39 protein-coding genes, 1 tRNA gene and 1 riboswitch (1 of these 41 cut by a window edge) are annotated in these 46,761 nt (G+C 72.7%); of the genes, 14 read left to right on the plus strand and 26 right to left on the minus strand.

Going from position 1 to position 46,761, the window contains the following annotated elements; genetic code table 11:
* A protein-coding gene (locus tag ACIOGZ_RS36245) for a PAS domain-containing protein (RefSeq protein WP_400989063.1) crosses the window boundary here: on the plus strand, positions 1-1,441 show its 3' portion. 2,036 nt of this gene lie to the left of the window's left edge; only the last 1,441 of its 3,477 coding nucleotides appear in the window; its start codon lies beyond the left edge, outside the window; it ends in the stop codon at positions 1,439-1,441.
* Between the two features lie 106 nt (positions 1,442-1,547).
* Here ACIOGZ_RS36245 and ACIOGZ_RS36250 read toward each other — a convergent pair whose 3' ends face one another.
* Positions 1,548-3,209, minus strand: coding sequence for a long-chain fatty acid--CoA ligase (locus ACIOGZ_RS36250; RefSeq protein WP_400989064.1), 1,662 nt, complete (start codon positions 3,207-3,209; stop codon positions 1,548-1,550).
* A gap of 147 nt (positions 3,210-3,356) precedes the next feature.
* Positions 3,357-4,214, minus strand: coding sequence for a glycoside hydrolase domain-containing protein (locus tag ACIOGZ_RS36255; RefSeq protein ID WP_400989066.1), 858 nt, complete (start codon positions 4,212-4,214; stop codon positions 3,357-3,359).
* Positions 4,215-4,366: 152 nt separating this feature from the next.
* Between ACIOGZ_RS36255 and ACIOGZ_RS36260 the strand changes: the two genes are divergently transcribed.
* The gene (locus ACIOGZ_RS36260) at positions 4,367-5,431 is read left to right on the plus strand and encodes an EamA family transporter (protein WP_363579775.1); all 1,065 of its coding nucleotides are present in this window, start codon (positions 4,367-4,369) and stop codon (positions 5,429-5,431) included.
* A 46-nt stretch (positions 5,432-5,477) separates the two neighbouring features.
* On the opposite strand, the gene ACIOGZ_RS36265 is transcribed toward ACIOGZ_RS36260, so the two are convergent.
* The 6 genes from ACIOGZ_RS36265 to ACIOGZ_RS36290 form a co-directional block, all read right to left on the minus strand.
* Positions 5,478-6,263, minus strand: coding sequence for a pyridoxal 5'-phosphate synthase (locus tag ACIOGZ_RS36265; RefSeq protein ID WP_350876456.1), 786 nt, complete (start codon positions 6,261-6,263; stop codon positions 5,478-5,480).
* A gap of 447 nt (positions 6,264-6,710) precedes the next feature.
* Positions 6,711-7,040 (minus strand): hypothetical protein, encoded by a 330-nt coding sequence (locus ACIOGZ_RS36270; protein WP_363579777.1) that lies wholly within the window; start codon positions 7,038-7,040, stop codon positions 6,711-6,713.
* A gap of 426 nt (positions 7,041-7,466) precedes the next feature.
* A complete protein-coding gene (locus ACIOGZ_RS36275; RefSeq protein WP_363579778.1) occupies positions 7,467-8,831 on the minus strand; it encodes an FAD-linked oxidase C-terminal domain-containing protein in 1,365 nt (454 codons plus the stop codon).
* 111 nt (positions 8,832-8,942) lie between these two features.
* Positions 8,943-9,770: a MerR family transcriptional regulator gene (locus tag ACIOGZ_RS36280; protein WP_363627853.1), complete on the minus strand. Its 828-nt coding sequence runs from the start codon at positions 9,768-9,770 to the stop codon at positions 8,943-8,945.
* A gap of 118 nt (positions 9,771-9,888) precedes the next feature.
* A tRNA-Ser gene (locus ACIOGZ_RS36285) sits at positions 9,889-9,976 on the minus strand.
* A gap of 63 nt (positions 9,977-10,039) precedes the next feature.
* Positions 10,040-11,872 carry a trypsin-like peptidase domain-containing protein gene (locus ACIOGZ_RS36290; protein ID WP_363579780.1) on the minus strand — a complete coding sequence of 611 codons (1,833 nt, stop codon included), beginning with the start codon at positions 11,870-11,872 and terminating at the stop codon, positions 10,040-10,042.
* A 302-nt stretch (positions 11,873-12,174) separates the two neighbouring features.
* A riboswitch (TPP riboswitch) is annotated at positions 12,175-12,322 on the plus strand.
* On the opposite strand from ACIOGZ_RS36290, the gene ACIOGZ_RS36295 reads away from it, so the two are divergent.
* The 4 genes from ACIOGZ_RS36295 to ACIOGZ_RS36310 all read left to right on the plus strand — a co-directional run bounded on the left by ACIOGZ_RS36295 (position 12,315) and on the right by ACIOGZ_RS36310 (position 16,614).
* Positions 12,315-13,772 carry a cytosine permease gene (locus ACIOGZ_RS36295; protein ID WP_363579781.1) on the plus strand — a complete coding sequence of 486 codons (1,458 nt, stop codon included), beginning with the start codon at positions 12,315-12,317 and terminating at the stop codon, positions 13,770-13,772. It overlaps the preceding riboswitch by 8 nt.
* Before the next feature lie 79 nt (positions 13,773-13,851).
* Positions 13,852-14,676 (plus strand): glycerophosphodiester phosphodiesterase family protein, encoded by an 825-nt coding sequence (locus ACIOGZ_RS36300; protein WP_363579782.1) that lies wholly within the window; start codon positions 13,852-13,854, stop codon positions 14,674-14,676.
* Positions 14,677-14,981: 305 nt separating this feature from the next.
* A complete protein-coding gene (locus ACIOGZ_RS36305; RefSeq protein ID WP_363579783.1) occupies positions 14,982-15,524 on the plus strand; it encodes an ATP-binding protein in 543 nt (180 codons plus the stop codon).
* A 106-nt stretch (positions 15,525-15,630) separates the two neighbouring features.
* Positions 15,631-16,614 carry a DUF5926 family protein gene (locus ACIOGZ_RS36310; protein ID WP_363579784.1) on the plus strand — a complete coding sequence of 328 codons (984 nt, stop codon included), beginning with the start codon at positions 15,631-15,633 and terminating at the stop codon, positions 16,612-16,614.
* Positions 16,615-16,820: 206 nt separating this feature from the next.
* On the opposite strand, the gene ACIOGZ_RS36315 is transcribed toward ACIOGZ_RS36310, so the two are convergent.
* Positions 16,821-17,498: a bifunctional DNA primase/polymerase gene (locus tag ACIOGZ_RS36315; RefSeq protein ID WP_363579785.1), complete on the minus strand. Its 678-nt coding sequence runs from the start codon at positions 17,496-17,498 to the stop codon at positions 16,821-16,823.
* A 613-nt stretch (positions 17,499-18,111) separates the two neighbouring features.
* Here ACIOGZ_RS36315 and ACIOGZ_RS36320 point away from each other — a divergent pair.
* Together ACIOGZ_RS36320 and ACIOGZ_RS36325 are read left to right on the plus strand one after the other, a co-directional pair.
* Entirely contained in the window at positions 18,112-19,548 is a 1,437-nt protein-coding gene (locus ACIOGZ_RS36320; RefSeq protein WP_363619478.1) for a PP2C family protein-serine/threonine phosphatase, read from the plus strand.
* A 149-nt stretch (positions 19,549-19,697) separates the two neighbouring features.
* Positions 19,698-21,197, plus strand: coding sequence for an aminopeptidase P family protein (locus ACIOGZ_RS36325; RefSeq protein WP_363579787.1), 1,500 nt, complete (start codon positions 19,698-19,700; stop codon positions 21,195-21,197).
* Between the two features lie 52 nt (positions 21,198-21,249).
* On the opposite strand, the gene ACIOGZ_RS36330 is transcribed toward ACIOGZ_RS36325, so the two are convergent.
* The gene (locus ACIOGZ_RS36330; protein WP_400989070.1) at positions 21,250-22,698 is read right to left on the minus strand and encodes a hypothetical protein; all 1,449 of its coding nucleotides are present in this window, start codon (positions 22,696-22,698) and stop codon (positions 21,250-21,252) included.
* A complete protein-coding gene (locus ACIOGZ_RS36335) occupies positions 22,695-23,369 on the minus strand; it encodes a SigE family RNA polymerase sigma factor (RefSeq protein ID WP_363627859.1) in 675 nt (224 codons plus the stop codon). The genes ACIOGZ_RS36330 and ACIOGZ_RS36335 overlap by 4 nt, the downstream gene beginning before the upstream one ends.
* 234 nt (positions 23,370-23,603) lie before the next feature.
* On the opposite strand from ACIOGZ_RS36335, the gene ACIOGZ_RS36340 reads away from it, so the two are divergent.
* Positions 23,604-24,662, plus strand: a complete 1,059-nt coding sequence (locus tag ACIOGZ_RS36340) for a helix-turn-helix domain-containing protein (RefSeq protein WP_363627860.1) — start codon at positions 23,604-23,606, stop codon at positions 24,660-24,662.
* A gap of 62 nt (positions 24,663-24,724) precedes the next feature.
* Here the strand turns inward: ACIOGZ_RS36340 and ACIOGZ_RS36345 are convergent, their stop codons facing one another.
* The 8 genes from ACIOGZ_RS36345 to ACIOGZ_RS36380 all read right to left on the minus strand — a co-directional run bounded on the left by ACIOGZ_RS36345 (position 24,725) and on the right by ACIOGZ_RS36380 (position 31,877).
* Positions 24,725-25,498: a MerR family transcriptional regulator gene (locus ACIOGZ_RS36345; RefSeq protein WP_363579791.1), complete on the minus strand. Its 774-nt coding sequence runs from the start codon at positions 25,496-25,498 to the stop codon at positions 24,725-24,727.
* A gap of 149 nt (positions 25,499-25,647) precedes the next feature.
* Positions 25,648-26,874, minus strand: a complete 1,227-nt coding sequence (locus ACIOGZ_RS36350) for a hypothetical protein (protein ID WP_400989072.1) — start codon at positions 26,872-26,874, stop codon at positions 25,648-25,650.
* A 170-nt stretch (positions 26,875-27,044) separates the two neighbouring features.
* The gene (locus tag ACIOGZ_RS36355) at positions 27,045-28,244 is read right to left on the minus strand and encodes an LPXTG cell wall anchor domain-containing protein (RefSeq protein WP_363627862.1); all 1,200 of its coding nucleotides are present in this window, start codon (positions 28,242-28,244) and stop codon (positions 27,045-27,047) included.
* Between the two features lie 477 nt (positions 28,245-28,721).
* Positions 28,722-29,300 carry an NAD(P)H-dependent oxidoreductase gene (locus ACIOGZ_RS36360; protein WP_363579793.1) on the minus strand — a complete coding sequence of 193 codons (579 nt, stop codon included), beginning with the start codon at positions 29,298-29,300 and terminating at the stop codon, positions 28,722-28,724.
* A gap of 98 nt (positions 29,301-29,398) precedes the next feature.
* Complete coding sequence (locus tag ACIOGZ_RS36365) at positions 29,399-30,283, minus strand: NAD(P)-dependent oxidoreductase (protein WP_363627863.1); 885 nt, start codon at positions 30,281-30,283, stop codon at positions 29,399-29,401.
* A 91-nt stretch (positions 30,284-30,374) separates the two neighbouring features.
* On the minus strand, positions 30,375-30,788 hold the full coding sequence (locus ACIOGZ_RS36370) for a hypothetical protein (protein WP_363579795.1): 414 nt from the start codon (positions 30,786-30,788) through the stop codon (positions 30,375-30,377).
* Positions 30,789-30,831: 43 nt separating this feature from the next.
* Positions 30,832-31,248, minus strand: a complete 417-nt coding sequence (locus ACIOGZ_RS36375; RefSeq protein WP_400989089.1) for a PPOX class F420-dependent oxidoreductase — start codon at positions 31,246-31,248, stop codon at positions 30,832-30,834.
* A gap of 71 nt (positions 31,249-31,319) precedes the next feature.
* Entirely contained in the window at positions 31,320-31,877 is a 558-nt protein-coding gene (locus tag ACIOGZ_RS36380; RefSeq protein ID WP_363579796.1) for a heme-binding protein, read from the minus strand.
* 134 nt (positions 31,878-32,011) lie between these two features.
* Between ACIOGZ_RS36380 and ACIOGZ_RS36385 the strand changes: the two genes are divergently transcribed.
* Together ACIOGZ_RS36385 and ACIOGZ_RS36390 are read left to right on the plus strand one after the other, a co-directional pair.
* Positions 32,012-33,481, plus strand: a complete 1,470-nt coding sequence (locus tag ACIOGZ_RS36385; protein WP_400989090.1) for a sensor histidine kinase — start codon at positions 32,012-32,014, stop codon at positions 33,479-33,481.
* The gene (locus ACIOGZ_RS36390; RefSeq protein ID WP_363579798.1) at positions 33,478-34,122 is read left to right on the plus strand and encodes a response regulator transcription factor; all 645 of its coding nucleotides are present in this window, start codon (positions 33,478-33,480) and stop codon (positions 34,120-34,122) included. Before ACIOGZ_RS36385 ends, ACIOGZ_RS36390 begins: the two co-directional genes overlap by 4 nt.
* A 594-nt stretch (positions 34,123-34,716) precedes the next feature.
* Here ACIOGZ_RS36390 and ACIOGZ_RS36395 read toward each other — a convergent pair.
* Positions 34,717-35,235: a hypothetical protein gene (locus ACIOGZ_RS36395; protein ID WP_363579799.1), complete on the minus strand. Its 519-nt coding sequence runs from the start codon at positions 35,233-35,235 to the stop codon at positions 34,717-34,719.
* Positions 35,236-35,340: 105 nt separating this feature from the next.
* Positions 35,341-35,820: a tail fiber domain-containing protein gene (locus ACIOGZ_RS36400; protein ID WP_400804113.1), complete on the minus strand. Its 480-nt coding sequence runs from the start codon at positions 35,818-35,820 to the stop codon at positions 35,341-35,343.
* Positions 35,821-36,305: 485 nt separating this feature from the next.
* Between ACIOGZ_RS36400 and ACIOGZ_RS36405 the strand changes: the two genes are divergently transcribed.
* Positions 36,306-37,391 carry a sensor histidine kinase gene (locus tag ACIOGZ_RS36405; protein ID WP_400989092.1) on the plus strand — a complete coding sequence of 362 codons (1,086 nt, stop codon included), beginning with the start codon at positions 36,306-36,308 and terminating at the stop codon, positions 37,389-37,391.
* A 58-nt stretch (positions 37,392-37,449) separates the two neighbouring features.
* Here ACIOGZ_RS36405 and ACIOGZ_RS36410 read toward each other — a convergent pair whose 3' ends face one another.
* From ACIOGZ_RS36410 to ACIOGZ_RS36430, 5 genes are all read right to left on the minus strand, one after another.
* Positions 37,450-39,987: an ABC transporter permease gene (locus ACIOGZ_RS36410; RefSeq protein ID WP_400989075.1), complete on the minus strand. Its 2,538-nt coding sequence runs from the start codon at positions 39,985-39,987 to the stop codon at positions 37,450-37,452.
* 5 nt (positions 39,988-39,992) lie between these two features.
* Complete coding sequence (locus ACIOGZ_RS36415; protein WP_400327174.1) at positions 39,993-40,694, minus strand: ABC transporter ATP-binding protein; 702 nt, start codon at positions 40,692-40,694, stop codon at positions 39,993-39,995.
* 501 nt (positions 40,695-41,195) lie between these two features.
* On the minus strand, positions 41,196-41,822 hold the full coding sequence (locus tag ACIOGZ_RS36420) for a DNA-binding response regulator (protein WP_400989077.1): 627 nt from the start codon (positions 41,820-41,822) through the stop codon (positions 41,196-41,198).
* Positions 41,823-42,732: 910 nt separating this feature from the next.
* Positions 42,733-43,467 carry an Eco29kI family restriction endonuclease gene (locus tag ACIOGZ_RS36425; RefSeq protein WP_400989078.1) on the minus strand — a complete coding sequence of 245 codons (735 nt, stop codon included), beginning with the start codon at positions 43,465-43,467 and terminating at the stop codon, positions 42,733-42,735.
* Between the two features lie 51 nt (positions 43,468-43,518).
* A complete protein-coding gene (locus ACIOGZ_RS36430; protein WP_400989079.1) occupies positions 43,519-44,370 on the minus strand; it encodes a GIY-YIG nuclease family protein in 852 nt (283 codons plus the stop codon).
* Between the two features lie 116 nt (positions 44,371-44,486).
* Between ACIOGZ_RS36430 and ACIOGZ_RS36435 the strand changes: the two genes are divergently transcribed.
* Positions 44,487-45,791 carry a DNA cytosine methyltransferase gene (locus tag ACIOGZ_RS36435; RefSeq protein WP_400989082.1) on the plus strand — a complete coding sequence of 435 codons (1,305 nt, stop codon included), beginning with the start codon at positions 44,487-44,489 and terminating at the stop codon, positions 45,789-45,791.
* On the plus strand, positions 45,788-46,570 hold the full coding sequence (locus ACIOGZ_RS36440; protein ID WP_400989084.1) for a very short patch repair endonuclease: 783 nt from the start codon (positions 45,788-45,790) through the stop codon (positions 46,568-46,570). The genes ACIOGZ_RS36435 and ACIOGZ_RS36440 overlap by 4 nt, the downstream gene beginning before the upstream one ends.
* Positions 46,571-46,761: the final 191 nt, after the last annotated feature.

Raw genomic sequence — 46,761 nt, forward strand, 5'->3', positions numbered from 1 at the left:
CGGCCGCTCCGGCCCCGCCTACGCCGTCCCCGTCGAGGGCGAGCGCCCGCAGCAGCACCGGACCGGCGGGCGCGAACCGCTCGCGCTCGGCCCCGGCACCGGTGCCGCCCCCGCCGACGGCACCCCGGCGGGCGGCACGCCCGCCGCGGAAGGCGCCCCGGCCGCCGACGGCGCCGAGGCCAAGCCCCGCCGGCGCCGCGCCCTGCCCTCCACCGAGGACTCCTCCGGTGGCTTCGCCCTCCCCGGCGCCACCGACACCCCGGTGTACCCCGGCCTGGAGCACGCCCTGCCGACCGGCCCGGCACCCGCGCAGCCCGAGCCCGCCGCCCCACCGACCGGCCGCCGTCGCCGGCTGGCCGTGCCGCCCGGCCCCGGCCAGGAGGCCCCGGCCGCGCCGTCCGACCAGGCCCCGCAGGAGGACCGGCCCGCGCCCGGCGGCCCCGCCGCGCTGCCGGCCGCCCGCCCGGCGCTGCCCGCCGCCGAGGACCCGTCCGGCCCGCGCCCGGTCGGCACCGGCCTCGCCGAACTCGCGCCGCCGCGCCCGCTCGGCGGTTCGCCGACCCCCGCCGCCGGGCCGCAGCCGCCCGTCCCGGCCGAGGCCAGGACCGCCCCGCGCCCGATGGCCGAACTGCCCGCCGCCGCCGGCGACCGGACCGAGGAGCAGCCGCCGGCCATGGCCGGCCCGAACGGCTCGACCGGCGAGGGCGGCAGCGCCCGTCGGCTGCTGGTCTGGCCCGAGCCCGATCCGGCCACCCGGCAGGCCCTCCAGGAACGCGGCTACCGCCCGGTGATCGTCCGCTCCCGCGAGGAGGTGGACGCCCAGGTCGCCGGCTTCCCCGCAGCGCTCTTCGTCGACCCGCTGACCAGCCCGATCACCCGCACCGCGCTGCAGTCGCTGCGCACCGCCGCGCTCAACAGCCGCGTCCCGGTGCTGGTCACCGCCGGTCTCGGCCAGGCCACCCGGGACGCCGCGTACGGCGCCGACCCGGCCGTGCTGCTGCGCGCCCTCGCGCCGCGCGACGGCGAGCACCACGCCCCGCGCGTCCTGCTGGTCGAGGGCGACCCGGACATCGCCGCCGCCATGATCAGCAGCCTGGAGCGGCGCGGCATGCACGTCGAGCACGCGGTGGACGAGAACGACGCCGTCGCCCGGGCCAGCAGCGTGCAGCCCAACCTGGTGGTGATGGACCTGCTCCAGATCCGCCGCCGCCGGGTCGGCCTGCTGGACTGGCTGCGCGCCAACGACCGGCTGCACCGCACCCCGCTGGTGGTCTACACCTCGGTGGACCTCGACCCGCGCGAACTGCCCCGGCTGCGCACCGGCGAGACCGTGCTGTTCCTCGCCGAGCGCTCGACCAGCGCCGACGTCCAGTCCCGGATCGTCGACCTGCTCGGGCGGATCGGCGCGATGGGCGAGGCGGGCGTCGCCGCGGCGGGCTGACCGCGCCCTGACGCCGAGGGCCCGGCGAGATCCGCACGGCACGCGCCGAGGGCCGGCCACCCCGCTGGAACGGGGGGTGGCCGGCCCTCGGCGGTCGGGCGGACGGCTACTCCTTGCCGAGCACCGTCACGTCCAGCTCGTCCGCCGCGTAGCTGGCGCGGATCACCTTCTTGTCGAACTTGCCGACCGAGGTCTTCGGCACCGACTCGACGATCGACCAGCGCTCCGGCAGCTGCCAGGAGGCGATCCGTCCGGCCAGGAAGGCCCGCAGCTCGCTCAGCCCGGCCGTGGCACCCGGGCGCAGCACGACCGTGGCCAGCGGGCGCTCGCCCCACTTCTCGTCCGGGACGGCGACCACGGCGGCCTCGGCCACCTCGGGGTGGGCCATCAAATGGTTCTCCAGTTCGACCGAGGAGATCCACTCGCCGCCGGACTTGATCACGTCCTTGGCCCGGTCGGTGAGGGTCAGGTAGCCGTCGGCGGTGATGGTGCCGACGTCGCCGGTGCGCAGCCAGCCGTCCTCGGAGAACTTGTCGTCCGGCCGGAGCGGGTCCTGCCCGGCACCGCCGTAGTAGGCCCCGGCGATCCACGGGCCGCGCACCTCCAGCTCGCCCGCCGCGACGCCGTCGTGCGGCATCCGCTCACCGGACGGGCCGACCAGCCGGGCCTCGACGGAGGCCGGGAAGATGCCCTGGGTGACCCGGTAGGGCCACTCCTCCTCCGGGGTGAGGCCGCCGGGCGGCTGGGCGAAGGAGCCGAGCGGCGAGGTCTCGGTCATGCCCCAGGCGTGCAGCACGCGGATGCCGTGGCGCTCCTCGAAGCCCTTCATCAGCGAGGGCGGGCAGGCGCTGCCGCCGATGACCACCATGCGCAGGCTGGAGGTGTCGTAGTCGCCCGCGTCGAGCTCGTCCAGCAGGCCGCTCCAGATGGTCGGGACGGCGGCGCCGACGGTGGGCCGGACGGCGGCGATCATCTCGGCCATCGGCTTGGGCTGGAGGAAACGATCCGGCATGAGCAGGTTGGCGCCGGACATGAAGGCGGCGTGCGGGATGCCCCAGGCGTTCACGTGGAACATCGGGACCACCGGCAGCGCGGTGTCACGCGGGGTGAAGGCGAAGTTGTCGCCGGTGTTGACCTGGAGGCAGTGCAGGTACACCGAGCGGTGGCTGTAGAGCACGCCCTTCGGGTCCCCGGTGGTGCCGGAGGTGTAGCAGAGCACGGCGGCCTCACGCTCGTCGAGGTCGCCGCGCCACGGGTAGGCGGTGGGCCGGCCCGCGATCAGCTCCTCGTAGTCGTGCACGGTGCCCGGGAAGCCGGCCAGCAGCGAGCGGTCGCCGGGGCCGTTCACCACGATGTGCCGGAGCGTCGGGGCGAGGTCCGGCAGGACGGCGGCGAGCAGCGGGAGCACGCTGCCGTCCACGATCACCGCGTGGTCGGCGGCGTGGTTGACGATGAACGAGAGCTGGTGGGCGGGCAGCCGCAGGTTGAGCGTGTGCAGCACGGACCCCATCGCGGGGACGGCGAGGTAGGCCTCCAGGTGGACCGAGTTATTCCACATCAGGGTCGCGACCCGGTCGTCCCCGGTCACCCCCAGTTCGTCGCGGAGCGCGTGGGCGAGCTGCGCGGCCCGCGCCCCCACCTCGGCGTACGTCCGCACGACCGGCCCGGTGCCGTCCCAGGTGGTGACGGTGGACCGGCCGTGGATGGTGGACCCGTGCTCAAGAATCCGGGCGACGGTGAGCGGGACGTCCTGCATCGTGCTGAACACGGGTCCTCCTTGACCTGGCGGCACTGGCGGCTGCGCCTGCGGCACCTACCGGGCGGTAATGCGCGCGGACGTGCCCGATTGTGCCGCCCCGCCCCGCCCGCTGTCAGTATCCCGGCCCCGTTGCCCGCATCACGGATCGGCGACGCGTCAGCCCGCGGTCGGGCCGTCGACGTGGTTGCGGTCGATCGTGAGGGCGGCGCCGCCGTAGGTCTCCTCGACGTTGCCGCGGTACTGGTGGACGCGCTGGTGGTAGCCCCAGAGGTCGGAGCCTAGGGCGCCGGAGTCGGCGGTGTCGGCCCGGTCGTCCCAGCGGGCGTACCAGAGGGCGTCGGGCAGCGGGAAGCTGCCGGCCCGGGCGGCGGCGGCCAGGTCGGCGATGCCGGAGTCGAGGCTGGAGTAGAAGCCGGAGCGGTAGCCGGCGGCGTGCAGGGCCTGGGTCCAGCCGACGGCGAAGTCGACCACCGCCTGGCCGCAGGCGGGGTCGCGCATCGGGTAGGCCTCGATGTCGAGGTAGACCGGGCCGCCCTTGCCGAATCCGAGCGAGCCCATCGCGTGGACGGCTTCGGTGGCCTCGTCCCGGCCCTGCTCGACCGCGTGGGCGGGGTCGATCCGGCGCGGCTTGTTGCCGAGTTCGCTGCACGGCGCCTGGAGCCCGACGTGGGCCGGGAGGAAGCGCCAGCCCAGTGCGCGGGCCTGGCGCACCCACTCGGCGGTGAGCCGGGGCTGGCCGCAGCCGCGCTGGGCGCCGCTGACGTAGATGCCGAGCGCGCCGTACGGGGAGACCCCGTGCCAGGCCCGCAGGGTGTCGAGGGGCGGCGCGGTGCAGGCGTCGAAGGCGGGGCCGGTGAAGTCGTCGTGGATCCTGGGCGGGCCGAACCGGTCGGGCAGGGTGAGGGCCCGGATGCGGGGGAGGGCGGCGGCCCCGGCGCTCACGCCCGTCCCGTCGGTGGCCAGCAGGAGCACGAGGGAGGCGGCGAGCAGGGCCACGGGGCGGAGATAGCGCACCCGCCCTTGCTACTGACGGACCATCGGACGAATGCGGCAACCACGCCGGGCGCACCGGGAGAGCCCACCCTTTCGGCCGCACCCGTCCACATCCGTCCCGATAGTTGTAACGAGCTTGCCCGTTCATCACTCCTTACGGCAAACTCGCCCATATGCCCACCTCCCATCCCAGCGAAACCACCGCCCCGATGCCGGCTGCCGCCGTCGCCGAGGCGCTTGCCATGCCGCCCGCCCCCCAGGGCGAGCCCGCCGGCGAGCGGGGCAGCTGGCGACGAGGCGGGGCACCCGGCTCCACGGCACCGCCCGACGCGCCCCCCGGTCGGCCCACCGGCCGACTCCCGAAGGTCCTGCGGCGCCCGGAGAGGATCCCGGCGCCGCTTCTCTGTCTGACCGCGATGTTCCTGGTGCAGACCGGGATCGCCCTGTCCAAGCCGCTGTTCGGCCCGCTCGGGGTCAGCGGCACCACCTTCCTGCGGCTGGGCTTCGCGGCGGTCATCCTGCTCGCCGTCACCCGGCCCCGGCTGCGCGACAAGCGCCCGCGCGACCTCGCCGCGGCGGCCCTGCTGGGCGTGGCCTCGGCCGGGATGACCTTCCTGTTCGCCGGGGCGATCGACCGGCTGCCGATGGGCACCGCCGCGACCATCGAGTTCCTCGGCCCGCTCGCGGTCGCCCTGGTCTTCGCCCGGCGTGCCAGCCACCTGCTCTGGGCGCTGCTCGCCGCCGGCGGCGTCGTCCTGCTGACCCTGCTCGGCGAGGGCGGCGACGGGGGCGGGCTCGACCCGGTCGGACTGCTCTACGCCTTCGGGGCGGCCGCCTGCTACGCCGCGTACATCCTGTTCACCGACAAGGTCGGCGCCGCCTTCCAGGGCTTCCAGGGCCTGGCGGTGTCGATGACGGTCGGCGCGCTCGCCCTGGCGCCGTTCGGACTCGGCCAGGCCTGGGACGGGCTGACCGCGCCCGGCGCCTCGCCGCTGGGGCTGCTGGCCGCGGTGGCCGGGGTGTCGCTGCTGCTGCCGGTGATCCCGTACGCGCTGGAGATGACCGCGCTGCGGCGGATGCCGCAGCGGGTGTTCAGCGTGCTGGTCAGTCTGGAGCCGGCGGTCAGCGCGCTGGTCGGCCTGGTGGTGCTCGGCCAGCTGCTGGGCGTGCCGCAGCTGGCCGGGATCGGCTGTGTGGTGGCGGCCAGCGTGGGAGCCACGCTGACCGGGCGGCGGTAGGGCAGCACGGTCGGTCCAAGGGCCGGGCCCTTGGACCGTCAGGTCGTCACGGCCACAGCAGGGTGCGCGACCACTCCGGGGTCCGGACCGGTCCGGTGCGGGTGTAGCGCAGCCGGACGTGCCGGCGCTGCGCGTCGCCCTGCCAGTACTCCACCTCGTGCGCCCACAGGGTGTAGACCGCGTGCCCGGCCGCGACGGCGTCCGGGGTGGCCTCCAGGCGGCGGCGGGCGACGGCGACGGCCTCGTCGTACTCGGCGAGCGAGGCCATCGGCTCGCTCTGCCGCCCGACCAGCGCGCCGACCCGGGCGTCCGGGGAGCGGGTGGCGAACTCGGCGGCGGCGACCAGGTCGGCGGCCCGCTCGACGGTGCCGCGGACCCGTACCTGGCGGCCCAGCTGGGGCCAGTAGACGGTCAGCGCGGCGGCCGGGTGGTCGGCCAGCTGGCGGCCCTTGGGGCTGTCGGCGGCGGCGGAGAAGACCCAGCCGGTGCCGGCCGCGTCGACGTCGCGCAGCACCAGCACCCGGGCGTCCGGCAGGCCGTCCGCGTCGACCGTGGAGAGGGTGACCACCTGCGGGTCCGGCACGCCGGCGGCCAGCGCGGTGGCGAGCCAGTCCACGAACAGCGGGCCGGGCTCGGCGGGCGCGGCCTCGGCGTCGAAGGTCGGCAGCGGGCGGGCCATCGGCGGGCGGCCGAGCAGCAGCTCGGGCACGGACTTCGGCTCGGGCCGGTGCTCCGCCGGCTCCCGGCGGGCGTCCGGCCCGGATCGCGGATCCGGCTCCGGTGCAGGCCAGGCCTCGCCCGGGCCGGTCAGGCCCTCCTCCTCCGCCGCCATCGCGCGCCCTCTCCTCCGGTTGCCGCGGTCGCCGCCCCGGCCGGGCCGTCCTTCCCGGGCCCGGGCACGTGGTGCGCTGTCGGAGCGCAACCGTACCGCCGAACACCGACGGCTCCGGGCGCGGGCCCTCGCTGGACGCGTCCGGGCCGTCCGGGCCGGCCTCGACGGGCGGTCCCGGGCGGTGTCGGCGGCGACGGGCAGCCGGCGACGAGCGGGCCCGGGCGGTTCGCTCCCGGCTCCGGACGCACTCGTGGGCGGTGCCGATGGCGGCACCGCCCACGAGGCCGGCTTCACGGTGACCCTTTCCGCTGGCCGGTCATGCGCTGTTCTGATCCGCGCCCGGGCGGGAATTCCGCCCGGAGACTGGTTCGAGCCCCTCCGCGAGTGCTCAGCTCACCCGCGGCCGCCCACCTCCGGCGCCCCCGCCGTCGGTGGTGCCCGATCGGATCAGTGGAAGATCGGGGCGAACACGACGTTGATGTTCTTGTTGGACTGCCCGGCCAGGATGGTGCCCGCGTTGTCCTTCACCGCGAGGGTGTTGTTCTGGTTCGAGGCGCCCGTCCCGGTGGCGGTCTGCTGGGTGGAGATGTAGTTGCCGTCGACCCCGCCGAACACGTTGCCCGTGCCGACGTTGGACACCACGCCGGCGTTGGAGCCGGCACCGGCGCCCGCACCGTTGTCGGCGGCCGCAGCACCGGCACCGGCCAGCAGCAGGCCGGCCGCGAGCGGGGCGGCGAGCAGGAGTCCGGCCACCCGGCGGGTGTGGATGCGAGCCATGAGAGCCTCCAAGAAGCTGTAAATCGTGCAATTGTCGAGCAGGGGGTGCGGGAGTTCGCCGGCCAGACGAACACCTGCGGGCTGCGACGCCGAGAGACAGACTTCCGCAACAAATCGACAAAGCACTAGTCGGCGAAGCAGTTTTCGCCCGTTAGCGTGATATCCACCCGGGCTGCGCATAACGGGCCGAAAATCGGACAGTGCGCCGACACACCCCTACCGAGCTGGCACTTTGCCCGGGCGATGGCCTCCTGGAAGGCCCTTCAGGCAGGGCGCTCCGCCGTCACACGAACCACCAGGCGCACCACCCCGGCGCAGGGAAATCAGGAAACGCGCCCCCGAAAAGTTCGACCACCCTCCCATGTCGACTTTTCCAGCCATTCCCAGACCATCGGAAAGTCGTACTGGAATATGGGAGAAATAACATCACACCATCTTGCCCGGGTTCATGATTCCCAGCGGATCGAAGACCGCCTTCAGCTGTCGCTGGAGGTCCAGCGCGACCGGCCCCAGCTCGCGCGCCAGCCAGTCCCGCTTGAGCAGCCCCACCCCGTGCTCCCCGGTGATCGTGCCGCCCAGCTCCAGCCCCAGCGCCATGATCTCGTCGAAGGAGCGCTGCGCCCGCGCCGCCTGCTCCTCGTCCGAGCCGTCGAAGATCACGATCGGGTGGGTGTTGCCGTCCCCGGCGTGGCTGACCACCCCGATGGTCAGCGCGTGCCGCTCGGCGATCAGCGCCACGCCGTTCAGCATCTCGGCCAGCCGGGAGCGCGGCACCGCCACGTCGTCGATCATCGTGGTGCCCAACCGGTCCAGCGCGGGCAGTGCCAGTCGCCGGGCCTCCAGCAGCAGCTGCGACTCCGCCTCGTCCTCGGCCGGCACCACCTCGGTCGCCCCGGCCGCCCGGCAGAGCTCCGCCACCCGCGCCAGCCCGGCCTCCCGGTCCGGCCCGTCGAAGGCCACCAGCAGCAGCGCCCGGGTCGTCTCCGGCAGCCCCATCCGCCCCAGGTCGTTGACCGCCCGCACGCTGACCGCGTCCATCAGCTCCATCAGCGACGGGGTCAGGCCGCACGCCATCACCTCGCAGACGGCCGCGCCCGCCGCGTCCGCGCTCGGGAACTCCGCCGCCAGCGCCAGCTGCGGCGCCGGCGCGGGCCGCAGCGCGAGCACCGCCCGGACCACCACGCCCAGTGTGCCCTCCGAGCCGACCAGCAGCCGGGTCAGGTCGTACCCGGCCACGCCCTTGGCCGTCCGGCGCCCGGTGGACAGCAGCCGCCCGTCCGCCAGCACCACGTCCAGGCCGAGCACGTACTCGCTGGTGACGCCGTACTTCACGCAGCAGAGCCCGCCCGCGCCGGTGCCGATGTTGCCGCCGATCGTGCAGGACTCCCAGCTGGACGGGTCCGGCGGGTACGAAAGGCCCAACTCACCGGCTGCTCGCGAAAGTTCGGCGTTCACCACGCCGGGCTCGACCACCGCGATCCGGTTCACCGGGTCGAGCTCCAGGATCCGGTTCAACTTCACCATCGACAGCACGATGCAGCCGTCCACGGCGTTCGCCGCACCCGACAGCCCGGTCCGCGCCCCCTGCGGCACCACCGGCACCCGCAACGCGGTGGCGATGCGCAGCACGTGCTGCACCTGCTCGACCGTCTCCGGGAACACCACCACGGCGGGCGCACCGGCGGCGCAGAAGCCGGCCATGTCGTGGCGGTAGGCGGCGGTCACGTCCGGATCCACCACCACCGCCCCGGCCGGAAGGCCCTGCGCCAGTCGGTCCGTCAGGTCACCCATCGCCGCCTCCACTCGCCACCAGCCGCCTCCACCGCACTCTGCCCGCCCGCCGGAGGCCGGGCAAGTGGGCCCCCGGCGGATCTGCGGGCGTGGGCCCCGGCCGGACCGGGCCTACCGGCGGACCACCGGCTCCTGGAACTCCGTGACCCACCGCGCCGGGTCGTCCGGGCACTCCAGGTAGAGCTCCCGGGCGTAGCCGGCCGAGCGGTAGCCGTTCGCGTCGATGAAGCGGGCCAGCTCCTGGAAGCTCCCCATCGCCTCGTCCATCGAGCCGCGGTGCACGACCGTCGCCGCCTCCTCGATCGGCGGCAGGTCGAGCACCGCGAAGCCGTACCGGCCCGGCTCCACCGCCGGCCCGACCGGGACGGCCACCCGGATCAGCACCGTGCCCTCGCCCTCCGGCACGTCCTCGTACCGGGCGACGGACGGGCCCGCCTCGGCGATCCCGGCCTCGGCCAGCCGCCGGCACAGCTCCGCGAACAGCGGGCCGATCACCGGCCCGATGTCCTCCGGCTGGTAACTCGCGGCCACCGCGGTCAGTTCGGCCACCCGGACGGACGGCACCCGCTTCAGTACGACGTCGTGTGCGGACATGGTCCCCTCGCTCTCGATCGTCCGGAGCCTCGCCTCCACCCGGGTCAGCCGCTGCTCGTCCGCGGCGATCGCCTCGGCGAGTTGGGCCCGGCGCAGCCGCAGCATCCCGCGCAGTTCGGCCGCGTCCACCTGCTCGTCCAGGACGGCCCGCACCTGCTGCAGCGTGAAGCCGAGCTCCTTGAGCGCGATCACCCGGTTGAGCCGGGCGAGTTGGGACGCCTCGTAGGACCGGTACCCGCTGACCGGGTCCACCCTGGCGGGCCGCAGCAGACCGATCGCGTCGTAGTGGCGCAGCATCCGCACCGACACCCGGCCGTGGCTGGCGAAGTCTCCGATGTTCAACATGGTGCCCCCACTCCACCCCCTGCCACCGTGTCAGGGTCAACCCCCGCCCGCCGAAAACGCGGAAGGCGGGTGCCGAGTGATCTCGGCACCCGCCCTGAGCAGGTGGTTCTCCAACCAGCGGAGAGCGTGGGATTCGAACCCACGGTACGGGGTCACCGCACGACAGTTTTCAAGACTGTTCCCTTAGGCCGCTCGGGCAGCTCTCCAGGCGGAGGTCAGCCTAACGGGTCCGGCGGGGTTCGGTGCACACCGTTTCGTGCGGGTGGGGGTCAGCTGTCGCCGTCCCGCTGGCCGAGGGTGACCTTGGTGTTGAACTGCTGGCCGTTGCGGGTGTACTCGACGTCGACGGTCTCGCCGGGCTTGTGCGTCCAGATCCGGCTGACCAGGGCAGGGCCGTTGTCGATCGGCACTCCGCCGAGCTTGGTGATGACGTCGCCCGGCTTGAGACCGGCCTTGTCGGCGGCGCCGCCGGGGGTGACGGCCGGCTGGCCCTGGATGTCGCGGGTCTGGATCTGCGCGCCGTCGCCCTTGTAGTCGTCGTTGCGCAGCACGTCGAGCTTGGCGTAGACCGGCTTGCCGGTCTTGATCAGGGTGTCGGCGACCCACTTGGCCTGGTTGATCGGGATGGCGAAGCCGAGGCCGATGCTGCCGGCCCGGCCGTTGGCGGAGGCGTTGGACTGGATCGCCGAGTTGATGCCGATCACCGAGCCGCTGGAGTCGAGCAGCGGGCCGCCGGAGTTGCCGGGGTTGATCGAGGCGTCGGTCTGCAGGGCGTTCATGTAGGAGGACTGGCCGCCGGTCTCGTCGCCGGAGGCGACCGGGCGGTCCTTGGCGCTGACGATGCCGCTGGTGACGGTGGACTCCAGGCCGTACGGCGCACCGATCGCGACGGTGGCGTCACCGACGTTGACCTTGTCGGAGTCGGCCAGCGGAAGCGGGGCCAGCTTGCTCTTCGGCGGGTTTTCGATCTTGACCACGGCGACGTCGTAGCCCTCGGCGTGGCCCAGCACGGACGCGTTGTAGGACGTGCCGTCGGCGAACTTGACGGTCAGTTTGCCGCCGTTGAGGGTCGGCGCGACCACGTGGTTGTTGGTGAGGATGTGGCCCTCGGTGTCGAAGACGAAGCCGGTGCCGGTGCCCGACTCGCCGTTGCCCTGCGCCTTGATGGTGACGACGCTGGGCAGCGCCTTCTGCGCGATGCCGGCGATCGAGCCGGGAGCGGGCTCGTTCTTCTGGGTGTTGCTGGCCTGGACGGTGGTGCTGCGGTGGTCGTCGGCGCTGCTGGTGCTGTCGTTGCGGTCCGCGACGGTCACGCCGAGCGCACCGCCGGCCACGCCGGCGATCAGCGCGACGGCGGCGATCAGGGCGACCAGGCCGCCGCGCTTCTTGCGCGGGCCGCCGGGGCCGCCGGGGTAGTCGGCCGGGTAGCCGAGCGGTCCGGCCGGGCCACCCGGGTAGCCCGCGCCGCCGCCGGCGTCGTGGGAGGCACCCCAGCCGCCGAGCGGCTGGCCGGCGCCGAACGGGTGGTGGCCGGGCGCGGGGTGCGCGGCGGGCGCGCCGGGGGCGGCCGGGGTGCCGTACGGGTCGTGCGGGCCGGCGGCGGGGACGCCGTGGGCCGGGGTGGCGTACGGGTTGGCACCCGGCGGCAGGGCCGGGCTCTCGGCGACGGGTGCGACGGGTGCGACGGGTGCGGCGGGTGCCGCCGGCGCGGCCGGGACCGGCGGGGCGGGCGGCAGGACCGGCGGCGGCGCGTCGATGTAGCCGGTGGCGGCGTCGACCGGGGCGGCCGGTGCGTCGACGACCGGCGCGGCCGGGGTCTGCGGGGGCGCCTCCGGCGCGGGGACCTTGGTGAAGGCCACGGTGGGCTGGTACCCACCCTCGGCCGGAACACCATCGGCCGCAACGCCCTCCGTCGGCGCGGCCTCAGCCGGTGCGGCCTCGGCGGCCGGAGCGGCCCCGGGCTCGGGGACCCGGCCGAAGGCCAGTGTCGGCTGGTGCCCGCCCGAGGCGTGGCCGTCGGAAGCGGGAACAGCCGCCGCCTGGCCGCCCGAGGGCTGCTCCCCCTGCGGCCCGGTGGGCCCAACCTCGCGCTCGGTGCTCACGAACGACCTCCATAGCTGACAGAACCAAGGACCATAGTTTTTCGTACTGCCGATTCGTTTGCCGTAAGGACCCCTCTGAATAACTCATAAGAATCCTTAGCCGCAGCCGACAGCCGGGCCGCCGACCAGGCTGTCCTACGCCGACGACCGAGCGATGACCGAGCCGACGAGCAAGTCGACGGCCGAACCGAAGACCAGGCCGACGACCGGAGGCTCCCCCACCTCCGCCGGGCGTCCCGCGATGCGGGCCGCACACCCCGTGGCCTTGGCGTTCACCCCCGGGCCGGTTAGCCTGTCGCTCACAACTGACACGCGGGAGCTTGGACCATCCAGGCTGAGAGTGCGCTGGTCGACCGTACGCCACGGGATCGTGGGCGGACCGTCGAGGGGGCGCAGACCGCCGGAACCTGTCCGGGTAATGCCGGCGTAGGGAGTATCGGCCATGTCGCCTGCTTCGCCATCCTCTTCTTCGGACGCGCCCGCGTCCAAGGGTTTCCCCGAACCGTCCCCGACCGCTCACGGCGGTGACAGCGGTCACGCGGGCCCCACCGGCACGGCGACCGCCGTCCTGGAGCGCCCGGAGCGTGCCGAGGCGCCGCTCGTGCTGGACACCGAGCCGCCGCGCACGCTGCGCTTCCGGGACCACTTCGCGCTCTGGATGAACCTGGGCGTCAGCCTGATCGGCTTCTCCACCGCCGCGACCGTGCTCGGCGCCAAGGGCAGCGAGCTGTCGCTGGCCGCCGCGGTGACCGCGATCGTGGCCGGCACCGTGGTCGGCACCGCGATGCTCGGCGTGGCCGCGCTGATCGGGGCCCGTACCGGCGCGCCCGCGATGGCGAACCTGCGCGGGCTGTTCGGCACCCGGCTGTCGTATGTCCCGACGGTGCTGAACATCGTCCAGTGCGTCGGCTGGGGCGTGTTCGAGCTGCTGACGATCGCGGCGGGCGCGCAGACCGTCGCCCACACCGACGGCTACCGCTGGCTGTTCGTGCTCCTGGCGGGCGCGCTGACCACCGCGCTGACCATCTGGCCACTGGGCTCGATCGCGGTGCTGCGCCGCTTCGTGGCCGGTGCGGTCGCCGTCGCGATGGTGTACTTCACCGTCCAGCTGGGCCGCCAGGGGGTGCCCGACCCGGGCGCCGGCAACTGGCACGGCTTCCTGGGCGCCACCGACGCGATGATCGCGGTGTCGATCTCCTTCGTCCCGCTGGCCGCCGACTACACCCGGCACTCGCGCACCGCACGCTCGGCGTTCTGGGGCAGCTTCTCCGGCTACACGATCGCCCAGGTCTGGTGCTACGTGCTCGGCCTGATGGCCCTGCTGCAGTCCGACGGCGACCCGAACAGGATCTTCGACTCCTTCCTCGGCGTCTGGGCCGGCTGGCTGTTCCTGCTGGTGCTGGTGCTGCGCGAGACGGACCAGTCCTTCGCCAACGTGTACTCGACCGCGATGTCGGTGCAGAACCTGCTGCCGAAGGTGGACCGCCGGGTGCTGACCGGCGGGATCGGCCTGCTGATCACCGTGCTGGCACTGCAGATCGACAAGTTCACCGACACCTACACCAACTTCCTCGGTCTGATCGGCTCGGTCTTCGTGCCGCTGCTGGCGGTGCTGGCGGTGGACTACTTCTTCGGCGCCGGCCGGTACGGCTGGAACCTCTCCGCCGACGCGCCCTCGCGCCGCCTGATGCTGCTGCCCTGGGTGCTGGGCTTCGCGGTCTACCAGTTCATCGCGCCGACCGCGGTGGCCGGCTGGTGGACGGACTTCTGGACCTCCGCCCAGGACGCCCTGCACTTCACCCCGCAGGAGTGGACGTCCGCCTCGCTGTTCGCCTTCCTGGTGCCCGCGCTGGTCACCTGGGCGCTCACCCCGCTGACCCGCAGGACGGCGCCGAGCTGACCGACCGACACCGAAGACGGCCCCGCAGATTGGGGCCGTCTTCGCCTGCGCGTCACTTCCGCCGCCTATCGTGGGGCCCGTGACCAGCACAGACCCGTCCTCGACGGCGGCGCGCACCACGCCGCCCGTCCAGGTGATCGCCCACCGCGGTTCCTCGCACGCCCTGCCCGAGCACACCCTGGCGGCGTACCGGCGCGCGCTCGACGAGGGCGCGGACGCGGTCGAGTGCGACGTCCGGCTGACCGCCGACGGCGAGCTGGTCTGCGTGCACGACCGCCGGATCGGCCGGGTCTCCAACGGCCAGGGCACCGTCTCGGCGATGACGCTGGCCGAGCTGGAGGCGTACGACTTCGGCGCCTGGAAGACCGGCCGCCCCAGCACCGACCCCGAGCTGCGCGGCGTGCTGCGGCTGGAGCGGCTGCTGGAGCTGGTGGTGGACTGCGGCCGCCCGGTGGACCTGGCGATCGAGACCAAGCACCCGGTGCGCTACCGCGGCCGGGTGGAGGCCGAACTGCTGCGGAAGCTCGAACGCTTCAAGATCGGCGCGAGCCGGGAGGGCGAGCGCCCCTCGGCCCGGATCATGAGCTTCTCCTCGGTGGGGCTGAACCGGGTGGCGGCCTCGGCGCCGGAGTACCGGCGGGTGTTCCTGTTCGAACGGACCCTGCCGCTGCTCGGCCGGCTGCGCCCGGGCTCCCCGCTGCCGGGCGGGGCTCGGATCGCCGGACCGGGCATCGACCTGGTGCGGGCCCGCCCGCAGCTGGTGACGCGGCTGCGCGAGCTGGGGCACGAGGTGCACGTGTGGACCGTGGACGAACCGGCCGACGTGGAACTGTGCCTGGAGCTCGGGGTGTCCGCGATCATCACCAACCGGCCCGCCGAGGTCCTGGCGCAGCTCGGCCGGTGATCCGGCGTCGGACGGCGGGCCGCCCGCAAATCCACCCGCAAAGCCCGGACACAACCTGATCGTTCTGGTCGGCAGTCAAACCTTCCGGGCCCGTTATTGCCGGAATTCATGCGCCGGGGCGACGCACGGTGAGCACGGAATGACCTCAGGTCCACCCTCGGTCGCAATCGCTTGAAATGTCCTCGCGGGATCGTCCGGCGGTCGTTTCCGACGCATTACCAAGGGGCATCTCTCCCTCGGCATACGCTGAAGGAGGTCCGGGGGTGGCGTTGATGGTGGCGCGTGAAGTGCCGGCTTCATCGACCATGGCAGTGCCGCACGGCCCGGCGAGTGTCGGGGTCGCACGGCGCCGACTGCGTCGAGATCTCGGCGACCGGGAGATACCGGAGCCGGTCGTTGATGATGCCGTACTGATCCTTTCCGAACTGCTGAGCAACGCCTGTCGGTACGCCCGTCCGCTCGGCCCGCTGCGGGCCCTGGGGCGCGGCGCCCGGGCCGAGGTGGTGGACCAACTGCTGGTCGGCGTCCCCTCCGGGGCGCATTCCGCCACGGGCGGCCGGGAGCGCGAGGAGCACGGGAGCGGAACGGACGGCGGCGTGCTGGTCCGCTGGCAGCTGCACGCCGACGGCGTGCTCACCCTGGAGGTCACCGACGGCGGCGCGACCACCCGGCCGCTGCCCGCCGGCCCCTCGCTGACCTCGCGCGGCGGTCGCGGCCTGAACATCGTCGACCAGTTGGCCAGCGACTGGGGCGTGCGCGACGCGCCCGGCGAGGTGACGGTCTGGGCGGCGCTGCCCGCCCGGGCCCGGCACGCCCGGCGCACCGGTGGTGACGCCCGCAGCGCCTGAACCGACGCGCGCTCCCCACCCGTCCGCCCGGCGCGTGCCCGCGCGCCGGGGGAACGTCAGTAGGCTGCCCGGAGCAAAGGACCACCGTTCCCGGGAGAGCCGCACCATGGGCAAGAAGGCCGCCAAGAAGGCGCCGCAGCGTCAGTCCACCACCGCCGTCGCGGGCGAGGTCCCCGTGGTGGGGGCCCGCGAGAACTGCCCCTGCGGTTCGGGCCGCCGGTACAAGGCCTGTCACGGCCGGGAGGCCTCGCACGCGGTGCAGGAGCTGGTGCACCGCCCGTTCGAGGGCCTGTCGGGCGAGGCCGACTGGGTCGCGCTGCGCGAGCTGGTGCCCGCCGCCACGGTGCCGCTGACGCTGGCCGCCGGGGTGGCCGAGGGCGCCACCGGCGAGGTCCCGTCGGTGACCCTGGCCACCGTGCTGCCGCTGGCCTGGCCGGCCCTGCGCCGCCAGGACGGCTCCATCCTGCTCGGCCTGCAGACCCAGTCCTCCTCCGGCGACCTCAGCCGCGACCTCGCGGACGCCCTGGAGCTGGCGCTGGCCACCGAGCCGGGCAACCCGGTGCCGTCCCGCCGGACCGAGGCGGGCGGACGCCGGCTCCAGGACCTGCTGGACGTCACCGCCGCGTTCACGCCCGCCGTGCACACCGGCTTCGAGTTCTGGCTGGAGGACGCCGAGACCGCGACCGGCGAGGTCGCCGCCTCCCTGGAGCGCGCCAACGCCTCGGCCATCCCGACCGAGAAGCTGGCGAGCGCCGACGCCGCCTACTGGTGCGGCACCCCCGACAAGAACCACCTGCGCTGGGTGATGACCGTGCCCGAGGAGCGGCTGCTGGACGCGCTGGCCCGGCTCAGCGCCGCCGACCAGTCCTCGCTCGGCCCGGACACCCGCCTGGTCGGCTCGTTCCGCGCGCACGGCCTGACCGTCCCGGTCTGGGACCTCCCGCTCGCCATGACCGCCGCCGACTGCGAGAAGCCGGCCGCCGAGTTCGCCGAGCGGCTGGCCTCGGTGCTCGCCGACGAGACCCCGTTGACCGCCGAGGAGCGGCGCGCCCGCGCGAACCTGGTGAACCGTCAGGTCACCTTGAACTAAAGCGCCCGGGATCCGGGTGATACGCGTCACATTGTCGCCATGAAGCCGCAATTTCCGGGCTGGCAGGGCGTCTTGGAAATTGGCGCGGGCGCGGATCCTTGTTACTGTCTAAAGAGTCCGGCCGCTGGTGCATCCCCCGTCGCCAGCGGCCGGATCTTTTGTTTTCCGCGGGGCCCCGACGAGCGGCCCGGGAACGGACCGGCGGATCAGTACGCCGAGCGACCGCTGTCCAGCCGGACCGTCGCCTCCACCAACTCGCCCAGCAGCGGCCCGACCTGCGGCAGCCACACCCCGCCGTCGGCGTCCGCGCGCGGGGCCAGCACCCAACGCACCCGGCCAGCCGCTCCACCGGGCGGCAGCGGCAGGAAGCCGTCCACCCCGTGATAGCGCAACGAGCCTGGCACCCAAGGGAGTTGAGAGAGCATCTCGCCGAGCGCGTCCAGCGAGTACGGGGCCACCAGCAGCGCGTACCGGCCCGGCATCGCCAGCACCGGACCGAGCGGCAGCCGCAGCGCGCCCAGGTAGACCAGCGCCCGGGCCCCGGCCGCCGCCGGCAGGCTGACCGCCGAGACCACCGAACCGGTGGCGGCCAGCACCGGAGCGTCCGGGCTCTGCCGCTCCCACCACCAGCGCACCATCCGGGCGTCCGTGGTGGCGGCCAGCAGCGACGGGTCGTGCGGGTGCGCGCCCGGCACGACGCAGTCCTGGTCGCCGCAGGAGCACTGACCGCCGCGCAGGACGGCCCCGGGCACCACGGGCCAGCGGTGGTCGACGGCGGCCGTCAGGGCCGCGGCGAGCCGGGCAGGGCGCTGACGTGCGACGTCGTCCTGGACGGGGTGGTGGGGAGTGGCGGGCGGACACGGATCTTTCGGGTTCTCACGCATGGCGCTCGTTCCTTTCCCTGACCGCTCGGTTCGCTCCGGCCCGTCGGCACCGCCGGGACTCGTCACGCGGACCCGCGGTGGCACGGCCCCGGCGGCGCGAAGGGGGGCGGGCGGCATGGCGGGCGGCGCGGCGACGACGTGGATCACGGTGTGGAGCACGACATGAGAAGGGCCGCGCACTGAAACAGCCCCTGGAACGAGAATCCCGTATGCGACCGGATGGACGCCGCCCGGGCGCGCTTGGTTCCACCGTACGAGTGAGAGACTTCCGGCCAGCCCGGGTCCCGGGCGGCGCGGGCATACGATCCGGACGGCCGCCGGGTCCGTCCCCTCCGTTCTGCCCGCTCCCGGTCCCCTCCATGCCTCCCGACCGGACCGGCGCGCGCCCAGGCCGTACGCGCCCCCCGACCGGGTCTCGCGGATGTGGAACAGGCCACCGCGTCGTCCTGGATCTGGACATGCCCCAAATGGCCTGTGTAGAAGTGGTGGCATTGCTGTCGATCAATGACGAGTAGTAGCGAATCGAGGCGAAACGCGCCCTTTGGCCGTCATCGCTCCACACCGGCCGTACCTGGGGGTTCCGCATGGCACGTAGCACGTCAGGAGTGGCGGCATGACCGAGTCCCACCCGTCGTCGTCGACACCCTCCGAGCCGGGCGAGCCCGGCAGCGCCGGCGGGCTGACCGTCCTCGACCCACCGGGCTTCCCCGGTCCCGCCGACGCGCAGGACGGTGCGGCGGACGTCCGCACGGCACCGGCCGCCGGAGTGCAGGACCGTTTGGCCGGACGACTGTCCGATTTCGCCAGCCTGCACCGGCACACCGAACAGCTCGCCCGCGCCCGCGGCCTCGCCGCCACCCTGGACACCGTCCTCGCCTCCGGCGCCGCCCTGCTCGGCGCCCGACGCGGCGTCCTGGTCACCCGGATGCCCGGCGGCAGGCCCGGCCAGCCCGTCGGCCTCGGCCTCGACCGCGCCAGCCTCGGCGCGCTGGAGACCGTCCCGCCCGAGCAGAGCCTGCTCGCCAGGCTGCTGCGCGAGCAGGACCGGCCCGAACGGCTGCACTCCCCCGACCTCGCCGAGGACCCGGCCACCGGCGCCCGGCTGCGCGAACTCGCCACCCAGCTCGGCCTCGGCGGCTGCTACGGTCTGCCACTCGCCACCGAGGAGGACGGCCCGCTCGCCGCCGCCCTCTGGTTCTACGACGAGCCCGCCGAACCCACCGAGCGCCAGCGCGAGCTCGCGCACCGCTACGCCGCGATCGCCGCCCCGCTGCTCGCCAAACAGCTGGAGGCGGACAAGGTCCGGCGCACCACCGAGGCGCTGCGCCGCGGCCTGCTGCCCGACCGGCTCCCCCAGCCCGCCGGCCTGCGGCTGGCCGCCCGGATCCTCCCGGCCGGCCTGGACCGCTCCTGCGGCAGCGACTGGTACGACGCCATCCCGCTGCCGGACGGCACCGTCGGCCTCACCGTCGGCTCCGTCTCCGGCGACGGCCCCGGCGCGGGCCCCGGCTCCGCCCCCGGCGCGGCCGCCGCGATGGGCAGGATCCGGGCCGCGCTGCGCGCCTACGCCGTCCTGGAGGGCGAGGACCCGGTCTCCGTCCTCGGCGACCTGGAACTCCTACTCAAGACCACCGAGCCGGCCCGCACCGCCACCGCCGTCTACGCCTGGGTGGAACCCGAGGAGCGCCGGATCACCCTGGCCGGCGCCGGCCACTGCCCGCCCGTCCTGGTCGGCCGGCACGGCGCCGAGTTCGTGGAGACCTCGCTCTCCGCCCCGCTCGGCATGCTGGCCTGCTGGGAGGCCCCCGGCGTCGAGCTCACCGCCGACCGCGGCGACACCCTGCTGCTCTACACCGAGGGGCTGGCCCGCCGCTGCGGCCCGACCCTGCACGCCGGCCAGGCCAACCTGCGCCGGGCCGCCGCCGACGCCCCGCGCGACGTGCGGATCGACCCGGACCGGCTCTGCGCCCACCTGCTGGCCGTCTGCCCCGACCCCGGACCCGGACCGGCCACCGACGACCTGCTGCTGCTCGCGGCCCGCTTCGAATAGCCGCCCCGAACAGTCGTCCCGAACAGTCGTCCCGACCCCGAACGGGCGAGCGGCCGGGCGTCCGTACCATGGACGCACGGCCGCCCGCGCGTGTCGCGATCCGACACTCCCCCGAGGGGCGGCGGTACCACCCCAAGGAGGCGTTACACGTGACCGAGGACCGCACGCCCGCAGTGGCCGAGAACCCCGAAGCCGACGGCGGCGACGAGCCGCAGCAGTTCAAGGGCCGCAAGAACGGCCTGTACGGCGAGGTCTCCGACGAGCTGGCCGCCTCGATGAAGACCGGCTGGGCCGACACCGAGCTGCACGGCCTCGTCCCGGTCGCCCAGGCCCCGTACGCGGCCGAGCGCCGCGCCCGGCTCTCCGCCGCCTACCCCGGCGAGCGGCTGGTCGTCCCGGCCGGCAACCTGCGGGTGCGCTCCAACGACACCGACTACAGCTTCCGCGCCGCCAGCGAGTACGTGCACCTCACCGGCGACCAGACCGAGGACGCCGTGCTCGTCGCCGAGCCCACCGGCGACGCCGGCCACGAGTTCGCCCTCTACCTGCTGCCCCGCTCCGACCGCGAGAACGGCGAGTTCTGGCTGGACGGCTACGGCGAGCTGTGGGTCGGCCGCCGGAACAGCCTGGGCGAGCAGGAGCAGCTGCTCGGCCTGCCGGCGCGCGACGTGCGCAAGGCCGCCGAGGAACTGGCCGGGCGCACCAAGGACTCCGCGGTGCCCACCCGGATCGTCCGCGGCTACGACGCCGGCCTGGAGGACACCCTGGCCGACGTGCTGGACGCCGACCGGGACGCCGAGTTCAAGGAGTTCCTGAGCGGCCTGCGGCTGGTCAAGGACGAGTGGGAGGTCGGCGAGCTGCGCGCCGCCTGCGACGCCACCGTCAACGGCTTCACCGACGTGGTCCGCGAGCTCGGCCAGGCCGTCGCCACCTCCGAGCGCTGGATCGAGGGCACCTTCTGGCGCCGCGCCCGGGTCGAGGGCAACGACGTCGGCTACGGCACCATCGCCGCCGCCGGCCCGCACGCCACCACGCTGCACTGGGTCCGCAACGACGGCGACGTCCGCCCCGGCGAGCTGCTGCTGCTGGACGCCGGCGTCGAGACCCACACCCTCTACACCGCCGACGTCACCCGCACCCTGCCGATCGACGGCCGCTTCAACGACCTCCAGCGCAAGATCTACGACGCCGTGTACGACGCCCAGGAGGCCGGCATCGCCGCGGTGAAGCCCGGCGCCCGCTTCCGCGACTTCCACGACGCCTCGCAGCGCGTGCTCGCCGAGCGCCTGCTCGCCTGGGGCCTGCTGGACGCCTCGGCCTACGACGTCGAGAAGGTCCTGGAGCTGGGCCTCCAGCGCCGCTGGACCCTGCACGGCACCGGCCACATGCTCGGCCTCGACGTCCACGACTGCGCCCACTCGCGCCGCGAGGAGCACGCCGACGCGCTGCTGGTGCCCGGCATGGTCCTCACCGTCGAGCCCGGCCTGTACTTCCAGCAGGACGACCTGACCGTGCCGCAGGAGTACCGCGGCATCGGCGTCCGGATCGAGGACGACATCCTGGTCACCGCCGACGGCAACGAGAACCTCTCGGCCGGCCTGCCGCGCCGCGCCGACGAGGTCGAGGCCTGGATGGCCTCGCTGGCCTGAGCCACCCTCCGGGGGCCCGGCCTCCCCGTGGCGGGGAGGCCGGGCCCCCGTGTCACTTGGTGATCTTGAGCGAGACAACCTCGTTGCCGAGACCCGTGAGGGTTCCTCCCGCGTAGGGAAGGACGGCCCGCGTCATCACCCACAGTGGCCCGAGGCCGTGTCCGGCATCGATCGTCATCCGGTACTTGACCGTTCGGCTCTGCCCTGGAGCCAGGGGGAAGAGCGACTCGGGATCCGCCATCGCGTAGTCCATCGCGCTTCCTCGCGTGAGCGGCTTTTCCTTCCAGGTGGCACCGTCGAGACGCTCGAGCTTGCCCGCGTTCAGCGACACCACATCCACCGGCGTGTCCACGGGCCACTCGGTGTAGACCAAGGGCTCCACCTGGGCGAAATTCGTCGGACTGTTGTTCTTGTAGGTCACCGAGAAGGTGACGGCCGGACTTCCCGCCTTCAGCTCCTGAACGCCCGTGAAGCCGCCCACGGTGATATCGATGTCGTTCTCGTGGTACTTCACCGGCGGCGCCTGGCGGCCGCTCAGGTCGAGGGTGTTGACGATCGTCATCAGTCCGGGCTGGTAGTCGGCCTTGAGGCCGATCGCCGAGACGGACACGAAGTCCTTCGGCAGGGCCCACATCTGGGCCGTGAAGGCGTCGCCGCCGCAGTTGATCTGCCACTGCGACTTGCGTGCGGCACGGCCTGCCACGGTGGGTGTGCTCCTGGTCGGGCCGACACTGTCGATCTGTCCGTTCCTGGTGAGCGTGGGGGAGTAGGACCACGCCGGGCACCAGGGCTGCGTGGACCAGCCGCTCTCGGAATCCAGGTCGGGCAGCCTCGGCCAGAGCTGCGACTCCTGGTCCGTGACCGTCAGAAGCACGCCGTGCGGCAGGCAGTCCCCGGCCGTCGCGTCCTGCGGAGCGCTCGGGCTCAGGATGCAGAGGGTGTTGGCGGAAGGATCCGGATTGACGGCCCGCCAACCTGGCGGGATCTTGAACCTGACGCCCCGGAAGGGGTAGGTCGTCCCGGCCGGCGCGGTGGTGGCCGGGGTGGTGGCGGGGGTGGTGGGCGGCGCCGTCGTCCGGGTGCCGGCCGACGTCGGGTCGGAGAGGGGGGCCCCGGTCTCCGGGTCGGCGGCGGGGCTGCCGGTGTCCGGCGAGGTGGCCGTGGGGGTCGGGGCGGCGGTCGGCTCGGGGGTCGGGCTCGGCGAGGTCGTCATGGTGGCGGCCGGTGGGGGGACGTCCTTCCTGGCCAGCGGGTCGCCGTGGAAGGTGAGCAGGCCGATCGCCAGGGAGGCGGCCAGCGCGAAGACCGGCACGGCGGTCAGGTAGACCGGGCGCAATCGCCGCACCCGGCCGCGCGGCGGTTGCGCCGGGCGCAGGTCGTGCGCGGTGATCAGCGAGGCGCGGGCGTTCATCGCCTCGCGCAGCAGCCGTTCGGTCGCCGTCTCGGCCGGCCCGTCACCGTCTCGGCCTCCGCTCTCGCGGCCGGGGAGCTTGTCGGTCATCGAACCTTCTCCAGATGCTTTTCCAAGGCGTCCAGGGCCCGGCTGGCGGTGGACTTCACGGCGCCCCGGGACAGCCCCAGGGCCTCGGCGATCCGCGCCTCCGACAGGTCGGACCAGTAGCGCAGCACCAGTACCTCGCGCTGGCGGGAGGTCAGCTCCTGCATGGCCGCGAGCACCCGTCGGTGCTCGTCGTTGAGCACCGCGTGGTCCTCCGCGGAGGCGGCGTCGGGCTCGTGCGGCGGGACGTACTCGCGGGCGGTCTTCCGGCGGCGCAGCATCGACCGGGCGCCGTTGACCACCGCGGTGCGCAGGTAGCCGAGCGCGTTGTCGAGGTCGTCCAGGTGCTCGCCGTACCGCTGGTAGAGCTGGGTGAAGGCCTCCTGGACGACGTCCTCGGCCAGGTCCTGGTGGTCGACCAGGAGGACGGCCATCCGCACCAGGCCCAGCCGGTGGACGTGGTACAGGTCGGTCAGGGTGGGCCGGTCCTCCGTGGGCTTGCGCCCGCCGCGCAGCAGCCGGAAGCCGGAGCGGCGCTGCGCCGCCTGCTCGTCGCCCGGGCCGGCGGGCACCTCGCCGGTCTCCTGCGCGCCGAACAGCACGGCGACCACTCCGCGAACGGAGAAACCGCGCCCCCTCGTCGGCCCGGCGATCGGCCCGATGGCCATGGACATGCGCGTTTCCGCTTTCCCCCGGGACGGTGGCGGCTCTCGCCGGACCGTCAGGACTCCTGATCAAGATCGTGACCGGGGAGATCCTGACAGCCGCCCTCGGCCCGCCTCTCTCCGCCCCCGTACCAATGGACGTGTGGCCGGGGTGGAGGTTGCAGGTGGATCCGAGGAAGATTCCCGGCCGGCCGGAACGGCTACACTCACCGCCATCCCGCCACCCGTCAGCAGGGGGTCCGCATGACCGAGCAGCACGTCGAGGGCCCGGTCGGCACCGGGCCGGGCCCGGTGCCCGTCGTCATCGGCCCCCGCCCGGAACCGGTGCACCACGTCGCGGTGTACGCCTTCGCGGGCATGGCGCCGTTCGAACTCGGCGTGGTGGTGGAGGTGTTCGGACTGGCCCGGCCCGAACTGGGCGGCCTGCTGGCAGCGCCCTGGTACGGGCTGAAGGTGTGCGCCGACCGGCCCGGGACGGCGCTGGACGCGGTGGGCGGGTTCGCGCTGACCGCCCGGCACGGGCTGGACGAACTGGCCTCGGCCGACACGGTGGTGGTCCCCGGGGTGCCGAACGCGTTCGGCGGCGCGGTCTCCCCCGGGCTGGTCGCCGCGCTGCGGACGGCGCACGAGCGCGGCGCCCGGATCGTCTCGATCTGCTCGGGCGCCTTCGCGCTGGCCGCCGCCGGACTGCTCGACGGGCGGGAGGCGACCACCCACTGGCGGTACGCCGACCTGCTCCAGCAGCGCCACCCGGACGTGCGGGTCAACCCGGACGTGCTGTACGTCGACAACGGGAACGTGCTCACCAGCGCGGGCAGCGCCGCCGGGATCGACCTCTGCCTGCACCTGGTCCGCCGCGACCACGGCGCCAAGGTGGCCAACAGCGTGGCCCGCCGCTTCGTGGTGGCGCCGCACCGGGACGGCGGGCAGGCCCAGTTCATCGAGGCCGCCGTCCGCCCGGTCGAGGAGGAGGACGACGGGGTCGCCCGCAGCATGCAGTGGGCGATGGGCCACCTGGCGTCCCCGCTGACCATCTCGCTGCTGGCCCGCGCCGCCCGGATGTCGGACCGCTCGTACCTGCGGCACTTCACGGCCCGCAACGGCACCAGCCCGATGCGCTGGGTCGTCACCCAGCGCATCGCGGCCAGCCTGCCGTTGCTGGAGTCACCGGAGGGGACGGTGGAGGAGATCGCGGCGGCGGTCGGCTTCGAGAGCGCCGCGACCTTCCGCCACCACTTCGGCCGGGTGATGCGCACCTCCCCGACCGCCTACCGGCGCTCCTTCGGGCGCGGGGTCGCGTAGCCCCCCGGCCACGTGGCCCGGCATCCGGCATCCGGCATCCGGCATCCGGCATCCGGCGGCGACTATGCCTTCTCGTGCCGGTCCGCGTTGGCGAGGATGGCGTCGTGCAGCCACTGCGCCAGGCCCGGGGCGAGGTTCTCGTAGGTGGTGGTCCACCTCGGGTCCGAGACGTACAGCCCGGCCAGGCCGCGGTGGATGGTGAACGTGCAGTCGTAGAAGTTCTGGCAGATGTGCTGCCGGTGCGCCTCGGCGAGGTCCGTGGCGGCGGCGCCGTCGGCGGGTTCGCCGGCGGTGAGCGCCTCGACCAGGCGGGTGTTGAGGTCGGCCATCTCCGCCTGGATCCGCTGCCAGTCGGCCTTGTCGTAGCCGCCGGTGCGGCGCTGCGACTCGGCCCAGGCCGCGGTGTCGCCCCAGCGCTGTTCGGCCTCCTGCTCCCACTCCTCCTGGTAGCCCTCGCCGAAGATCTCGAACTTCTCCTCCGGGCTCAGCTGAATACCCATTCTTCGTGCCTCCATGGCGTGTTCGACGGCTGTGGCGAGGTCCTGGAGGTGCCTGATCCGGTCGGTCAGCAGTTGGTGCTGCCGACGGAGGTGCTCGCTCGGACTGACCGAGTCGTCGTCCAGGATCGCCGCGATCTCTTCCAGGGGGAACCCGAGTTCGCGGTAGAAGAGGATCTGCTGCAACCGGTCGAGGTCGGCGTCCTGGTAGCGGCGGTAGCCGGTCCGGGTGCGGCCCGCGGGGGACAACAGGCCGATCTCGTCGTAGTGGTGCAGGGTGCGGACGGTCACCTTGGCGATCTTGGCCACGGCTCCGACCGAGTAGCCCTCGCTGCTCATCCGGGTCCTCCCTTCGTGCTGACCACCAGCCTCCGCTCTCACGCCGCGTGAGGGTCAAGCCGTCCTCGGGAGGGAGGGCCCCGGTCAGGCTCGGGCTCCGGGGCCGGGGCCGGGGCCGGGGCCGGGGCCGGGGCCGGGGCCGGGGCCGGTCAGGCTCCGGTGCCGGTCAGCACGCGCTCGCGCCGCCGGGAGGAACGGCGCCGCCCCTCGCCGTCCGCCGGGGACCGCGGGCGGCGCGTCTGCTGGGTGGGCCAGAACAGCACGTACGCGGCGGAGACCACCACGAAGGCCAGCCGGACGAAGCCGCGGCCCGCGTCGGACGGGATGAACAGCGTCCCGCCGTACAGCGCGGCCAGCGCTATCCAACTCCACCACGGGACGAGCCGCTTCTGCCCGACCGCGTCCCAGAGCAGGGTGCCGAGCAGGATCGAGGCCGTGTAGTAGGTGTAGACGCTCGGATCGAGCAGGATCCGGGCGTCCGCGCCGAGCAGCACCACGGCCGGCCAGCGGCCGCGCCAGACCGCGATGGTGCCGAGGCCGAGGCCGAGGGCGAACTGGGTCGGACGATCCCACCAGGGGGTGGCCGGGTCGGTCACCCCGAACCAGCGCAGTGCGGAGGCCGGCTGGTTGGGGATGGTGAACTTGGCGGCGGCCAGGGTGTCCAGATTGCCCAGGTAGAACGGCAGCCAGGCGATCGCCACCAGTCCGACGAACCAGATCGCGCTGCGCAGCCAGGCGGGCCTGGGCAGCGCCAGGATCAGCGGGGCGAAGGCGATCGCCCAGGGCTTGGAGTCCACCGCCAGCGCCAGGTAGACACCGACCATGGTGGGCTTGCCGCGGGCCAGGGCGTGCGCGGCGAGGGTGGTGAAGAACAGCGCCAGGACGTCGTCCAGGTGCGCGAATCGGACCGAGACCTCGACCCACATCGGGATGAACGCCAGTCCGGCGATCAGCAGGCGCTGCTGGAGCCGGCGGTGGTTGGTGCCGGTGCCCAGGTAGTACAGGGCGGCGGTGCGACCGATCAGGACCAGCATCACCAGGCCGAGCCCGGACATCGCCGCCTCGGCGATCAGCTGGCCGGTGTGGGCCGAGAACGGGGCCGTGAGCCGGGCCACGGCCAGGCTGACCGGGCCGATCTGCAGCTCCGGGTGGTGGGCGTAGAGCGCCAGCCCGCCGTCCGGGTGGTCGCTGAAGAGCAGCTGCTCACCCTGGCGCAGGTAGTGCCAGGAGAAGCCGCCGCTGGGCTCGACCAGGAAGAACCAGAGCACCGTCCAGGCCACCAGTAGAACGTGGTGTCTGCGCAGCGGCAGCCCCGCGATCCGCCCGGTCGCCGACTCGTAGTCGGTGGCCGTCCGTGCCGTGCGTGATCCCCGCACCTGTCCCTCTCCCCGCCGGTTCCGCCCCCCTCCGGCCGGACATCCTATGTGACGAAGGTATCCCGCCCGCGCCGCCCGGAGGTCCGTCGAACGGACGGCCGGGCGGCGCGGGCGGTTGTCAGGCGGGTACCGCCTCGGTGTAACGGCTGGAGCGTGCCTTGCGGCCGCGGTCAGCCCTGCTGGGCCGACTTGCGGCGGCGCAGCACCACGAGGGTGCCGACACCGGCGAGCAGCACGGCGCCGCCGGCCACGGCGATGGCGGTGGTGTCGTCACCGCCACCGGTCTGGGCCAGGGCCTTGTCCCCGTTGTCGGCGGCGGCCTTGGCCTTGGTGACGGCGGCCGGGGTGAGCGGCGGCGGGGTGAGGGTCGGGACGGCCACCGGGAAGTCGATCGGGCCGGCGGTGTCGCCGTTGCCGTCGGCCGGGGCCGGGGCGGAGGTCGACGCGGAGGCGGAGCCGGACGGCTCGCCCGTGGTCGGGGTGGTCGGGGTGGTCGGCGGGACCGACGGCGACGGTGTGGTCGGCTCGGCGCTCGGGGTGGCCGAGGTGGAGGGGGTGGCCGTGGCGGAGGTGGAGGCGGTCGGCGACGTGCTCGCGGTCGCCGAGTGGGAGGCCGTCGGCGAGGTGGAGGCGGTCGCCGAGTGGGAGGCCGTCGGCGAGGTACTCGCGGTCGGGCTGGGCTTGCCGGTGTGGCTCGGGCTGATGGTCGGGCTCGGCTTGCCGCCGCCGCCCGCCTTGATCACGAAGCCCGCGCCGCGGACGCCGTCGCAGCTGAGGTGGCCCCCGTCGACCGGCGCGTGGGTCTCGTCGTCGAGCTCGGCGGAGAACACCACCGGGACGACGCCGGCCCGGCCGAGCGGCGCCTCCGAGGTGAAGGAGACCCGGACCTTGATCGAGAAGCTCTTGCCGCGGTTCACGACGAGCAGGTCGTCGTCGGTGGGGTTGCCGTCCTGGCCGAGGGCACCGAGCAGGGTGAGGACGGACTTGTCCTTGTCCTCGCCGCCGTCGGCGGCGACCGAACCGGTCTGCCACTGGCCGCCGGGCAGCTGGTACTGGACCTTGAGGTCCTTCGCCTTGAGCGAGCCCGCCTTGTTCTTGAACTTGAGCAGCGGGAGGAAGAGGAAGTCGTGCTTCGTCGAGTTGTCGATCTTGAAGGTGAAGTCGCGGGCGTCGCCGCCGGCGATGAAGGTGCCGGGCACGCCGTTCACCGACAGGTCGAGGCTCTGGTGGGAGGCCTTGCCGGCCGCCTGGGCGGCGGCGGACGGGGAACCGGTGGTGCCGACGGCCATGGCGCCCTGGGCGCCGGACAGCACGAGCGAGGACGCGAGCGCGGCGACGCCGGCAAGGGCAAGACTGCGACGTATGGGCAAGGGAGACCTCACGGAAGAGTCCGGGCGAGGCCCGGGGCGCGGCGGGGCGGGCGGCCGTGGACGCCTCTGACCCCTCGCGAAGCTTGAAAGTCCGACGGAGATTACCGAAGGATCCGGCCACTCCGGAAGGCGGGTGTCACGCTGGGGACCGCTCACGGGACGGGAGTGCCCGAATCGCCCAATTCCGTCCTGCGGTAAGGCTTTTGCGCTTTGCAGAAAGATGACCGGAGAGTGACGGGTACACGCCCGGGGGACCGTATCGCACCGCCTCGCGTGGCGTGAAGCGATCGGTCGTGTGAACGTCCGGCGAATGCCCGGGTGAATGTCCTGTGAGGGTCGGTGCGAACGCCTTGCGCGCGCCGGTGCGAACGCCCTGCGGACGTCCACGTGAGCGCCGGCGTGCACATCCGTGCGAACGTCCGCGTGAACGTCCGCGTCAACGTCCGCGTGAGCGCCCGCCGGAACGGGTGCGCGGGCTCAGCCCGCGAAGAAGGACTTGGCCGCGATCAGCGCCCGCTCGTCGCGCAGCACGTCCCCGGGGCGGGTGCCGTTGCCGAGCAGCGCGCCGCCCCAGCGCATCCCCATGTACTCGGCCGTCAGCCGGAGCGTGCCGATCAGCGGTTCGGCCTTGTCGTCCTCGGTGGCGAGGGCGGTGACGCCCCAGATGGTGCCGCCGCGCATCCGGGCACGGAAGTCAGCCCCTGGCTGCCGGAGCCAGGACGACCAGTGGTCGAGGTAGAGCTTCGCGCTGGTCGGCAGCGAGTACCAGTACAGCGGTGCGACGAAGACCAGGTCGGTGGCCGCCAACGTGGCGTCCAGCAAGGTCCGTTCGTGGCCGACCGGCTCGGGGTGGCGGCCTCCCTCGACGTGCCGCAGGTCCTCGAAGGGCGGCAGCGGGTGCTCGCTCAGCCGCAGCCAGCGCTGCTCCGACCCGGCCGGCAGGCTCGCCTCGGCGGCCAGCCGGGCGAGTTGCTCGGAGTTGCCGCCGGCCCGCGCACTGGCGTTGAGGAACAGAAAGGTGCGCGGCGCCTCGGCGCCCGTCGGCTGGTCGGCCATCGGGACTCCCCCGGTCGGTGGTGCGGATGGAGGTGCGAGCACCCCCCGCCCCCCGGTTGTTCCACGTCCGGCGCCCGGGAGTTCGCCCGGGAGTTCGCTCAGGCGGGCAGGCCGGCCCGGCGCCGGGCGACGGCCGCGACCGCCGCCCAGTCCTTGTCCGCGTCACCGTGGGCCAGCGCGTCCAGGAAGGCGTCCCGCAGGATGCCGCCGAACGGGAGCGGGACGTTCCGCGCGGCCCCGGCCTCCAGGGCCAGGCCGACGTCCTTGAGGCCCAGCGGCAGCCTGAACCCGGCCGGCTCGTAGCGGCGTTCGGCCACCATCGCGCCGTAGCCGGAGTAGACCGGCCCCGGGAACAGCGTGCCGGTGAACATCTCGACCAGATCGGTCGGCCGGACGCCGTGGGCCTCGGCCAGGCTGCACGCCTCGGCCATCGACTCGATCGCGCAGGCCAGCAGGAAGTTGGTGCTGATCTTGGCGGTGTTGGCCTGTCGCGGGCTCGCACCGAAGTGCCAGGTGTGCTCCCCCATCGCGGCGAACAGCGGCTCCGCGCGGGCCAGCAGCTCCGGCGCGCCGGCGGTCAGGATGTTCAACCGGCCGGCCGCCGCGACCGGCGGACGGCCGAGGACCGGGGCGGCCAGGTAGCCGATGCCGTGCTCGGCGTGCAGTGCCTCGGCGCGCTCGGCGAGTCCGACGGAGATGCTGGCCATGTTGACGTGCAGGGTCGTCGCGGCGCCCGCGAGCAGGGCGGGGTCGAGCAGCAGCCGTTCGACCGCCTCGTCGTTGGCGAGCATGGAGACCACGGTGTCGGCGGCGTACACCTCGGCGAGCGTGCCCGCCGCCTCGGCGCCCTCGGCCACCAGGGCGGCCACCGGCTCGGGCGAGCGGTTCCAGACCCGGACGGCGTGGCCGGCCCGCAGCAGGCTGCCGGCCATGCCCCGCCCCATCGCACCCAGCCCCACGAAGCCGATCGTCGCCCCGGTCATCCCGCACTCCCGTCGCCGTCACCGTCACTGTCACCGCATCTGCGGATGACTGTACGTCAGGAGGCGGTGGCCTCCTGCGTACTGGACGGACTCACGCGCAGGCGCGCTCCGGCAGCCGGACGCGGCCGCGCTCCAGCTCGGTGACCACCCGGCGGCTCAGCAGCTCGTACTGGGCCTGGAGCCGGCCGGGGCGGGCCGGGCGGGCGACCGGACGGCCGGGGCCGACCAGTTCGTCCGGCCCGAACTGCTCGCGGGTGAGGTCGATCTCGATGCCGGTGGCGAAGCGGTTCCACCAGTGCAGATCCGTCCGGACCCCGCCGACGTGCACCTCGCCCATCATCAGCTCGCCGCCGAGCAGGTCGTGCACCACCATCGCCGTCACCCCGCACTGGCCGCGGGCGGGATTGTCGGGACGCCAGTGGGCCAGATCCTCGGGCGCACAGGTGTCGACACCCCAGGAGGAGCGGATCGCACGTTCGATGTCGTTGAGGGTCCACGCCGTCATACCGGGAAGCCTGCCATGCACCACTGACAGCGGCACCGGCTTTTCAGAGGGCCACCCCGTGTTCTGCGGAGACCTTCTCGATCTTCACCCGAACGAGCAGTTCCCCCGGCACGCCGTTCCGGGCCCCGTACTGCTCCGCGACGTCCTCCCCCATGTACCGGGCGGCGATCCGGGTGGCCCAGGCGCGCACCTCGGCCAGGTCCTCGCGCAGCCGGGCGGTGCCCTGCACGAGAACGTACGCGAAGGGCGGCCGGTCGTCGTCCACGCAGATCATCACCCGGCCGTCGCGGGCCAGGGTGCGGCCCTTGACGGTGCCCGCACCGGTGTTGAAGACGAGCTCGTCGCCGTCCAGCAGGAACCAGACCGGCGCGACGTGCGGACGGCCGTCGGCCCGGGTGGTGGCGAGCTTGGCGGTGCGGGTGCCCTCGGAGAGGAACGCCCGCCACTGGTCATCGGTCATCGTCGGCATACCGCCCATCCTGGCCGGTCGGCCCGCCCCGCGCATCAGGGGACGGGCAACCGGCCAGGGGATCACTTCGCCAGTGCGGCGACACCCGCCTGCGCGAACTGCTCATCCAGGTCGCCGCTCGGCGCGCCCGCGACACCGATCGCCGCGACCGGGGCGCCCTTGGACTGCACCGGGGCGCCGCCGGCCAGGAACAGCGTGCCCGGGATGTCCTTGAGGGTCGGGGCCTGGGCCAGTCGCTTGGTCAGCTCCGAGGTCGGCGCGTTCCAGGAGACCGCCGTGAACGCCTTGCGCTGCGCCGACTCCGGAGACTGCGGGCCGGCACCGTCGCCCTTGAGCAGCACCCGGGTGACACCGTCCCGGTCGACGACCGCGACCGAGACGTGCTGGCCGGCCTTGGCCGCCGCGTCCAGGGTGGCCTGGGCGGCGCGGGTCGCGGCGTCGATGGTCAGGCCGGTGCTCTGGGCGAGGTTCTTGTTCTGGGTGTCGACCTTCACCGCGGCCGGCGCGGCCGGGGTCCCGGAGGTCTCGGCGCTGGCCGAGACGGCGCCCACGGTGGCGGCGAGCGCGGCGGCGGCGAGGGTGCCGGTCAGCACCCGGGTGCGCACGGAGATCTTCTTCATGGTCCAGCTCCTCAGCGGATCGGCGAACGGGATCGGGGCCGCCGGGCGGCGGGGGGTCCGCCCGGCTCCACCCCGATCCTCCGGCCGGGGCGAGGCTCGCCACATCGACGCTCCGGCGCGACCGCGCGGGCATGATGGAGGACAACCCCGTCAACCGATCGGCTGATGCGGGACCGGGCCGACCGGGCCACCATCGAGAGATCGGTGCAGGTCGGTGCGCCGGGCGCACCGGGCGCACCGGGCACGCGGTCGAGGCGGCCGGTGCCCGTCCGGATGCCGACCGCCCACCGAGGCGCCCAGGTGCCGATCGCCCGTCCAGCCAGGAGCCACCCGTGCAGCAGCCCCGCCCCGCCGCCGGTCACGACGCCGGCGACCCGGACGCGGGCCGCCTGGCGGTGCTGCTCGACTCCGCCTTCCTGCTGCTGCTCGCCGCCTCGCTCAGCCGCTACCTCACCCACCATCCCGGCAACCCCCGGATCCCCTGGGTGATCGGGCTCAGCATCGCCCTCGCCCTCGCCCAGCCGGCCGGCTCCTGGCTCGCGCACTGCCACCCGCCACCGCCACCGCCACCAGCGCCAGCGCCAGCGCCAGCGCCCGGGGCTGAAGCTGCGCCCGGCAACCGGGTTCCGCGTCGGCGCCGGTGGCCGCTGGCCCTGGTGGTCGCGCTCTGGGTGGTGCTGGTGCTGCTCGCGCCGAGCTTCGCCTGGTGCGCCGTCCCGCTGGTCTACACCGCGCTGCGCACGCTCCCCGCGCGGGCGGCGATCCCGCTCGTGGCGGCCCTGACGCTGCTGGTGGTGATCGCCGAGCTCCGACTGGCCGGCGGGGCGGACGCCACTCTCGTCCTGCTGCCGTTCGCGGTGGCCGCGCTCGCCACCGGCGTGTTCCTCTTCATGGACCGGCAGGACGCCCGGCAGCGCGCCCTGATCACCGACCTGGTCCGCACCCGGCGCGAACTCGCCGCCACCGAACGGCGGGAGGGCACCCACGCGGAGCGCGAGCGGCTCGCCATGGAGATCCACGACACCCTGGCCCAGGGGCTGTCCAGCCAGCAGATGCTGTTGCAGGCCGCCGAGCGCACCTGGGACACCGAGCCGACGACCGCCCGCACCCACGTCCGGACCGCCGCCGAGGTGGCGGCCCGCAACCTGGCCGAGGCCCGCCGCTTCGTCCACGACCTCGCACCGGCCGAACTCGCCGACGGCCGTCCGCTCGACCAGGCGCTGCGCGCGCTCGCCGGACGGGAGGCCGCCGAGAGCGGTCTGCCGGTCCGCTTCCACCTGGACGGCACGCCCGTCCCGCTGCCCGCCGCCGCGCAGTCCGCGCTGCTGCGGATCGCCCAGGGCGCGCTGGCCAACGTCCGGGAGCACGCCGGTGCTTCGGCCGCGGCGATCACCCTGTCCTACCTCGGCGACCAGGCCGTCCTGGACGTCGCCGACGACGGGCGGGGCTTCGACCCGGGCGCGGTCGGGTCGGCCGGCGGCCGCGGGTACGGGCTGCCCGCGATGCGCGCCCGGCTGCGGCAGTTCGGTGGCACGCTGACCGTGGAGAGCACCCCCGGCGAGGGCACCGTCGTCTCCGCCGCGATCCCCCTGGAGCACCGATGAGCGAACGAACCGGACCCGCCCCCGTCCGGCTGCTGGTCTGCGACGACCACGCGGTGGTCCGGGCCGGCCTGCTGGCGCTGCTCGCCAGCGCGGGCGACATCGAGGTGGTCGGCGAGGCGAGCACCGGGGAGGAGGCGGTCGCGCTGGCCACCGGGCTGGCGCCGCAGGTGGTGCTGATGGACCTCCAACTCGGCGACGGCATCGACGGGGTGGAGGCCACCCGGCGGATCACCGCCGCGCCGGGCGGTCCGCACGTGCTCGTGCTCACCACCTACGACACCGACGCCGACATCACCCGGGCGATCGCCGCGGGCGCCACCGGCTACCTGCTGAAGGCCGAGCGGCCGGAGGAGTTGTTCGCCGCCGTGCACGCCGCCGCCCGGGGCCGTACGGTGCTCTCGCCGCCGGTCGCCTCCCGGGTGATGGCGCAGATGCGGGCGCCCGCACCGCAGCTCACCGAGCGCGAGCAGGACATCCTCGCGCAGCTGGGGCAGGGGCTGGGCAACCGGGAGATCGCCCGGGCACTGTTCATCAGCGAGGCCACCGTGAAGACCCATCTCGGCCGGATCTACGACAAGTTGGGGGTGGACACCCGGTCCGGCGCGGTGGCCGTGGCCAAGGAGCGCCGACTGCTGCGCTGACGGGCCCTCACGTACGGCCGGGCCGTCCCGCCGGTGAACTCACTCCGCATCAGCCTGCCATAGCACCACAGGACGCATCCGCTGCGCTCAGCGCTCGCGCGGTGTCACTGCGTGCTGCCATGATGCTCGGAATGTCGGATTCCAGCGCGGCCCGCCGCACGGCCTGCCGCCCGCACCGGAGCCCGTCGCGCGCCCGCCGAAGGGTCGCCGGGCGTCCTGCCGGGCCTCAACCCGCTGGTCCAGCGCCTGGCGGGACCTTACGGACCGACCGTCACGTTTGTGGATTTTTCGTGGATCCCACTATTGACAAACCAACCACGCGGTTTGTTACCGTGATACCAACGACGTCCCCGGGGGTGGGGGCTCGCCGGGGCCTGTGCGGACCGCTCTCGCCGGAGGGTGCTGCCAGGGGGGAACGGCGGGGCTGCCGGGGAGTCGGGGGGAGCGGCAGCGCGAAGCCGCGCGACGAGGCGGTGCGGAGCGAGTCCGGGGGGACTCGCTCCGCGCCTCCCCTGCGTCCACGAACCTCCGCCGCCCCCAGCGCCTTCCGGTTCTTCCGGCTCCCTGGTTCTTCCGCAGCCGGACAGAGCCTGGCTAGCCCATCGCGCTCCAGTACGGGCAGCACACGTTCGGCAGCGGTGCCGGGCCGCGACCGCCGGCGCCCTGCAGTGACGGCAGCCGCTCCGAGCGGGCCACGCCGGGCGAGCTCGCGGTCAGTCCAGCCTCGCCCAACTCACCGAATGTCAGAGCCAGTCGATAACCGTCCAGAGTGGCGGCGGCGACTCCGGGGCGGCTCCGGCCGGCGTTCAGCGAAGTGATCGTCCAGCCTCGCCGCCGCCAGTGCCGCTCGACCGCGTCCACCAGTGCCGCCCGCCGGACCGCCGAGACGATGGTGAGGATGTCCCGCCCCCGGGTGACGTACCAGCGCAGGTCCGGGTCCCGCCCCGGCAACGGCAGCCGCGCGCCCGCTCTGGGCGCCGCCCCCTGCCAGACCGGCGCCGGCCGGACAGCGTCCAGGGTGTCCTGCAGCAGTGTCTCGCAGCGCTCGGCCGCTTCGAGCTGATCGACCGCCGGCGTCGGGCCGAGCCACCGGGCGGGCGGCACGACCGGCACACCGCCTCGGCTTCCACTCGGGAATCCGACATTCAGTTCGGCACCACCTGGCTGCACTGGTCCCCTCCACGCTCCTCCCGGCGTTCAGACCGGGCCGGGATTCCGTCACTGCTTGGACGGTGGACGTGGACGGACAGTTCCGCCTCTTACCGTTCCCACACCCTCTTCCGCACCCCTCTCGCACGCCCCTTTCGCACACCCCTCCCGAGCCCCCGCATCCCCCGCCTCCCCCGCATCCCGCAGTTCGCTCAGGCGCCGGACCTCGGTGGTGAGTTCGTCGATGCGCCGGTTCAGGGCCTGGATGCAGACCAGGGCGATGCCGTTGGCGTCGACGACGGGGATCACGCGGGTGTTCTCATGGTGGAAGTCGAAGGAGGCGTGCCAGTCCTGGGCCATCGGTCCGATGTGCCGCACCTGCTCGGGCTCCCACAGGTAGCGCCAGGTGCTGATGGGCAGGGCGACGACCGTCTCCAGTACCTGATGGCCGTTGACCGCCCCGGCCGGGGCGACCGCGGCGGTGTCAGCGGTCTCGGTGCGATCCGGGGCGGTCCGAGCCGCCTTCCCGGAGCGTCGGAACAGACCCATGCTCAGCGGCTCCAGTCGATCGGGACGCCCATCCCACCCGAGCGCCCCGCCCGCCCACGTCCGACAATCGGGACATAGGGGACCCCGCCGCCACGCTTCCCCCCATCGAGTGAAGCCCCCGCCCGGACCCGCATTCGACCGCCGCACCACCTGTACGAGCCGCCGTCCGGTCCGTCGAGAGCCGATCATCGCGAAGCCCAGGGCGAGTTGGCAGGAGCAACTGGCGATGGACCTCGGATTCGGAGTCCGGGGACGGATGTTAACGGCGGGTTTCCGACGGGAACTATGCTCACGGTCGGAAGTACGGGGGGCCTTGAGGTAAACGACGGGCCTCCCGTGCGCCCATGGCGGGTCAAGTCGCTTTTCGGGAGCTCTCATTGGGTCACGGTGCGTACCGACGGGGCGGCGATCGCTACTCGGAGTCGTCGGGCGAACGGCTTACCCCGAGGGATCCCCTGTCCCGCCTCACCAAGGCCATCGTGATCATGGTGACCCTCGGGTTCTTCACCGCCTCGGTCGTGGCCACCATCCGCAACCGCGACGGCCTCTCGTACCAACTGGCCGCCGTCATGGTCCTCTTGATTCTGCTCGGCTTCCAGATCCTGCACGCCGGCCCATGGCGCCACAGGCGGCCGTGGTGGCCGTGGAGCCTGCTCGCTCACGGAGTGATCACCTACCTGCCGTTCCTGGTCTTCGACGGAGCGTGGGTCGGCATCCCCGGGTCGTTCGCCGGATCGATGCTGCTGACCGTCGCCGCACCCAGGTCCTGGATCCTCTTCACCCTGCTGGTGGCGGGCCAGTACCCGATCTACGCGGCGCTGGGCGACAACGCCGGGCAGTGCCTCAACGCGAGCGTCTCCACGGCAGCGGGCGGAATCGTCGTCTACGGCGTGGCCCGACTGGCCGACATGACCGCGGAGTTGCGGGCGGCCCGCACCGAGCTGGCGGAGCGCGCCGTGGACCAGGAGAGGCTGCGCTTCTCGCGGGACCTGCACGACCTGCTCGGCTACAGCCTCTCCGTAGCAGCGCTGAAGTGCCAGATCGCCGAGCGGACCGTACTGGAGGACCCGCGGCGCGCCCGGGCGGAGATCTCCGAGGTGCTGGCGATGGTGAGGCAGGCGATGTCCGACACCCGTTGGATCTCCAGCGGCGATCTCCAGATGTCGTTGGCGCGGGAAACCCGCTTCGCCGCCTCGGCGTTGCGGGCGGCCGGCATCAGCGTGGAGGTCGACCTGGCCTACGGCGCCCTGCCGCCCGAGCACGACGCCGTACTGGCGACGGTGGCGCGGGAGGCCGTCACCAACATGCTGCGGCACAGCGTGGCACGGCGCTGCGAGATCCGGGCCGTCAGGGGCGAACTCGGCGATGTGAGCCTGGTGGTGTCCAACGACGGCGTCCTGGCGGAGGGCGTCTCGGCGGAGCCGGGCGGCGGCCAGGGCATCGACAACCTCACGGAGCGGTTGCTCGCCGTCGGGGGACGGCTGACCGCGGAGGAGGGCGAGACCGGCTGGTTCCACCTCTCGGCGGTCATCGCGGCCCCGCAGAGCAGGACGACGTCCAGGGCCGGCTGACCGTGCGGTCGTGGCCGCGCGGCGCCCGGCGGCGACGGCCACGACCGCACGGCGCCCGCTACTCCCGGAGTCCCATGGCCTCGACCGGCTCCCTGCGCAGCGCCAGCCGGGTGGTCAGCAGTACGGTGCCCAGACCCAACAGAGCCGCCCCGCCCAGCACCGCGGCCGCCCAGGCCGCGGATACGGACGGCCAGGCCGAGCCGGTGAGCGCGAGACTGACGGGCACCAGGACGGCGGCGGTGACCGCGGCGCCGAGGGCGAGGGCCACGCCGACCGTGATGCCCCCCTCCCAGGCCATCATGCGCAGGATCTGACGGCGGGTGGTACCCACCAGACGCAGCAGGGCGAACTCGCGCAACCGCTCGGTCGTGGCCATCATCAGGGTGTTGACGACGGCGATGGCCGTGAAGAGGCTGATCATGCCGAGGAGCAGCCGGCCGACGGCCGTGGCCGACTCCTGCCGGTGCCTGCGGGCGTCGTCGTACGCGGCCCGGTCGCTCGTACGGGCCATGGGGTAGGCGGCGGTGAGGCTTTGGAGCTCCCGGCCGACCTGCTGGGGGTCGGCGTCGGGGGCGGAGCGGACCAGGACCGTCGGCGCGAGGGGGTCCGGCGTGTGCGCGGCGGCGAACTCGGTGGGCATGAGGGCGTCGGCGAACCCCAGGTCGCGGTCGTAGACGGCGACCACCGTGGCGGTGCTCTCGCTGCCGTCCGTCCAGCCGATCCGGAGCTTGGCGCCGACGCCCGCGCCGAGTCCGGAGGCGGAGCGCTGCCCCAGCGCGACGCCGTCCCCGCGCAGTTGGTCCAGCGAGCCCGCGGTGACCCCGGGATCGAGCAGCTCGGACAGCTCGGTGGAATCGACCACCCGGGCACTGACGCCCCGCGAGCCGGCGGTGCCGGGCGATGCGTTGGACACCATGGTCATGGCGGGTACGACCCCGCTGACCGCTTTGACGCCGGGCAGTCGGCGGGCCGCGGCGACGAAGTCCGGGGGGAGCCCGACACCGTCGGCCTGGACCACGTGGTCGGCCCTCAGCCTTCGGCCGTCCTCGACCCCGGCGGCCTGGGCCTTGACGCCGGGGACGAACAGCACCGTGCTGGTGAAGGCCACCGCCAGCACCAGCGGGGTGACGGCGGCGGCGAAGCGGCGGGGCTGGGCGCGCAGGGCCGCGGACGCGAGGAACCCCGCCACGGGGAAGAGCCTGCCCACTGGTCCACCGATCACCACACTGGCGACCCGCCCGATCACCGGTCCGAGCAGCGCCACCCCCAGGAGGAGCAGCAGGACCATGCTCTCGGCCGTGCCCGCCCCGCTCCGGCTGCCCGTGGAGGACGCCAGCACCACGGCGCACACGGCGAGCGTCCCGGCCCCGAGCACCGCCCGCACCCAGCCGATCCGCGGCGCGGGCGCGGCGGACTCGCGCAGGGCCTGGGTCGGTTCGACCCGGGACGCCCGGCGCGCCGATGCCCACACGGCGAGTTGCGCGGTGACGACGACCCCGCCGACGACGGTCAGCAGTGCGGTGGGCCCGACGTGGAGCGGGACGTCGGAGCGGACCACACCGCGGTCGACGAGTACGCCGCGGAGCAGCGACGCGACGCCGACCCCGACCGGGCATCCGACCAGCGCGGCGCCGAGGGTCAGGACCAGCGTCTCCATCGCGATCATCCGCCGCACCTGTCCCGACGTGGCGCCCACCGCCCGCAACAGGGCCATCTCCCGCAGGCGTTGCTGGACGGTGAGCGCGAGCGCTCCCGCCACCACGAACACCGAGATGAACAGGGACAGGATGCCGACGGTCCCGGCGAGCGAGGCCAGGCCGTCCCCGGGCCCGGGTGTGCCCGAGAACTCCCGCTCGCCCCGCTGGTCGCCGGTGCTCACCTCGGGCCCGGACCAGAGCTCCGTCCCGGTGGCCGGGAAGGCCGTGGCGAGGACCTGTTCGACCTGCGCGGCCAGCGCCTGCGGATCGGCTCCGTCCCGTGACGTGATGCCGATCGCGTCCGCGCCCTTGGTGGTGCCCGCGAGCCGGGCCGCCTGGTCGGGGCTGAAGAAGAGGGCGGCCTGGCGGGCCAACTCCCTTGGGGGTGCGGCCAGTCCGGACACCGTGTAGGCACGGGGGGCGGTGGTGGTGGCCAGCCGCACGGTGTCGCCGGGCCGGAGCCCGCCGCGTGCGGCCGTCGCCTCGTCGAGGACCACCTCGTCGGGGCCGGTCGGCGGGTGGCCGGAGGCCAGGTGGAAGGGGGCGAGGACGGCGCTGGTCCAGGAGTGCCCGAGGGACGCGCCGCCCTGCGGGCCGGAGAGGAGCTGCCCCGATCCGGTGATCACGGCGGCGGGGAAGGAGACCTCCGGGGCGACGGTCCCGGCGCCGGGCAGTGCGGCCAGCTTTCCGATCAGCGGGTCGACGTCGGCCATCCGGGTCGAGCCGCTGATCACGACCGGGGCCGCCGCGTAGCGTTCGGTGGGGGTGCCCGCACGCAGGGCGGACTCCAGCAGGACACCGCACGCGGCGGTCAGGACGAGGGCGAACGACAGTGCGGTGAAAGCACCGGCGAAGCCCGCCTTGCGGGCGCGCACCGTCTGCCAGGCCAGTAGGAGCATGCCGTTCAGCGCCTTCCCAGGTGGGTCATCCGGTCCGCGACCTGCTCGGGCGAGGGGCTGGCGAGTGCCTCGACGAAGGAGCCGTCCGCCAGGAAGAACACCTGGTCCGCGTGGGAGGCGGCGACCGGGTCGTGCGTCACCATGATCACGGTCTGCCCCAGTCCGTCGACGACGTGCCGCAGCAGCCGCAGGACCTCCGTACCGGTGGTGCTGTCCAGGGCGCCCGTGGGCTCGTCCGCGAAGACGACCTCGGGTCGCGTCACCAGGGCCCGGGCGATCGCCACCCGCTGCTGCTGACCGCCCGACAGCTGGGTGGGCAGGTGCCGCACCCGGTCGGCGAGGCCGGTTCGGTCGAGGATCTCCCCCAGCCAGGCCCGGTCCGCCCGGCGCCGGGCCAGTCGCAGCGGCAGCGTGACGTTCTGCTCGACCGTCAGGGAGGGCAGGAGGTTGAAGGACTGGAAGACGAAGCCGATCCGCTGCCGGCGCAGGACGGTCAGCTCGGTGTCGCCGAGCGCCCCCAGCTCCACGCCGGCCAGCCGGACCTGACCGGAGGTCGGACGGTCGAGCCCGGCGGCGCAGTGCAGGAACGTGCTCTTCCCGGACCCCGAGGGCCCCATCACCGCGGTGAACCCGCCCCGCCGGAACTCCATCGACACCTCGCGCAGGGCGTGCACGGCCCCCGCCCCGCGCCCGTACACCTTGCTCACCCCGTCGAGCCGCACCGCCAGGTCCGGCTCCGAAGCGGAATGGGCCTGTTCCGGATCGCTGGAATCCGCAGTCCGAGAGAAAACGGGAATCCCCTCCTCGATGTGGCGCCCTGCCCTCATTTACCGCGAGCTTAGCCAGATCCACATTGCCCGCCCGGACCTCCGACGGCGTCCGGACAGCGCTCGGGCGGCGGCCCCGGAGGCTCCGCCCCAGGTCAACTGGGCACCAGGTCTGCTGGGCTGCCCGCCCGGGAGGGCCTGGACGTGGACAACCCATGGACACATCCATGCGAATCGCATGGGGCATTCCATGGAATACCTCGCGACCAAAAGGCCACCCGAATATCGGGATCACACGTGTGCGAAATAATCAAACGCCGGCCTTCGAAATTTTACGAAGAAAATTTCCGGTCCGGCTTTCCGGACTTCCGGACTTCCGGACTTCCGATGGTTCGACCCCTGCACCTGGACCACTGGCAGCGACCCGCCGGGGCCGGGGCCCTATGAGGGGCGAGGGCCGGCGGAGAGCCAGCCCATCTCCTCGGCGATCCGAATGGCGTCCACCCGGCTGCGCCCCCCGGCCTTGGTCACCGCGGCGGCCAGGTGGTTGCGGGCGGTTCCCGCCGAAATGAACAGCCGGGCGGCGATCTCCGTCACGGAGGCACCTTCCGCGGCCAGGCGCAGGGTGTCCAACTCCCTGGGCGTCAGCGGGTTCTCGCGCGCCCCCAGGGCGGCGAAGGCCAGCTCCGGGTCGATGGCGCGCTCGCCGGCGGCCACCTTCCTGATCGCCGCGGCCAGTTCCTGGGCCGGGGCGTCCTTGCCGAGGAACCCGAGCACGTGAACGGACATCGCACTGCGCAGATGCGCGGGTCTCGCCAGCCCGGTCAGGATGAGCGTCCCGCACGTCGGGAGCTTGTCGTGCAACTCGGCCGCGGCCCGGAGCCCGTCCAGACCGGGCATGTCGATGTCGAGCACCGCCACGTCCGGCCGGACCCGCAGCGCCGTCGGCACCACCAGGTCACCGCGTTCGACGTCCGCGACGACCTCCAGATCGTCCTCGTACGCGAGGAGTGCCATCAGCGCGCTGCGCACCATGGTCATGTCCTCGGCTAACAGAACCCTGATCATCTGCGTCCTCCCCTGGCAGGCAACCGCCGCCCGCGCGGCTCCATGAGACAACAGGGCTGCGGGCAGCCCGTATCCGATTGATCCACCATGCGTTACCGCGAGCGACGGAAACAACAGTGCGAACCCGATCGAACTACGGCCGCCCCTCCGCGAACACGGATCCGGCACGGCGGACCCGAAGTGGTCCGGACAACAGAAGAGCCGCAGGTCAGATGACCTGCGGCTCTCGGTATGGAGCGGGCGACGAGAATCGAACTCGCGCTCTAAGCTTGGGAATCTTTGGGCCTTTGGGCCAGAAACAGCCTCTGGACTGCGGCGATACCAGATTCGATCGAGTCCTCAGGCGGTCATCCTCGGCCGCTTCTAACCGTCGTTCACCGCCCGTTCTGGCACGGATCTGGCACGGCCCCAGGCACTGCTTCGCAGACTGGCGCACGACTGGCGTCGCGCCACCGTCAGCCCCCCACGCCAGGGCATCTCGCATGCATGACTTGACGGCGCATCCATCCTCGATGCCCTCTGTTTGCCGTTGGAGTCTGACAACGACGGCCCGGACAATTGGGCCGGGGAGTCCACTCCTCCGGCGCGAAGAGGGCCGCCTCCGCGACGTCGCAGGTGCGCGCTTGGCAGGCGCAGGCGGATGCCAGCGTTGCCTGACGACGGGAGACGATCGCAGGTAGCCGTGATCCAATACGTCTCGCAACGCATCCTCCTGCCGACGCAGAACGATACGGCCGTCTCCGTCGCTGCACATCAGCAAGGCCGTCCCAGGATCAGCCCGGCCTCAGCAAGCACACCGATCGGGATCTCCACGGTCCCATCGTCCCGTAGCACCGTCTCAGTAGGTTCCCTGATCACTCAATCACTCTGCCACCGACCCAGGCCTCGCCGTTGCCTTGGCAGCGCTGACTCATCCCCCGGACTCGACCGCCCCGGCAGTCCCGTCGCCTTCAGGCTCGATCTCGTCGAGGATGAGTGGAACAACCTCGCCCGCGAGGTGAGCGACGATCCGCTGGCGTGACTGCTCGGGGGGTATCAGGCTCGGCGTGGGCATGTGATGCGGGTGCGACCACCATCGCCCAGGGTGAAGCTCATCCCACGGGGGTCGCTTACCGGTCCGTCGGCGGTCGGCTCCGGGATCATGGTTCCCGAATCCATCGACGACGCTATTCCAGACCGGCCTGGCATCCATGATCATGACCCGCTCGGCAAGGGACACAAACGCCTCGATGGCAACCAGGTAGCGGACTTTGAAGTCGGCCACGTCCAGGTCTTCCACCTGTTCGATGGACATCCTGTGCTCGCCAAGCCGGTCCCACAATGGGCAGCTGACCTTCGACGGGTCCACGTTGCCCTTCCGCGTGCCCTCGGGGCGTGCTTGACCGACGTAGATCGGCGTTTCGGTACCGCTGATCGCTTGATACAGCGGGTGGGAGCCGGTGTAGTAGAGCGCATAGACGCCAGCCCCCATCATGATCTTGATGGAATCAAGCGGCTCCGGGTCATGCTTCAGCAGCTCTCTCTCAACGCTACGGCCGAGGTTCTCCAGATCAAGCGGGTTGTACGGCTTTGGCGTCAGAGCGTGAGCCCGCCAGTTTCTCGGCTTGCGGGGCTTGCTTGGCCAGCGCTCCGGCGGGGTCGTCATTGGGTCTCCTACTACAGTCCACGCTCCAGCAACGAAGCTGGAAGCGCCCGGCTACTCCTGCTCCGACGCGCTCGGCTCCGCTTCGTCGACAGGCACGTCGCTGGCAGGCGCCGCTTCGGGCTCGGCGTCGATGGCCTGGCCGGCGCGGTAGTACCGCCACGCGCTCTTGTAGTGCGACGGGCTGTCGTCGTACATGATCACGTAGCCCATGAGCGCGGCGATCTGCCACCTGTCGGGTATCTCAGCGGAGATCAACCGAAAGACCTCATCGGCCGTCGTCGGCCCAACCTGAACCTGAACCAACCGCCTCTTGAACTCGACCGACTTCCCATACCTGAAGTTGTACGGGAGGCCCGCCTTCACCTTCTCCAGCAGGTCTTGCAGCGTGAATTCGCCGGCCTCCAGACCCTCAACTGGTCGACCAAGGTCGATGGGGAACATCACGTCGAAGTGGTTCTGCTTCAGGATGGTGCTGTCTCGCTGGCGGCCGGGGTCCTTGTTGCCGAAGCCGTTGTTGTTCCAAGGGATGTTGCCCATCTCCTTGTGGTGGCTGATCAGCAGCTGTTCCGGGGCGAGCGCGGAGAAGTCCTCTGCCACGTAGAGGCAGGAGAAGGTCATCTCCTCCAGTGCGATCCGGCGACGGCCGGAGATCTTGCGAAGGTGGTTGCGCAGTCGAGCCGGGAGCGACTTGTCGGCCTTGCCGACGTAGACGAACTCGCCATCCAGATAGAGCTGGTAGACGCCGGCCCGCTCCTTGAGCTCCTTGATGCTGTCCTCGTGTAGCGGCGCCCGATCCAGGTCTGCCAGCGCGGCCGCGAGCTGGTCGCCAAGAGCCTTGGTGATGCTCAGCGTGAAGTCCTTGTGGTACTGCGTCCCGTCGTCGGCCCCCACCACCGCCGCCATCAGCCCTGCTCCCTAGGTAGACGTGATCTAGGAAACCCTATCGGCGTGCGCCACCTGCGGACGAACTTCCGCATCAAATCGCTTGAAGATCGACAACTCCGCGGTATGCTTTGACTATGGCTGAGCTGCATGAAGAATCGAAGAAAGATCGCACCGGCGTCGAACTGTTCGCCGGTGCCGGCGGCCTGGCCATGGCCGTACACCGCGCGGGGTTTCGACCACTGCTGTTCAACGAGTTCGCCAAGCGTGCTTGCGAGACCCTGGAGGCCAACGGGGCGAAGTGGCTTCCGGATGGCGAGAAGCCGACACAAGCCCCCAAGGCAGGCAAAAAGGTCCCCCTCGTGGCTGGCGACGTCCAAGAGCTGGACATGAACTACCTGAAGGGTCAGGTAGACGTCCTCGCTGGTGGACCGCCTTGCCAGCCCTTCAGCCTCGGCGGCGTCGCCAAGGGCGACGAAGACAAGCGGAACATGTTCCCGCAGATGTTCAGGGCCGTCCGCGAGATCCAGCCGAAGGCTGTGATCTGCGAGAACGTTCGCGGGCTGCTCAGGCCCTCGTTCAGTGACTACTTCCAGTACATCCTGCGCGAATTGGAGCTGCCCTTCGAGGAGCGCGCCAAGGGCGTGGACTGGAGGAAGCACGACGAGACCCTGCTCGAGCGGCTTCAGCAGGAGCCTGAGGACATCACGAAGCGGTACCAGGTCGTAATGACGCCCGTGAACGCGGCGGACTACGGCGTCCCGCAGATCCGGAACCGTGTCATCATCGTCGCCTTCCGCCGCGACCTGAATGTCGACATCGAGCTGTTCAAGGAGCTCGTGAAGCCGACGCACTCCGAGATTGCGCTGACCCGGTCCATGATGAACGGTGGCAGCTACTGGGAGCGGCACGCGGACGTTGAGCCACACGTCCGCGAGTGGGTGAAGAAGCGCCTGCCGAAGGTCGCGCCCAAGGATGACGGGCTGCTGCCTTGGTACACGCTGCGAGACGCGATCAAGGGCATCGGTGATGCTAAGCCGTTGCCGAAGATCACCGATGACATGCTGGATCGCACCGAGCACTACATCGAGGGCTTCACGGACCACATCGGGTGGCCGGGCGCGCGCATCTACGACGGCCACACGCCCAACGAGTTGGACCGGCCGGCCAAGACCGTGAAGGCCGGTGTCCATGGAGTACCGGGTGGCGAGTCCGTCATGCTCACCGACGAACTAATGCCCGACGGTGTGACCTACAAGCACCGCTACATGACGGTCCGCGAGACGGCCCGCGTAATGACGTTCCCGGACAATTGGGAACTCAAGGGCCCGCGTGGCGAGAAGATGCGCCAGCTCGGGAACGCCGTGCCTGTCGTCCTTGGAGAGGTTTTCGCGAAGGCCGTCGCCGCCGTCCTGGATGAGGCGGAGGAGCGCCCGAAGTGACCAGGCCAGCCAGCGTGACGCAAGGCCGCTGGAAGCACGACCCGCCACCGGACCGTGCATGGAAGGGGCGGCCACATCGGAGCCGTGAAGCTCTGGCGGCGGAACAGGATCGAGCAGCGGGAGGTCGCCATCGGCGCTCGGTCGATCTTGGCGATGGCCGATTCGCGCGCGCTTCCGTGGAATTGAAGGTGTTGCCGGATACGCGGCGCATTCGCGCGTATCTGCGCTGGTCGGACGCGGGGAAGTCCCCGGCTCGCTACCTGGGGGAAGTTGAGCACGACACCCGTGCGGCGAACCTCACTGAGGGCTGGAACCTGGCCTGGCAGAAGGGGCTCCTGACCGAGGAGCCTCCCGCAGAGGGTTCCTGGGCCTCGTCAGCCGCTGTTCGGGCCTCGATGCAGGGCAACCGAAACAAGGACACGAAGCCCGAGCTTCGGCTGCGGTCGCTGCTGCACAGGCAGGGGCTCCGTTACCGCGTCGCTGCCAGGCCCCTCCCCGAGCTGCGACGTACCGCCGACATCGTCTTCCCGAAGCTGAAGGTGGCCGTTTTCGTCGACGGCTGCTACTGGCACGGCTGTCCCGAGCATCTGCGAGCTTCCAGCAAAAACGTCGAGTTCTGGCGCGCGAAGATTGAAGGCAACCAGGCACGGGACGCGGAGACAGACGGTCTTCTGCGCCAGGCTGGGTGGACCGTAATCCGGGTCTGGGAACATGAGGATCCAGCCGAGGCTGCCAGCCGAATCGCTGGCGTCGTTCGAGGCTCAGCATCGCGCGAGTAGGCGCCTCGGTGTCAGCTGGTTCGGAACCCAACCTAGGCCCAATGCCGGTGACTTTAGGTTGCTCCTGGCTGGGTGATGGTGACTGTCGCCGGTTCTGGTTGCGGCCAGTTGCGGTGTTGGGAGCGTTTGAGGGGCCAGTTGGACATCTTGCGTTTGATGACGCGGGGGCAGGTCCGCCTGCGGCGTTCGGG

This window comes from Kitasatospora sp. NPDC088160 (assembly GCF_044741445.1).
Taxonomy (GTDB): domain Bacteria; phylum Actinomycetota; class Actinomycetes; order Streptomycetales; family Streptomycetaceae; genus Kitasatospora.

Excerpts from the sequence above, each read along its gene's own strand:
- ACIOGZ_RS36430 (WP_400989079.1), bottom strand. The coding sequence starts at position 44,370 with ATGGCGGCGGTGGTGGGGGCCGACGACGGGACGCAGTACCACAAGGAC.
- ACIOGZ_RS36405 (WP_400989092.1), top strand. The coding sequence starts at position 36,306 with ATGGTGACCCTCGGGTTCTTCACCGCCTCGGTCGTGGCCACCATCCGC.
- ACIOGZ_RS36380 (WP_363579796.1), bottom strand. The coding sequence starts at position 31,877 with ATGAAGAAGATCTCCGTGCGCACCCGGGTGCTGACCGGCACCCTCGCC.
- ACIOGZ_RS36420 (WP_400989077.1), bottom strand. The coding sequence starts at position 41,822 with ATGATCAGGGTTCTGTTAGCCGAGGACATGACCATGGTGCGCAGCGCG.
- ACIOGZ_RS36320 (WP_363619478.1), top strand. The coding sequence starts at position 18,112 with ATGACCGAGTCCCACCCGTCGTCGTCGACACCCTCCGAGCCGGGCGAG.
- ACIOGZ_RS36375 (WP_400989089.1), bottom strand. The coding sequence starts at position 31,248 with ATGACCGATGACCAGTGGCGGGCGTTCCTCTCCGAGGGCACCCGCACC.
- ACIOGZ_RS36275 (WP_363579778.1), bottom strand. The coding sequence starts at position 8,831 with ATGGGTGACCTGACGGACCGACTGGCGCAGGGCCTTCCGGCCGGGGCG.
- ACIOGZ_RS36265 (WP_350876456.1), bottom strand. The coding sequence starts at position 6,263 with ATGGCGGCGGAGGAGGAGGGCCTGACCGGCCCGGGCGAGGCCTGGCCT.
- ACIOGZ_RS36360 (WP_363579793.1), bottom strand. The coding sequence starts at position 29,300 with ATGGCCGACCAGCCGACGGGCGCCGAGGCGCCGCGCACCTTTCTGTTC.
- ACIOGZ_RS36270 (WP_363579777.1), bottom strand. The coding sequence starts at position 7,040 with ATGGCTCGCATCCACACCCGCCGGGTGGCCGGACTCCTGCTCGCCGCC.
- ACIOGZ_RS36390 (WP_363579798.1), top strand. The coding sequence starts at position 33,478 with ATGAGCGAACGAACCGGACCCGCCCCCGTCCGGCTGCTGGTCTGCGAC.
- ACIOGZ_RS36340 (WP_363627860.1), top strand. The coding sequence starts at position 23,604 with ATGACCGAGCAGCACGTCGAGGGCCCGGTCGGCACCGGGCCGGGCCCG.
- ACIOGZ_RS36345 (WP_363579791.1), bottom strand. The coding sequence starts at position 25,498 with ATGAGCAGCGAGGGCTACTCGGTCGGAGCCGTGGCCAAGATCGCCAAG.
- ACIOGZ_RS36335 (WP_363627859.1), bottom strand. The coding sequence starts at position 23,369 with ATGTCCATGGCCATCGGGCCGATCGCCGGGCCGACGAGGGGGCGCGGT.
- ACIOGZ_RS36365 (WP_363627863.1), bottom strand. The coding sequence starts at position 30,283 with ATGACCGGGGCGACGATCGGCTTCGTGGGGCTGGGTGCGATGGGGCGG.
- ACIOGZ_RS36330 (WP_400989070.1), bottom strand. The coding sequence starts at position 22,698 with ATGACCGACAAGCTCCCCGGCCGCGAGAGCGGAGGCCGAGACGGTGAC.
- ACIOGZ_RS36260 (WP_363579775.1), top strand. The coding sequence starts at position 4,367 with ATGCCCACCTCCCATCCCAGCGAAACCACCGCCCCGATGCCGGCTGCC.
- ACIOGZ_RS36435 (WP_400989082.1), top strand. The coding sequence starts at position 44,487 with ATGGCTGAGCTGCATGAAGAATCGAAGAAAGATCGCACCGGCGTCGAA.
- ACIOGZ_RS36305 (WP_363579783.1), top strand. The coding sequence starts at position 14,982 with ATGGCAGTGCCGCACGGCCCGGCGAGTGTCGGGGTCGCACGGCGCCGA.
- ACIOGZ_RS36410 (WP_400989075.1), bottom strand. The coding sequence starts at position 39,987 with ATGCTCCTACTGGCCTGGCAGACGGTGCGCGCCCGCAAGGCGGGCTTC.
- ACIOGZ_RS36425 (WP_400989078.1), bottom strand. The coding sequence starts at position 43,467 with ATGACGACCCCGCCGGAGCGCTGGCCAAGCAAGCCCCGCAAGCCGAGA.
- ACIOGZ_RS36310 (WP_363579784.1), top strand. The coding sequence starts at position 15,631 with ATGGGCAAGAAGGCCGCCAAGAAGGCGCCGCAGCGTCAGTCCACCACC.
- ACIOGZ_RS36315 (WP_363579785.1), bottom strand. The coding sequence starts at position 17,498 with ATGCGTGAGAACCCGAAAGATCCGTGTCCGCCCGCCACTCCCCACCAC.
- ACIOGZ_RS36385 (WP_400989090.1), top strand. The coding sequence starts at position 32,012 with ATGGAGGACAACCCCGTCAACCGATCGGCTGATGCGGGACCGGGCCGA.
- ACIOGZ_RS36295 (WP_363579781.1), top strand. The coding sequence starts at position 12,315 with ATGTCGCCTGCTTCGCCATCCTCTTCTTCGGACGCGCCCGCGTCCAAG.
- ACIOGZ_RS36280 (WP_363627853.1), bottom strand. The coding sequence starts at position 9,770 with ATGTTGAACATCGGAGACTTCGCCAGCCACGGCCGGGTGTCGGTGCGG.
- ACIOGZ_RS36370 (WP_363579795.1), bottom strand. The coding sequence starts at position 30,788 with ATGACGGCGTGGACCCTCAACGACATCGAACGTGCGATCCGCTCCTCC.
- ACIOGZ_RS36400 (WP_400804113.1), bottom strand. The coding sequence starts at position 35,820 with ATGGGTCTGTTCCGACGCTCCGGGAAGGCGGCTCGGACCGCCCCGGAT.